The organism is Paenibacillus hubeiensis, assembly GCF_032334105.1.
GTDB lineage: Bacteria > Bacillota > Bacilli > Paenibacillales > Paenibacillaceae > Paenibacillus > Paenibacillus hubeiensis.
Window position 1 is genome coordinate 1 of record NZ_JAVYAE020000011.1, and the last position, 57,671, is coordinate 57,671.

The 57,671-nt window shown below is 48.0% G+C and carries 43 protein-coding genes (1 of these 43 running past the window's edge); 6 read left to right on the forward strand and 37 right to left on the reverse strand.

Annotation, left to right across the window (positions count from 1 at the left end; genetic code table 11):
- Window positions 1–475 precede the first annotated feature (475 nt).
- Complete coding sequence (locus tag RSX24_RS23120; RefSeq protein WP_343261901.1) at window positions 476–1,807, forward strand: molybdopterin-dependent oxidoreductase; 1,332 nt, start codon at window positions 476–478, stop codon at window positions 1,805–1,807.
- Window positions 1,808–1,911: 104 nt separating this feature from the next.
- Here RSX24_RS23120 and ligA read toward each other — a convergent pair whose 3' ends face one another.
- The 24 genes from ligA to RSX24_RS23240 all read right to left on the reverse strand — a co-directional run bounded on the left by ligA (window position 1,912) and on the right by RSX24_RS23240 (window position 29,074).
- The gene (gene ligA / locus RSX24_RS23125; protein WP_343261902.1) at window positions 1,912–3,927 is read right to left on the reverse strand and encodes an NAD-dependent DNA ligase LigA; all 2,016 of its coding nucleotides are present in this window, start codon (window positions 3,925–3,927) and stop codon (window positions 1,912–1,914) included.
- A gap of 112 nt (window positions 3,928–4,039) precedes the next feature.
- On the reverse strand, window positions 4,040–6,388 hold the full coding sequence (pcrA, locus tag RSX24_RS23130; protein WP_236420854.1) for a DNA helicase PcrA: 2,349 nt from the start codon (window positions 6,386–6,388) through the stop codon (window positions 4,040–4,042).
- Between the two features lie 174 nt (window positions 6,389–6,562).
- Window positions 6,563–7,249 carry a heptaprenylglyceryl phosphate synthase gene (gene pcrB, locus RSX24_RS23135; protein WP_438286878.1) on the reverse strand — a complete coding sequence of 229 codons (687 nt, stop codon included), beginning with the start codon at window positions 7,247–7,249 and terminating at the stop codon, window positions 6,563–6,565.
- A gap of 124 nt (window positions 7,250–7,373) precedes the next feature.
- Complete coding sequence (locus RSX24_RS23140; RefSeq protein ID WP_339274814.1) at window positions 7,374–8,249, reverse strand: phosphatidylinositol-specific phospholipase C/glycerophosphodiester phosphodiesterase family protein; 876 nt, start codon at window positions 8,247–8,249, stop codon at window positions 7,374–7,376.
- A gap of 186 nt (window positions 8,250–8,435) precedes the next feature.
- On the reverse strand, window positions 8,436–9,836 hold the full coding sequence (locus RSX24_RS23145; protein WP_343261904.1) for an undecaprenyl-phosphate glucose phosphotransferase: 1,401 nt from the start codon (window positions 9,834–9,836) through the stop codon (window positions 8,436–8,438).
- Window positions 9,833–10,762, reverse strand: a complete 930-nt coding sequence (locus RSX24_RS23150; RefSeq protein WP_343261985.1) for a glycosyltransferase family 2 protein — start codon at window positions 10,760–10,762, stop codon at window positions 9,833–9,835. The genes RSX24_RS23145 and RSX24_RS23150 overlap by 4 nt, the downstream gene beginning before the upstream one ends.
- 153 nt (window positions 10,763–10,915) lie before the next feature.
- Entirely contained in the window at window positions 10,916–11,884 is a 969-nt protein-coding gene (locus RSX24_RS23155) for a glycosyltransferase family 2 protein (RefSeq protein WP_343261905.1), read from the reverse strand.
- Window positions 11,885–11,935: 51 nt separating this feature from the next.
- Window positions 11,936–12,814, reverse strand: coding sequence for a dTDP-4-dehydrorhamnose reductase (gene rfbD, locus RSX24_RS23160; RefSeq protein WP_343261906.1), 879 nt, complete (start codon window positions 12,812–12,814; stop codon window positions 11,936–11,938).
- Window positions 12,814–13,836 (reverse strand): dTDP-glucose 4,6-dehydratase, encoded by a 1,023-nt coding sequence (rfbB, locus tag RSX24_RS23165; protein ID WP_343261907.1) that lies wholly within the window; start codon window positions 13,834–13,836, stop codon window positions 12,814–12,816. The genes rfbD and rfbB overlap by 1 nt, the downstream gene beginning before the upstream one ends.
- Before the next feature lie 33 nt (window positions 13,837–13,869).
- On the reverse strand, window positions 13,870–14,433 hold the full coding sequence (gene rfbC, locus RSX24_RS23170; RefSeq protein WP_438286873.1) for a dTDP-4-dehydrorhamnose 3,5-epimerase: 564 nt from the start codon (window positions 14,431–14,433) through the stop codon (window positions 13,870–13,872).
- Between the two features lie 10 nt (window positions 14,434–14,443).
- A complete protein-coding gene (locus tag RSX24_RS23175; protein WP_343261908.1) occupies window positions 14,444–15,187 on the reverse strand; it encodes a sugar phosphate nucleotidyltransferase in 744 nt (247 codons plus the stop codon).
- A gap of 94 nt (window positions 15,188–15,281) precedes the next feature.
- The gene (locus RSX24_RS23180; RefSeq protein WP_343261909.1) at window positions 15,282–16,175 is read right to left on the reverse strand and encodes a decaprenyl-phosphate phosphoribosyltransferase; all 894 of its coding nucleotides are present in this window, start codon (window positions 16,173–16,175) and stop codon (window positions 15,282–15,284) included.
- 16 nt (window positions 16,176–16,191) lie between these two features.
- Window positions 16,192–16,584, reverse strand: coding sequence for a divergent PAP2 family protein (locus RSX24_RS23185; protein ID WP_343261910.1), 393 nt, complete (start codon window positions 16,582–16,584; stop codon window positions 16,192–16,194).
- A 28-nt stretch (window positions 16,585–16,612) separates the two neighbouring features.
- Window positions 16,613–16,945, reverse strand: a complete 333-nt coding sequence (locus RSX24_RS23190; protein WP_343261911.1) for an SMR family transporter — start codon at window positions 16,943–16,945, stop codon at window positions 16,613–16,615.
- A 59-nt stretch (window positions 16,946–17,004) separates the two neighbouring features.
- The gene (locus tag RSX24_RS23195; RefSeq protein ID WP_343261912.1) at window positions 17,005–18,783 is read right to left on the reverse strand and encodes a hypothetical protein; all 1,779 of its coding nucleotides are present in this window, start codon (window positions 18,781–18,783) and stop codon (window positions 17,005–17,007) included.
- A gap of 309 nt (window positions 18,784–19,092) precedes the next feature.
- On the reverse strand, window positions 19,093–20,436 hold the full coding sequence (locus RSX24_RS23200) for a glycosyltransferase family 4 protein (protein ID WP_343261913.1): 1,344 nt from the start codon (window positions 20,434–20,436) through the stop codon (window positions 19,093–19,095).
- 19 nt (window positions 20,437–20,455) lie between these two features.
- Window positions 20,456–21,505: a glycosyltransferase family 4 protein gene (locus RSX24_RS23205; protein ID WP_343261914.1), complete on the reverse strand. Its 1,050-nt coding sequence runs from the start codon at window positions 21,503–21,505 to the stop codon at window positions 20,456–20,458.
- 5 nt (window positions 21,506–21,510) lie between these two features.
- A complete protein-coding gene (locus RSX24_RS23210) occupies window positions 21,511–22,650 on the reverse strand; it encodes a class I SAM-dependent methyltransferase (protein WP_343261915.1) in 1,140 nt (379 codons plus the stop codon).
- A 25-nt stretch (window positions 22,651–22,675) separates the two neighbouring features.
- Window positions 22,676–23,911: an ABC transporter ATP-binding protein gene (locus tag RSX24_RS23215; RefSeq protein WP_343261916.1), complete on the reverse strand. Its 1,236-nt coding sequence runs from the start codon at window positions 23,909–23,911 to the stop codon at window positions 22,676–22,678.
- A gap of 9 nt (window positions 23,912–23,920) precedes the next feature.
- Window positions 23,921–24,709 (reverse strand): ABC transporter permease, encoded by a 789-nt coding sequence (locus RSX24_RS23220; RefSeq protein WP_343261917.1) that lies wholly within the window; start codon window positions 24,707–24,709, stop codon window positions 23,921–23,923.
- A complete protein-coding gene (locus RSX24_RS23225) occupies window positions 24,706–25,650 on the reverse strand; it encodes a GDP-mannose 4,6-dehydratase (RefSeq protein ID WP_343261918.1) in 945 nt (314 codons plus the stop codon). Before RSX24_RS23225 ends, RSX24_RS23220 begins: the two co-directional genes overlap by 4 nt.
- A gap of 39 nt (window positions 25,651–25,689) precedes the next feature.
- Window positions 25,690–26,649 (reverse strand): GDP-mannose 4,6-dehydratase, encoded by a 960-nt coding sequence (gene gmd / locus RSX24_RS23230; RefSeq protein WP_343261919.1) that lies wholly within the window; start codon window positions 26,647–26,649, stop codon window positions 25,690–25,692.
- A 57-nt stretch (window positions 26,650–26,706) separates the two neighbouring features.
- Window positions 26,707–27,783 carry a mannose-1-phosphate guanylyltransferase gene (locus tag RSX24_RS23235; protein ID WP_343261920.1) on the reverse strand — a complete coding sequence of 359 codons (1,077 nt, stop codon included), beginning with the start codon at window positions 27,781–27,783 and terminating at the stop codon, window positions 26,707–26,709.
- Between the two features lies 1 nt (window position 27,784).
- The gene (locus RSX24_RS23240) at window positions 27,785–29,074 is read right to left on the reverse strand and encodes a glycosyltransferase (RefSeq protein WP_343261921.1); all 1,290 of its coding nucleotides are present in this window, start codon (window positions 29,072–29,074) and stop codon (window positions 27,785–27,787) included.
- 136 nt (window positions 29,075–29,210) lie between these two features.
- On the opposite strand from RSX24_RS23240, the gene RSX24_RS23245 reads away from it, so the two are divergent.
- A complete protein-coding gene (locus RSX24_RS23245; RefSeq protein ID WP_343261922.1) occupies window positions 29,211–31,676 on the forward strand; it encodes an O-antigen ligase family protein in 2,466 nt (821 codons plus the stop codon).
- 52 nt (window positions 31,677–31,728) lie between these two features.
- Here the strand turns inward: RSX24_RS23245 and galU are convergent, their stop codons facing one another.
- The 8 genes from galU to uvrB form a co-directional block, all read right to left on the reverse strand.
- The gene (gene galU, locus RSX24_RS23250; RefSeq protein ID WP_343261923.1) at window positions 31,729–32,610 is read right to left on the reverse strand and encodes a UTP--glucose-1-phosphate uridylyltransferase GalU; all 882 of its coding nucleotides are present in this window, start codon (window positions 32,608–32,610) and stop codon (window positions 31,729–31,731) included.
- Between the two features lie 227 nt (window positions 32,611–32,837).
- The gene (locus RSX24_RS23255) at window positions 32,838–36,308 is read right to left on the reverse strand and encodes a DEAD/DEAH box helicase (RefSeq protein ID WP_343261924.1); all 3,471 of its coding nucleotides are present in this window, start codon (window positions 36,306–36,308) and stop codon (window positions 32,838–32,840) included.
- A 231-nt stretch (window positions 36,309–36,539) separates the two neighbouring features.
- On the reverse strand, window positions 36,540–39,053 hold the full coding sequence (locus RSX24_RS23260) for a U32 family peptidase (protein WP_236420875.1): 2,514 nt from the start codon (window positions 39,051–39,053) through the stop codon (window positions 36,540–36,542).
- Between the two features lie 353 nt (window positions 39,054–39,406).
- Window positions 39,407–41,314 carry a stalk domain-containing protein gene (locus tag RSX24_RS23265; protein ID WP_343261925.1) on the reverse strand — a complete coding sequence of 636 codons (1,908 nt, stop codon included), beginning with the start codon at window positions 41,312–41,314 and terminating at the stop codon, window positions 39,407–39,409.
- A 54-nt stretch (window positions 41,315–41,368) separates the two neighbouring features.
- Entirely contained in the window at window positions 41,369–42,538 is a 1,170-nt protein-coding gene (locus RSX24_RS23270) for a S1C family serine protease (protein ID WP_343261926.1), read from the reverse strand.
- A 273-nt stretch (window positions 42,539–42,811) separates the two neighbouring features.
- Window positions 42,812–43,024 carry a hypothetical protein gene (locus tag RSX24_RS23275; RefSeq protein WP_236420878.1) on the reverse strand — a complete coding sequence of 71 codons (213 nt, stop codon included), beginning with the start codon at window positions 43,022–43,024 and terminating at the stop codon, window positions 42,812–42,814.
- Between the two features lie 333 nt (window positions 43,025–43,357).
- The gene (gene uvrA / locus RSX24_RS23280; RefSeq protein ID WP_236420879.1) at window positions 43,358–46,216 is read right to left on the reverse strand and encodes an excinuclease ABC subunit UvrA; all 2,859 of its coding nucleotides are present in this window, start codon (window positions 46,214–46,216) and stop codon (window positions 43,358–43,360) included.
- 252 nt (window positions 46,217–46,468) lie between these two features.
- Window positions 46,469–48,460, reverse strand: coding sequence for an excinuclease ABC subunit UvrB (gene uvrB, locus RSX24_RS23285; protein ID WP_236420880.1), 1,992 nt, complete (start codon window positions 48,458–48,460; stop codon window positions 46,469–46,471).
- 169 nt (window positions 48,461–48,629) lie between these two features.
- On the opposite strand from uvrB, the gene RSX24_RS23290 reads away from it, so the two are divergent.
- Together RSX24_RS23290 and RSX24_RS23295 are read left to right on the forward strand one after the other, a co-directional pair.
- Window positions 48,630–49,427: a flagellar motor protein gene (locus RSX24_RS23290; protein WP_236420881.1), complete on the forward strand. Its 798-nt coding sequence runs from the start codon at window positions 48,630–48,632 to the stop codon at window positions 49,425–49,427.
- Window positions 49,411–50,232, forward strand: a complete 822-nt coding sequence (locus RSX24_RS23295) for a flagellar motor protein MotB (protein ID WP_343261927.1) — start codon at window positions 49,411–49,413, stop codon at window positions 50,230–50,232. The genes RSX24_RS23290 and RSX24_RS23295 overlap by 17 nt, the downstream gene beginning before the upstream one ends.
- A 147-nt stretch (window positions 50,233–50,379) precedes the next feature.
- On the opposite strand, the gene RSX24_RS23300 is transcribed toward RSX24_RS23295, so the two are convergent.
- Genes RSX24_RS23300 through RSX24_RS23310 form a run of 3 tightly spaced genes read right to left on the reverse strand, consistent with a single transcriptional unit; the run spans window position 50,380 to window position 53,706 of the window.
- A complete protein-coding gene (locus tag RSX24_RS23300) occupies window positions 50,380–51,576 on the reverse strand; it encodes an ABC transporter permease (protein WP_343261928.1) in 1,197 nt (398 codons plus the stop codon).
- Window positions 51,569–52,759 (reverse strand): ABC transporter permease, encoded by a 1,191-nt coding sequence (locus RSX24_RS23305; RefSeq protein ID WP_343261929.1) that lies wholly within the window; start codon window positions 52,757–52,759, stop codon window positions 51,569–51,571. The genes RSX24_RS23300 and RSX24_RS23305 overlap by 8 nt, the downstream gene beginning before the upstream one ends.
- Before the next feature lie 11 nt (window positions 52,760–52,770).
- A complete protein-coding gene (locus RSX24_RS23310) occupies window positions 52,771–53,706 on the reverse strand; it encodes an ABC transporter ATP-binding protein (protein ID WP_290371498.1) in 936 nt (311 codons plus the stop codon).
- Window positions 53,707–53,928: 222 nt separating this feature from the next.
- Here RSX24_RS23310 and RSX24_RS23315 point away from each other — a divergent pair, with 222 nt between their 5' ends.
- Together RSX24_RS23315 and RSX24_RS23320 are read left to right on the forward strand one after the other, a co-directional pair.
- Window positions 53,929–55,218 carry a sensor histidine kinase gene (locus tag RSX24_RS23315; protein WP_343261930.1) on the forward strand — a complete coding sequence of 430 codons (1,290 nt, stop codon included), beginning with the start codon at window positions 53,929–53,931 and terminating at the stop codon, window positions 55,216–55,218.
- Window positions 55,219–55,234: 16 nt separating this feature from the next.
- The gene (locus RSX24_RS23320; protein ID WP_236420886.1) at window positions 55,235–55,897 is read left to right on the forward strand and encodes a response regulator; all 663 of its coding nucleotides are present in this window, start codon (window positions 55,235–55,237) and stop codon (window positions 55,895–55,897) included.
- A gap of 132 nt (window positions 55,898–56,029) precedes the next feature.
- Here the strand turns inward: RSX24_RS23320 and RSX24_RS23325 are convergent, their stop codons facing one another.
- Window positions 56,030–57,364, reverse strand: a complete 1,335-nt coding sequence (locus tag RSX24_RS23325) for a PDZ domain-containing protein (protein WP_343261931.1) — start codon at window positions 57,362–57,364, stop codon at window positions 56,030–56,032.
- A 182-nt stretch (window positions 57,365–57,546) separates the two neighbouring features.
- Window positions 57,547–57,671: the final stretch of a S41 family peptidase gene (locus RSX24_RS23330; protein ID WP_339274870.1), read on the reverse strand. It continues 1,354 nt past the right edge of the window; only the last 125 of its 1,479 coding nucleotides appear in the window; the start codon falls outside the window, past its right edge; the stop codon is at window positions 57,547–57,549.

A 57,671-nucleotide genomic window follows, 5' to 3' on the forward strand; every position in this document is an offset into this window, starting at 1 on the left:
ATAAAGATGAATTTCGGTCACGAGGTTAATCGTGATGAAAATCATCTGAGGTATTGAAAAGAGCGATTAGCTCATTTGAATCTGACGATTCATTGTATTGCACAATTGCTTATCATTTGTTCAGTTTTCAAGGAACTTGATTGTCCACAAGACGTTTGTCCCGGACAGGAATCTTATCATATCATGTCGACCATTTTCTTGTCAACACTTTTTTCGACAGCTTTCGGAGCGTTTCAACAATCATCTGTCCGAAGCGACAAAAAATAATATATCACGAATGAATTTTTAATGCAAGCATATTATTTAAATTTTTATATATTTACTGATTGCCACCGCTATATACCTGTATTCCAACCTTTTTCTCACTACCCTATCGAGTTTGGTCTCCCATCCATAAACCTTTATAATGAAGTATATGAAATTAAAGACGCTTCTTTAGTTTACAGCAACCCACTTTATAGCGAGGTGATCGTTTTTGAAGAAGTGGTTGAATTCCGCCCGCAAAGGGTATGGCAAAAAGCTGGTCTCTATTCACGCCTGGAATGCCTGGATAGTGCTCATCCTTTCAGTTACTGGACTGATGCTTGTCGGGGCATTCTGGCGGGAATTGCTCGGCATCGGGCGGATATGGCTGAAATGGCTGCATATTGTCGCTGGTCTGATGATGCTGGTCCCGGTCGGTTACTACTTACTGCTCGCGGGCAAGCATTGGAAGCAGCTCCGGAACAAACCTTGGCAGCGAACCAATACCATCGTTGTACTTACGCTGCTTATGGGATGGATTTTGTCGGGAATTGTACTGTGGCAGTTCAAGCTTTCCGGTCCCCGGTGGTCCAATGCCGCACTGTTGGTTCACGATGCGTTGACCTGGGTGGGCCTTCCTTATATGAGCTACCATTCGATTACGCGATCCAAGTGGCTTAAGGAGCCCTCTCGAAGAACCATCCGTCCCATTACCGACGATGCGATTTCCCTTCCTGTTTCAAGTACCAAAGCACCTCCGGCTTCCAAGAGCCAAAAAAGCCAATATCCAGAAAATACCGTACGCCAAAAAACGCCACAGCCTGTTTACACCCGGCGTGCTTTTCTCAAAGCTGCAGTCGGAGCAGGACTTGCCGTTACGCTCGGGCCCACGTTTGTTTCATGGGTAGGAAAAAACCTGAATACCAGCACCAGCATGGAAGAATTGCTGGCCAACGATCCCAATCGGATGGTGCCCGCTCCTCAACCGCACTTTTCCTCCAATCCTCCGATTGGCGGCGGGGCAGAAGGCCGTTTCCGTGTGTATACGGTAACCCCGATCCCTTCGTTCTCCAATGAAAACTGGTCTTTCCGCGTCGACGGTCTGGTTGAGCATGCGCAGGCATGGAACTGGGAGCAATTCGTCAAGCTGCAGCGGACCGTACAGGTTAGCGATTTTCACTGCGTTACCGGATGGTCGGTGTACAAAAATACGTGGGAGGGCATTCCGCTCAGGCATTTTCTCGCACAGGCCAAAGTCCAACCCGAAGCCCACAGCGTCAAGTTTTATTCCGCCGATGGCGTCTACACCGATGCGATTACCCTTGACCAGGCGCAAATGGACGACATCATGATCGCCGTCATGCATGACGGCAAGCCGATCCCTGCCGATCTGGGCGGTCCGGTACGCCTGATCACCCCGCAAATGTATGCTTATAAGTCGGTAAAATGGCTAAACCGGATTGAGCTGATTTCCGGCGAACATATCGGATATTGGGAGGAACGCGGATATGATAAAGATGCCTGGCTTACAGGAGCGGTCGCCCGCCTTCCAAACATCCGTTGATATTCTTCCCCAAATTCACTCAAAAATAAAAATCCCCGCTAGCCGCGTCAATGCAGCTACCGGGGATTCTTTGCGTTATTTCGTTTCAGTTCGTCCGTGTTTCATTATCCTTGATTCAGCAGCCTTACAAGCTCATCCTCATCCTCGATCGTAGGAATGCCCAAATCATGCGCTTTCGCCAGCTTGCTGCCTGCTTTCTCGCCGGCGATGACCAGATCGGTCTTCTTGGATACGCTGCCGGTCACTTTGGCACCAAGTGCCTCCAGACGCTGCGTAGCCTCGTCCCGGGTCAGTTGATGCAGGGTGCCGGTAAGCACCACCGTTTTGCCGCTGAAGAATGAATCCTGCACAACGGCCGCCGGAGCTTCCGGAGCCTGAGCCTTGACGCCAAGGCTCAACATTTTCTCGATGGCTGCTTGCATGAACGGGTCCGCAAAGAAAGCTACAATGCTCTCGGCGACGATGCCGCCCACGTCCGGAAGCTCAATGAGCTCTTCCACGGTAGCGTTCATGATCGCATGGAGGTCGCGGTAATGATCGGCCAGCATTTTTGTCGTCGTTTTACCGGTGTTCGGAATGCCCAGGGCATACAGGAACGAAGCGAGGTCGCGATCCTTGCTTTTCTCCAGTGCCGCCAAAAGGTTATTCGCCTTTTTCTCGCCGAACCGCTCCAGCTTCACCAAATCCTCGAATTGAAGGGTATAGAGCTCTGCCGGTTCGCGAACGCTCAATTCATCATACAGCTGGATGGCTGTCTTCTCGCTGAACGTTTCGATATCCATGGCATCACGGGATGCAAAATGGGCAATGCGTGCCACGGTCTGCGGTTTGCATGCCAATCGGTTGTTGCAGAACAGGTGCGCTCCGCGCTGCTCGAGCGGGAAACCGCAGGCAGGGCAACTTTCCGGATAGACGATCTCCTCTCCGTCATTTTCTTCGGTTACTTTTCCGAGAATTTCCGGAATGACGTCATTGGAACGGCGGATGAACACGCGCGTGCCCAATGCGAATTTCAGGTTTTTGCGCTCGATGTCCCCCACGTTGTTCAACGTGCAGTTCTGAACCGTAACCCCTGCCAGCTCGACCGGCTCGACACGTGCGAGCGGCGTGACCTTTCCGGTACGTCCTACGTTCCAATCCACCGACTTCAGGACCGTCGTCGTCTCTTCCGCCTCGAACTTGAACGCAACGGCCCAGCGAGGGAACTTGTCCGTATATCCCAACACTTCGCGGGTGCGCATGTCCGTAATCTTGATGACCGCCCCATCGATGAGATAATCAAGCTGATCCCTGTTTTCCTGAATGGCGTCCAGCTGCTCCACCACATCCTCGAACTCATGAAAGTATGTGATCGACGGGTTTACTTTGAAACGGTTTTCGCGCAGAAAGTCCATCATCTCCTGATGGGTGGCGAACCGAAGATTGTCCGAGTACCCGACATTGTAAAAATAAGCATTCAGCCTGCGTTCCGCAGTGACCTTCGGATTGAGGTTGCGCAGCGCGCCCGCGGCGGCATTGCGCGCATTTTTGAGCGGTTCGGCGGCCGTCTCGTTATATCTGCTCAATACGGACAGGTTCATGATGCCCTCGCCCTGCACTTCAATCGTTCCCGCCGTATATGGGATCTTGAGCGGAACCGATTTGATCGTTTTGACTTGCGCCAAAATGCCTTCGCCCACCGTGCCGTTGCCGCGCGTGGATGCCTGAACGAGTTCACCGTTCGTATACGTCAGGTTCAGGGTAAGACCATCAAATTTCAGCTCAATGACATAACCGGGGTCCGGCAGAGGATGATCCGGATTTTTGCTGTTGTAGTCGTTCACCAGCTTGATCACACGGGCATTCCAACTTCTCAGCTGCTCCATGTTCTGGGCTTTGTCCAAACTCCACAGCGGGGATAGATGACGATGCGGTTCAAATCCCTTAAGCAGTTCACCACCCACGCGCTGCGTAGGCGAATCCGGCAAAACGATGCCGCTTTCCCGTTCCAGCGTAACCAGTTCGTCGTACAGAAGATCATACTCCTTGTCACTGATCTGCGGCTGGTCCAACGTGTAATACTGGTAGTTATGCTGATTGAGCTCGGTTACGAGTTGCTCCATCCGGTGCATCGGATCCATATGGGGCCATCCCTCCGTATTTAAATGGTTTATATGTGTTGTTGTTTAAAGCACGTCATTATGTAGAACGAACGTCAGAGCAGGTCTGGCGTTCGTTCCGTTGCAAGATTTATTATTCCACTTTGGTGATCGGGGCAAAACCGGCAAGCAGGCGTTTGACGCCAACCGGGGCCGGAAATGCAATCTGCAGCTCCGTATCGTTACCCGTCCCTTTGACGGCAACGATGGTTCCTGTCCCCCATTTGCCATGCTGTACTTTGTCGCCGGCTTTGAACGCACCTGATCCGTCCGCTGCAGAAGCAGGCTTCGACGAAACCGACGGTGTGCTCATGGTCACGCGAGAAGACGCAGCCGAAGTAACCGAGGACGTCGCCGAAGAACCGCCGCGGCTCTGACGGTCGAACAGCTTGCTTCCGCCGCTGCCGAAATTGCTGCCACCGGTGCTGCCCAACCCGCGTCCGCCGTAAGAACCGCCACCCGTACTGCTGCCGCGGCGATATCGGTCACGCGCCATTTGCGTGTCTTCTTTCAGCTCGTCGGGAATCTCGTCCAAGAAACGCGAAGGCGGATTCGCCGTAGTCCGGCCGAACAGCGTCCGCATCTGTGCACAGGAAAGGAACAATTGTTCCTCCGCCCGTGTAATGCCCACATAGGCCAGGCGGCGCTCTTCCTCCAACTCTTCGTTATCCATGAACGCACGGCTGTGCGGGAATACGCCTTCCTCCATGCCGATGATGAACACGACTGGGAATTCCAGCCCCTTCGCACTGTGCATCGTCATGAGGGTTACCGCGTCGCTGCGGTCTTCCTCATCGTCATTCATCGTATCGATGTCGGCAATCAGCGCCAAATCCGTCAGGAAGGATACAAGCGTCTTGTCTTCATTGTTTTTCTCGAATTCCATCGTAACCGACAGGAACTCTTCGATATTTTCCAACCTTGCTTTCGACTCGAGCGTATTCTCGGCCTGCATTTCCGTGCGGTACTGGCTCATCTCCAATATTTTCTCTGTCAGCTCGGTCACCGACAAATACTCGACCATTTGGTGCAATGCAGCAATCATGTCATAAAATTCAACGAGTGCATTACGCGTACGTCCTGCAAAGCCGAGGTCATCCACCACTTGCAGCACGCGATAGATGGATACGCCGCGTTCAGCCGCGGCCGCAGCCAGCTTGGCCACCGTCGTGTCGCCGATGCTGCGCTTCGGCACGTTAATGATCCGGGTCAAGCTGATATCGTCGTCCGGGTTGGAGAGCAGGCGCAGGTATGCCAGAATGTCCTTGATCTCTTTCCGGTCATAGAACTTGATGCCGCCGACGATCTGGTACGGGATATCCGATTTGATCAAAATTTCCTCGATCACCCGGGACTGGGCATTGGTCCGGTACAAGATGGCATGATCCTGATAGGATTTTCCGTTCTTTGCGTTTTTACTAATTTCGGAGGTAACGAAATACCCTTCATCATGCTCGGAATCGGCACGGTACACCTTGATCTTCGCTCCGCCTTCCTTGTCCGTCCACAATTTCTTCGGTTTGCGGCCCGAGTTCAGGGCAATGACTCCATTCGCCGCGTTCAGGATGTTGGACGTGGAACGATAGTTCTGCTCCAGCATAATGGTGCGCGCTTCGGGATAGTCCTGCTCAAAGTTCAAAATGTTGCTGATGTCGGCACCGCGCCAGCGGTAGATCGACTGGTCGCTATCGCCCACGACGCAGATGCGGTGGTGGCTGTCTGCCAGCATGCGGCACAGCATGTACTGGGCACGGTTCGTATCCTGATACTCGTCCACATGGATGTACTGGAATTTCTTTTGATAGAAATCGAGCACTTCCGGCACTTCCTTGAACAATTGGATCGTAGCCATAATGAGATCGTCAAAGTCGAGCGAGTTGTTCGCTTTCAGCCGTTTCTGGTACATGGTGTAGATCTTGGCCACGATGCCTTCGAAATAATCCCCGACCTTGCGTTCGTATTGTTCGGGTCCGATCAGTTCGTTCTTGGCCGTGCTGATCATCGCTTGAACGGCCTTCGGCTCGAACTTTTTCGTATCGATGTTCTGGTCCTTCATGCAGCTGCGAATCACGGACAGTTGGTCCGAAGAGTCCAGAATGCTGAAATTGGACGTAAATCCGATCCGTTCGATGTCGCGGCGCAAAATGCGCACGCACATCGAGTGGAAGGTGGATACCCAAATGTCGCGGCCGTCGCGGCCGACCAGCTGGGCTACCCGATCCTGCATCTCGCGCGCGGCCTTGTTCGTAAACGTGATCGCCAAAATGCCCCACGGCGGGGTCTTCCGTGTAGCGATCAAGTATGCGATCCGGTGCGTCAGCACCCGGGTTTTGCCGCTGCCCGCTCCCGCCATAATCAGCAGGGGACCGTCGGTTGCTTCGACGGCCTGACGCTGAGGCGTATTCAGCCGGGCTATGGCGTCATGTATATTTACAGGTTGCATGCATGCATGCTCCTTTCGTGATGAATTCGGTCTTGCACGTGAACAGTTGCGAGGCAAAGCTTTATTTTAACAGATTATGCGGGAGAAATGGGAGAATGGGAAGCATTGCCCGCCATACTTGTTTCAGGAGAGATTGGAAAACGCCAAACGGATCTCCGTTAGCCGATTCGGACGCTACACCGAGGCTTTAACGGCCTGCACCGTCTCCAGTGCCTTCGCCAAATCGCTGTATACGATATTGCCAACGACAACGGTATCTGCCGCCTGGGCAGCCTGGGCCGCTTTCTCGGCTCCATCGATGCCCCCACCGTAAATCAAATGCGCCCGCTCCAGCTTTCGGCGCGTTTGCGCAACCAGCTCCATATCCCCAAACGTGCCGCTGTACTCCAGGTACACGACGGACAGTCCCATCAACCGTTCCGCAGTCTGGGCATACGCCACCACCGCCTCTGTGCTCAGATGGGTGTCTGCCCCCGTCATTCTGGCCACGGTCGAATCGGCATTAAGCACGATATACCCTTCCGCAATGAGCTCGTCCCAGGGAATCAGGTAACCGTATTGCTCGATGGCACGCTGGTGCTGTCCGATCAGCCACTGGCTGTCCGTCGTATTAAGCACCATTGGAATGAGGTAACCATCGAAGCCTGGCACCACCGCCTCCAAATCGGAAACTTCGAGCACACACGGCAGTTCATAACGCCGCACTCTGGACATGAGGTCTACCGTATTGTCATAAGTCACTCCCGACGAACCTCCCACCATGATGGCGTCGGTTCCCGACATGCATACGCGATCCAATGCTTCATCGGTAATTTCCCGATCCGGGTCGAGCTTAAAAACATGTCTCCACTGCTTTATCATATCGATCAACGAACATTCCTCCAGAGGTTCTTCTGCATCTTCAAAACACTTGTAAACTAAGTCTATGCCAGCAGGGAGTGAGTGTCAATGTTCGCATAAAAAGGGGAACAAAAAAGGAAGCCAACTACGGCTTCCACGCAACGCGGGTGTTCATCCGCTCGATTTCCTCTTCGGTCAGCACGTCGGAATATACGCCGTACACGCCCCATTTTTCATAATTGGCCACCTGATCCGTTTCATTGATCGTATGCACGTACGTAACCGCCCCTGCCCGTTTCAGCCTGGCAACGAAATCCCGGTTCACCTTGTATTCGGGCATGGTCACCGCTGCAATGTCATGATCTTGCACAAAATCCACCACCTGAGCCTCCGTATCCTGCGTAGCATACAATGTATAGATAATGGACGAAAAATCATGAATTTGCTTCACCGACTCCAGCATCGCTTCATTATAAATCTGGACCACGACCCGATCGAGCAATGCCGGATCACGCTCCTGCGCAGCATCCACCAGTGCCGTGAGCACCTGCCGGATATCCTCGTCCTGCTGCTCCTTCGTATCGGTCACGATGTACATGTCGGGATACTCGGCCAGCACGTCCATGATGCCGTCTGCATCCATCGGTTGGTACATGCCCAGAATGGGGGTGTTCATAAATTCCTCATGCGTCAGCGGGCCGGCTTGTTTTTCTTCGGGAAGCTCCTCATCTTGACCCAGCAGTTTGCTCATATTCGCCGTCCATTCATGCCTCGCCACCACCTTGCGGTCAGACGTCAGCATGAAGTCGATCTCGAACACACGCGTGCCCTTTTCGTAGTTGGCGATCATCGCTTCGTAGGCATTCGTGTAAGGCTGGTCGCGGATGCTGCCCATCGCATGGGCAATCAACCGATAAGCGGTAAAACCGTCATGCTGCTCCTCGCTCTGGCTGTCATAGGCAAAGAACAGCATGCCCACGGTCACGATCAACAACGTTATGGGAGCAATCCATCGTTTCATATCGTTCACATCCTTGAGCCCGGCTTCAATCTCAGTCTGGAAAACAACTCATTCTTTCAGGGTTCAGCGTTTATTGCTAACTACCCGGTTTTAGGGGAATGGAAACAAAAAAGTCGCCTATTGGCGACTTTTGGATGATGACACGATGTGGCCGTCTACTTTTGAGGAAGGTATTGCCCGTTTCATTCAATAAGCATTTTTCATGCCGTTGCGGATCGTTTCCCAAATGATTTTGATATCGAATAATAGCGACCAGTTCTCAATATAGAATATATCCTGTTCAATGCGGTCCTCAATAGAGGTATCTCCCCTTAATCCCTTGCTCTGGGCTAACCCCGTAATTCCCGGCCGGACGTGATGTTTGATCATGTATTTGGGAATCTCCTCACGAAACTGGTTCACATAGTACGGCCGCTCGGGACGTGGTCCAACGACGCTCATATGCCCCAACAGCACGTTGAAGAACTGCGGGAGTTCGTCCAGGCTGGTACGTCGGATGAAGCTGCCGAATGAGGTGCGGCGCGGGTCGTTCTGGGTGGACCATCCCGTATCTACCGTTCCTTCAGGCATCACCTTCATCGAGCGGAATTTGTACATGAAAAATGTACGCCGGTTCAGCCCGACCCGTTCCTGCTTGAAAATGATCGGACCAGGCGACGTCAATCGTACGCCCACGGCGACAACAAGCATCACTGGAGCGGTGAGCACGATGGCCGCCAACGAGAAAAGGATGTCGAATGCGCGTTTCAACAGGCGGTTTACGGCGATGTCAAGCGGAATATCGCGCACGTTAATCATGGGCATGCCTGCAAAATTATCAAAATGAGGCCGTGCCGGCAAATAGTCAAAAAAGTCGGGAATAATCAACGTTCGCACTCCCGCCTTCTCGCAAACGTCAATAATATGCGGATACTTGTCATGCGCATCGAGCGGAAGAGCAAGGATGACCTCATCGATCAGGTGTGTCGACAGGATTTCCTCCAATTGATCGATGCGTCCCAGGATCGGTTTGTATCGCTGCTGCTCCTCTCGATCCCAAGAACGATAATCGTCAAGGAACCCATGAACTTCATAACCCAGATCCGGATAACTGCGGAGGTTGTTGTAGAACCTTTTGCCAAGAGAACCTGCGCCCAAGATCAGCACGAACTGACGATTGAAGCCCTTTTTGCGAAGTCTTCGGAGCTGCAGCTTGACGATATACCGGTAAATCAGGGTAAAAGCAACATTGCCGATCATGTACATGGCCAGATATGCGCGAGAGATGTTCACTTCTTTGAAAAAGAACATCAAACTCATTAACATAAAGAAGGCGATACCATGGATTTGGATCAATTTCATGAATTCATCCACAAAACGTTTCTTGCGTTTCGGCACGTAAAGGGAAGACATCAGGCCCGTGATGATTGCAAGCCCCCCGTACACAATACTCCAAACAAAATAATTTTCGATCGGAAGCGCACTATGGTTAGTCAGAAGATCGCTCTCAAATTTGATCCACCAAGCCATTAAAAAAGAAGCCTGTATCACCATGAAATCAGCCGCAATATACAGTTGGGTCAAAAATTGCTGATTACGACGAATCATGTGTTCACCTCGGATGATGTCTCTCGATCTGCCCCATGGCCTAATGACGAACTCTTCCGTGGAGCCGACCTGATGAGCTTATTGCGAATAAGAGACATTGAAAATTTTAGTGAAATGCCGAGCCATACGGCCGTGTTCGTAAAAAGGCTATAGCGCTTGGCATAATGTTTACGATGAAAAACCCACATCGCCCTATGAAACTCATAGACAATTTTCATAGGTTTGCGCCGGGCACTCGCACCCTTGTAATGCACAATATATGTACGCGGGTAATAATAAATGCCCCAACCTGCCTCTTTGATGCGGTAACACCAATCAACATCTTCGCCATACATGAAAAAGGTTTCGTCCAACCCACCAACCTGTTCCACGACCTCCCGGCGAACCAACATAAACGCACCAACAAGGCAGTCGATCGGATATTCATCATCCGGACTAAGATGCCCCAGCTGATATTGGTTAAACTTCGGGCGGTCAGGGAATAGGCGGGATAGACCAAAGGCATAATAGAACGAAGCCGATGGCGTAGGGAACCCACGTTTGCATGCTTTATCCAACGAACCATCCGGAAGAATCACCTTGCAGCCGGATGCCCCCATCTCTGGATGGCGATCCATGAATCCAATCATAACCTCCAGCGTGTCCGGCTGAACGACCGTATCGGAGTTGAGCAGCAAAATGTAACGCCCTCTGGCAACCTTCATGCCCTGGTTATTCGCAACGGCGAATCCCGTATTATCGCGATTGGCGATCATTCGGACCTGCGGGTATGCCGTCCGGATTGCCTCCACCGAGCCATCATGAGAAGCATTGTCGATGACGACGATCTCGTACTGATAGGAAGTGTGGGAGGCATACACCGATGCCAAACAGTCCAGCGTCAGTTGACGGGTATTGTAATTGACAATGATGATGCTGACATCCAGTTCATACGTATTATCATTTCTCGATTCCACCCGTGAGGGAGTATCTGCTGTTTGAACCATGTTATAAAAACTCCTGACCTCAGTGCTGTGTTTATCTATTGAAAGTATAGCATATTATGGGCAAAGGGGTGAAAGGAGGAATAGCCTCGCCACTTATACCTTCTTCAATGCATATATAAGCTTAAGAACAAGGTTATCAAGAGAGGCTTGGCGATAAAAGGGCATTTTTGCTGCATAACTTATTCTGCTAACCCCTTGGCGATCCAATTGGTTCAAAAATTGCTGCACATCCCTTTGCTGCTGCGAAGTCAGCTGCTCTTTATAGAGTCGATAGAACAATCTCGCTTGTTTGCTTAAAATAAAATGATTTTTTCCATTCACGAAACGGTTCCATCGATTCTTCCATTTCATGATCCACCCTTCGTTGCTCCCGCCGAGAACATTCCCCTGATGCTGCCGATACAAAATCGTTGGCTCTTCGTCAAAAATCACTTCCCCAAATGCGCTGACGAAAAGATAGATCCACCAATCATGCATAATGACCTGGGATAGATCGGAAGGAACATTTCCCCTGATCTGATTGAATGTGACCGAGTTCAAAACCATGGTACAACCCACGCAGCAGTTCTCAACCACGGCATTATACATACTGAGCGGCTTCGGAGGCAGATTGGGCCATACGTTCAGATAATTCAAATCCTGATCCACCATTTGCGTGGAAGAACAATACATCAGCGGTATGTCCGATGGCCTGGATTGTAATTTTCCTACAGCTCTACTCAGTTTGTACGGCTTCCATACATCGTCCTGATCGCAAAATGCGTAAAAATCGTATACGGTACTCGTTTGACGCATCAGCTCAAAAAAACTTCCAATCACGCCTACATTTTCACCTTCAGTGACATGAATCTGATCCGGATATGACATGACATACTCGCGAACCTTTCGGAGGGTTCCATCGGAAGACCCATCATCCCTTATATGAATATGGAGATCTACCTGGCTCTGTGCGAGAAGGCTTTCGATTTGTTCATCAATGTACTTTTCTCCGTTATATGTAGAAAGCATGACACATACTTTAGGCTGGTTCACGTTCCACCTCAAAATTCGACTTTTCTTCATTATAATACAAAACTCCCGCCCAGAAATAAAAGAGCGAGAGTTCGTATGAGGTTACTGTGTATGCTGCTGTTCTGTTAATAAACGAATAAAATCATGCAGTCCATCCCGCCACGAGCGAAGGTCGGTCAAACCGTTCGTCCGAATGGACAGGTGGTCCATCACTGAATTACGCGGTCTGGGAGCCGGTCTGGGGAACTGTTCGGTTGTGCAAGGCTGCAATTGCGCTTGGATGGTTAATCCTCCAACAGCCTGAGCTTCCTCAAAGATCGCCTGAGTGAATTCATACCATGTACAAGTACCGCTATTGGAGGCATGATATATCCCGTACATTTCTGTCGACATAAGCTCCATAAGGAATCCTGCCAAATCCACAGTATACGTAGGCGACCCCTTTTGGTCATGAACGACCTGCAATTCGGGTTTTTCCTGACCCAGCTTTAACATCGTTTTGACAAAATTATTCCCGTGAAGTCCGTACACCCAAGACGTTCGTACAACAAACCATCTGGAGCACAACGACTGCACCAGCCATTCTCCTGCTCGTTTGGATTTGCCGTATACGCTTTGCGGATTGGTGTCATCGTACTCCTGATACGCATTTGCTGAACGGCCGTCGAAGACGTAATCCGTGCTGATATATATCAGTTTGGCTCCGATTTTTTCTGCAGCTACAGCCACATTGCGTGTCCCCACCGCATTCACCTTATACGCGCCATCGATATCCGCCTCTGCTGCATCTACCGCGGTATAGGCTGCACAATGAATGATCACGTCAGGTTGATATGAAGAGATGACCTCATTACACTGAGCTTGATTGGTGATATCCATCTGATCCCGATTACAAGCCAGAACAGAATGTCCCTCCTTCTCCGAAAGAAGCACGACATCCCGCCCCAGTTGTCCATTTGCTCCAGTGACCAGCACCTTCATTATTCAACGTCTCCCAATCGGGAGCCATATTGCTTGGCATAGTATTGTTGGTACTCGCCGGACTGAATACGTGTCCACCATTCCTTGTTATCCAGATACCATTGAATCGTCTCTTTAATCCCGGTCTCAAACGTATGCTTCGGTTTCCACCCGAGTTCGGACATCGTCTTGGTAGGGTCAATACCATATCTGCGGTCATGTCCTGGACGATCCTGTACGTATTTGATCAGCGACTCGGGTTTGCCGAGCTGTTCCAGAATAGTTTTGACGATATGGATGTTGGTTCGCTCATTGTTGCCACCGATGTTGTACACCTCACCGTTTCGTCCTTGATGAATCACCAGATCGATCGCACTGCAGTGATCTTCAACATAGAGCCAGTCCCGGATGTTCAAGCCATCTCCATATACAGGCAGAGCCTCATCAGCAAGGACACGGGAGATCATAAGCGGGATCAGTTTCTCAGGAAACTGGTATGGGCCATAATTGTTGGAACAACGGGTGATATTTACCGGAAGGCCAAAGGTTTCATGATACGCACGTACAAGCAGGTCTCCTCCTGCTTTGGACGCCGAATACGGACTGTTGGGCTGAAGCGGCGTCTCTTCCGTGAACAAACCTGTAGGGCCGAGCGACCCGTAAACCTCATCCGTCGATACCTGGACGAATTTGGTGATCCCATGTTTTTTGGCAGCTTCCAGCAGTACTTGAGTACCATTCACATTTGTTCGTACGAACACATCCGGTTCAAGAATGCTTCGGTCCACGTGGGACTCAGCCGCAAAGTTAACGACCACATCAACACCTTGGCCGATCAGGCGGTCCATCTCCGCAGCATCCGTAATATCTGCTTTAACAAAGGTATGATGCTTGTTACCTTCGAGCGATTTCAGATTTTCCAGATTCCCCGCATATGTCAAGGCGTCCACGTTAATTATTTCGTAGCTTGGATGCTGCTGCAGCATATACATCACAAAGTTGCTTCCAATAAAACCGGCACCGCCGGTAACGAGCAGTTTCATAAATTGAAACCTCCTGTATCCTTCGCTATCTATTTAAAAATTGAAATTGATCTCCGCATCCTGAAGCAGCGGGTGCTTCTGGTCTTTCTCTGATAAAACCGGATTGGACGTAGGCCAATCGATGCCAAGCGCTGGATCATTCCATAATATGCCGCGATCATGCTCAGGGGAATAATATTCGTCAACTTTGTAGAATACTTGGGTATTCGGGACCAGCGTGCAGAAACCATGAGCAAAGCCTTTCGGCACAAGCAATTGACGGTGATTATGTTCGCTGAGAATAAAACCCTCCCATTGACCAAACGTCGGCGATCCTTTGCGAATATCCACAATGACATCATAAATGGCGCCGGTAAGAACCCGAATCAACTTCGTCTGCGCTTTGGGATTGAGCTGGTAATGCAAACCACGCAACACGCCTGGTTGTGCAGACAAGGATTGGTTGTCTTGAATAAATTGATAATTGAGTCCATGCTGCTTCATGAGCTGGCTATTGTAGCTTTCCATAAAAAAACCCCGGTGATCACCGTGAACCACCGGTTCAATTAAACAAGCATCTATAAGTTTTGAAGGAGTGATTTTCAAACGTTCCGCCATCCTTTCTCCTTTACAACTTCAGCTTCCCAAACTCTTCTCCGTAAACAATCTCCTGTGCCAGTTCATTGGCACGAGCCAAAGATGCATGTGTGCCAGCATCCGTCCACCAGCCCTTAAGTATATTGTAGGTAAGATTTCCTCGTTCAATATATGCATTGTTTACGTCTGTGATTTCCAATTCGTCTCTTGCAGAAGGCTTTAATTTCTTAATGATCTTGAAGACTTCACTATCGAACATATATATGCCTGTTACCGCATATTTGCTTTTGGGTTTCTGCGGTTTTTCTACAATGGATACGATGCGATCACCGTGTAACTCGGGCACTCCGAAGCGATGAGGATCGGTGACTTCTTGTATCAATATTTTTGCTCCGGATTTTTGCTCGCGGAAATTGGATACATACTCTGTAATATCGTCCTCGAACACGTTATCACCCAGGATAACCACCATTTGGTCATCACCTGTAAATTGTTCTGCCAATCCAAGCGCTTGAGCTATTCCACCTGCTTCATCCTGAACTCGATATGTGAATGAGACACCTATATCACTTCCGCTACCTAAAAGATTAACAACGTCTCCCATATGTTCTTTGCCGGTAATCACCATGATGTCGGTAAGGCCAGCTTGTTTCAACTTATATACAGAATGGAAGATCATCGGATACTTTCCTACAGGAAGCAGGTGTTTATTAGTTATTTTTGTTAACGGGTGAAGACGTGAGCCAGTACCACCGGCTAAAATGATTGCTTTCACAAATTATCATCCTTGTATAAAAGTTATTTTTTTAATAAAGAGTATGGATGCTATGTAAAGCTAAGTCCTCTCCTAGAATTATATCTCCTATTAATTACAAAAAACCCTTTATCAAAAGGACAGATAAACCAAATAAAATAACAGTAACTAGAATATGGCGGTCGTTTAAAAGTGTATCTTCAGGTTTCCCTCCTCCACTTTTTTTATGGATAAGATAGTAATATCTGAATATTCCATAAAGTACGAGGGGAATAGTAAACATCATATACTTACCTTGTGAGGCTGCATACATAGAATAAAACATTATTATTACAGCAGTAATCATCGTCATTAATTGATCGAGCATCTCAACTGAGTACGACTCTAAAACTTTTCTACCATTTTTAGAATCAACATTAAATAGTTGAAGTTCATGTCGGCGTTTACCAAGAGCCAAGAATAAGGATAGCCCTAATGTGCAAAGTATAAACCAAGATGTTAGGCTACCATTTACTGCTAATGCCCCCATCAAGGCTCTTAATACGAAGCCAAACGCTATAATCATTACATCTATGATTACAACATGCTTGAGGTACATCGAGTACATTAGATTTATAATAAAATAGACTAAAACAATTATGGATGGCACTATTCCTAAATTGTAACTAAGAATAATTGAAATAATGAAGGTGCATACAGCAAGACATACAGCTATAGGAATAGTAATAGCTCCTCGAGCTATTGGTCGATTACATTTATCTGGATGCACTTTATCTTTCTCAACATCAACTATATCATTAATCACATAAATCGTGCTTGCAATAAAGGAAAAGGAAAAAAAAGCAATAATTGCATTAAGAAAAGTGACCGATTCTAAAAAGTTTCCCGCAAATATCGCCGAGGCAAATACCAATAAATTCTTAGTCCATTGCTTAGGACGTAGTTCCTTGATTAAATCAATTAAAAAATGCATTCCAACGTTATTTGCTACTTGAGACTTTGGTTCCATTATTGTAAACTCCTTGCTATATTATTGAGGCAACAAAGCCAACTAACGTGCCAACTACCAACCCACCAACAACTTCAAGTTTATTATGTCCTACGCTTACCCTATGCTTAACCTTTTCTTGGAGTTCATTCAAACTTAGAGCTTGGTAGCCGACGTATCTTCTTAAACCAGTAGCATCTATTATAATGATCATAATTAAAGCAACTCCTAGGCCAAACATTGGACTATGAAAGCCTTCGTTAAAACCAATTGCTACAGTAACTGAAGTAACAACCGTTGTGTGATTGCTTGGGAATCCTCCGTTACCTATTTTGTTTTTGGCGTCTGCTCCAAACCTAAAATAATTTATTGCAAACTTCATACTCCCAGCGATAAACCATCCTATAAGTGGAACCAAAAAATAATACAAATCAACACCTACCTATTAAATTCAATAATTAAGCTTTTGAAATCACAAGTACTCCTGTAATTATTATGCAAAGACCAATCACTTTCTGTAGGTTAAAGGATTCTCCTAAAAAAAAATAAGATAAAATAAAGACCAGTAAATATCCTGCAGCTACCATTGGATATGCAACAGAAAGTTCTAATTTAGTTAGAGATAAGACCCAGAAAATTGCTGATAATCCATACATACCAATACCTAAAACTATATTAATGTTCGATAATACACCGGGTATGGTTAATTGCAATTTCATGGCTCCTAATTTCATCAATACCTGTCCTGCAGCACTTAGTATTATAGATATTACAAGGAAGAAATAGGGCATCTCACACCTCCTTTAACTAATAACTAATCATATATATCTGAAAGTTTAGCTTAAAAAGTTCAGTTTTGATCTAAAATATTTAAATTCATTATATAGAAGGCTAGTCTCCTAGGCTCCTGAGGATATTCTGGAAAGTCAGATGCTTTAGTTACTTTTTCAGTAGCCTTTATTTCGAGTGTATTAAACTCCTGTAAAGTTACATTAAATTTTAGAAATGTTTCCTCAACAGGGATTTCTGAGTCGAAAATTTTCAATCCATTAAAATATATTTCGGCATTCCTAATTTTATAAAAACTCCCTGTTATAAATGATAACTCAGCTTGTTTATTGACGTTATCTGATCCAAACAGAAGCTTAGAGTCCCCATCCATCCACCGTCCATTTCTACCGTTCCAAACTTCCAATCCAGAAAACCCAGAACTTAAAGACATGTTTAAATCTGAACTATTTATATCTTCATCTTTCTTATATTTTGTCATTATAGTTAAATCATCCATTTTTAAAAAGGGACGATAATTAATGTATTTATAAACACCATTTTCATCTTGAACAAGTTCTTTTCTCTTTTCTCCTCCAGCATAAATGGTAATAGGTTTAACCTCTTGTATAGAAACTTCTTTTCCGAGTGATTTTTCTACAAACACTTCAATAGGTGGATTGTATAATCCAGGAACCAACCCGATTACTAGTTTAGCCAATGGAGTAAATTGAACATAAGAGTAACTTGTATAAAATGAAAAACAAACTATTAATATTACACCATTTGTAATAGATGATAACCCAGCAAACCATTTAAAGTTCTTACTCCTTGTTATAGACAAACAGCCAAAAACGACAATAGGTATCATCCAAACAGCATATCTATTAATATAAGTAGCACCACTATTCCAATTAAGCTGTACAGAACAAATTAATCCAATTAGAAATAAAGTGCAAATCGAAATTATTGCAGTTTTGTCAATTTTAAAAATTAATAGCACTAAAGTTAGAATCAAAAATGGTATATAAATAACTAGACCAAAGTTCGGATCAATAAACAAATTAATTGTCTTTTCAAGACTAAGACCAGTCGTATAGGTTTCTCCTATTAAACTAAAAACTCTGTAATGACTCCAGTACCATAAATAAGGAAACAAAACAATCAAAGAACTAAGTCCAACGAACATGAATTTACTATCAATTTTTTTTATTCTAATTATTCTAATCAATTCAACTATTCCTATAATTAAAGTAACTAATGCTATTCCAGGATTTTGTAAAGATGCAAGTGCTGTGTATATAGTTGCTTTCACTTGTCTTTTTTCAAGAAGTTTCAGAAGTCCAACAAACAACATAGAAAAACTAAAGACTTCTGGGTGGCTCCAAGGTACATACAACCAAATAGGATTGATTAATCCAATTACCAACCAAATTTTCTTTCTCTTTTCAAGAGGAGATTTTAGTAGTTGGTAACCAACAAAAAAAAGAAAAATAACATTGGTTATTTGAAATACTTTCATTGGATATATTTTAAATATCTCAAGAAATAAGTATACTGGCACACAAAGCAGTGAATACAACCAAAAGTGGTATGAATAAAATTGACCATTTAAATCTTTATAGTAGCCGGAGTATGGATCAATTCCGGAGTATGGATCAGTTCCTTGGACAAAAAGATTCCTTTCATTAATGTCCTCTGGAAGAAGATTGGGAGTTCCATGATTGGTAAATGATATTATCATTTGTAAATACTCATTACCATCGCCATATAAAGCTGGTTTTTGGATCAATAAAATTAAAGAAAAAATACAAAAAAAGAAAAAAAGAAAAAAATATTTAATATTATTCTTAATTTTCACATCATGGGCCTCCAATATTAATAAATCACAAGGGAAATTCAACAAAATCTTATCTTAATTAAAATGATTAGTATTTGTTAGTACCCTTCCCTAAACTTCTGTATAAGTGTTACATCTAAGTTCATATGCAAACAATAAAACCTGTATTTGATAAACACAAAAGATTATTAAATGAAATCAAAGTACTAAGATAAAATCTAGGATTAGATATTTTCAACATAAATTAAAGTGGAAACTCTATTAACATTGGCGAGATGTGCTTTATCTATTCCCTAGCACAGGCTCCCTCTATATTTTGTATGAGTTAACTCATCTAAAAAACTCTGATAACTTCTCCGAAAAATTTCTTTTATTCTCCTCAGATAGCGAAATAATATCTCCTATTTTTTCAAAATAACGATCTAAATAACCATAATAATATCTAGCTTCACCTCCAAATGCTTTAAAAGCATGAAGCATTTGAATTGCTTTTATATAACTTGCAGATGTTTCAGAAACCGTATGATGCCTTTCTACATAACTTAATGCCTCTGAACCCATTACTGAAGCCAGATTTTCATCTTTTAAGAATCGATCTAAAGCTTCTGCAATCTCATTAATCTCTTTTTGCTCATCCCCACAACTAATTTTGATTGTAAAATTGTCTGGAAACTCTGAGAATGAACCAATATCACTTACCAAAGCGGGCTTTCCGTAACCTAAAATTCGTAAAAGACTGGCCGAAGTCTCACCCTGGGTAGGGTATCGAAGATTTATGCATACATCTGAAAGCATGATATATTCTTTAAATTCTTCCAGAGATACAAAACCCACATGTCTACAAATATTATCTAGTTTCAGCTTTTTAATGAGACTAGATATCTCATGCGCACCTTCTTCCTCCTGTCCGACCACTAAATAAACAACTTCTTTTTCAGGTGATAACTTCTTCAAAGCCTTTAATACAGATTCAATTCTTTTTGCCTTTGAAACGAACCCAAAAGATGAGAAAACCACAGCATTCTTAGATATATTGTATTTTTTTCTCAATTCCAATTTCTGTTCATGACTTATACTTTCAATATCAGTTGTAAACAGTGGAGCATATTGTATAAATTGATTAGGCTTGACTGTTTTTAGCGATTCTTCCGCCATATAAGAATGCACGATTGCTCCTCTTGAACATTCTAATAAGCGTCTATTTGCGGGGTATTCAAGAGTTCGGTCTGACTCCCACATAACCCTCATTTTTCCTTCAGCTGAAAGTCTCGCGAAATGTTCCCCTTCTTCGCCATAATTATACTTCATTTCATTTATATAGCCTTCCCAGTCACCTTTACCAACAGTTAAATTAGCTATCAAATGATGGATAGAATAATCATGAATTACTACAATACCCGGAAATTTTAAAGCCGTTAAATAGATATCTTTATGGAATTCTGTATTGTTACCAATATGATATATAACTTCATCATAATATTTGTATTTTTCCTCATTAAAAGAATTAATAGAAAAAAAGTTGAATCTCTGCTTAATAACTTGTGAGGTTGGTTCAAAGTTTGTAATAAATATATCAATATCTACGTGTTTAGCTAGTACTGGAAGTAACTCTTCACTATAATCGGCTACTCCTGTTTTCAAAGGATTTAACGGTGAAAAATAAGCAATTCTCATAAATTTCTCTACTCCCTCTTCAATCAAGAGTTTCTGTTAATTGATTAATGACGTAGTCCCAATTAATATTCTTAACTTCTTCGGACCCTTTACTTCCGAACTCTTGTAGCTTCTTAGCATCATGTAATAAATTATTAATTTCTTTGCCTATGACTGAAGAATCCGGCTCTAAAACTAATCCGTTTTGCCCATGCTTAACGAATTCTAAAACTCCCCCTGAATCATTTGTGGTAACTACTGGTTTCCCACTTTTAAATGCCTCAATAGTGATGAATCCGTAATCTTCATCGCGCGGAGCAAAATATATAGCGCTTGCTTTCGAATAATAATCAATAAGTTTTTCATCATCTACAAAACCTAGAAATTCTACCCGTTCTTCCAAGTTTTCTTTAGCCACAATATCCCGCAAAACTATCTCATGTTTCCCTTTACCTGCAATAAGCAGTTTATAATCGCTATCAATGTACTTCATTCCCTCTAAAAGCAGCTCCAACCTTTTTAAAGGATCTAGCCTTCCTGCAGAGAATATGTACTTTTCACTATTATTATTTTTATACATACCATCCATCTTCGTTGGAGGGTACAAAACTTCACTTTGAATATTATTATATTTTTCTAATCTGTTTTTCACATTATTAGAAATACAGAAAATACTTTTCGCTTGATTTAAATACTTACTATCAATATCTCTAATATGATTAATGATTCTTATATCATCTCCAGATCTAGTAAATTCACTGTAATGAGTGCCCAAAAGATCATATGCAGGCCGATGTTGATGAAACAGCCATACAACTTTGTTGGGATGCTGAACAGCATAAGTTGGATACTTAGTACAAATGACTAGGTCCACCTTCTCGCCATTGCTCTCTGTTACATCAACCAAATTCCAAATAAATGCCTCATCAATTAATCTGTCCTTTGGATACCATTTAAATGGGATATTAACAATTTCGGATTGATATCCTCTTGCATTTAATTGTTTATTTAACTCTTCTACTAGTATTTCTGCTCCACCATAATTAAATGGAATTTGTGCAGAACAAATTAATATCTTTTTCTTTTTCATTTAAGTTATTTCCTCCCAATAATAGCGTAATTTTGATATCCAAAGAGTAAGTTATTTAGCTTCTTAAAATTTTCATCCTCTATAGAATTATTGGAGTTAGTCATAAGAGAAACTGATTCTTCTACTGGTGCCAAATGCTTAATTTTCACGTCCTTAAATCCAACTTCTTCCATAATAAATTTTAATGTGTAGGAATGAACTAACTTTTTGTGAGACATATCAATAGTAAATCCATATGCTAAGTTGTATAAACATTCGGGATTAGGTGTTTCGAAAATAGCTAACCCTTCTTCGTTTAAACTCGAATAAACTTCGTTTACCATTTCAATAATCTGATATGGGTAAAGGTGTTCTATAACGTGAAAGCAAGTAATAGCATCAAATTTCCTTTGATTCCTCTCGAAAAAAGCAAATATATCTTCATTAAGAACTGGAATACCCTTAATGGAGCAATATTCAGCTAACTCCTTATCTATATCCACTCCTAATACATCGATTCCCCTATTATTAAATTCTTGTAAAAACTCGCCTCTTCCACATCCTAAATCTAGCAAACTTCCCTTATCCTTCAAATAATCTGAATAAACCTCTACTTGAGTTTTAACAATTTCTTCTTCATCACCTCTAAACATATCTTCAAACTTTTTATAGTCTACTGGGAAGCTTTCTTTTTCATTAATATTAGTATTCGTATTTTGTAACTGCCGAGAAAGAGAATCATTCTTTTCATTTAATGAAGAAATTTGTTGAATAAGATAATTATTTTTTTGTACTAATTTTTCCATAGAATGGTTATAGGCGTTTATCAATCCTTGCTGTGTAGTTGCTAATTCATTCAAAGAACGAGTGACAGATCCATTAAATTCTTTCTGCTGAATCAATGGCCTTGTAACCAACCAATATAATAACTTCCTTACTATCTTCTTTCCAAAAACTATCCCTTTCCCGACAGTTCTTCGGTGTGAACTAATACTTTCATTAGTTGGTATATCCCACAAAATATTATTATTATTTATATTTTTCATTAATTCACTATTATTGAAACGAAAAGAAATTTCATTATCGCCAGTCTTATTGGAATTAACTTTTTGATGTTTTCCCTTTATTTTTTTCTCTATATAATCTGAGAACTCTTTAGCAAACATTACCTCGCCTCGATTCAATAGAAAGTTAATTAAACTCCCAAGTATGATTAAGTCTTGCCACACCCTCATCCCTGATATCAGAATGAACTATAAAAGTTCCCATACGACGCACATAATCATAGGGCTCTCCACTATAACTATGAATTGCAATATCCACCCAATATTCTCCAGGCAAGAAAGTTAATTGTTCAAACTTAACATAAACATTTCCTTCTTCTTTTAACGTATGCTTAACATGATCTATCATTGTATTTGTTCCATAACAAGGTAGTCCATCTTTTCTAAAAAAACCAACGCCAAATTCAATATCACCAATTATTGAATTATTGTTAATTTTATATTGGATACTGATTGTGAAAGATTCGCCGCATTTAAAAACACTCTTTAGATTATTATCCTTATCTAAAAGTTCCAGTTGTAATATCTGGGCTTTATTATTACCCCAACGTTCCAAACTATTTTTTTTATCGTTTTCCACCTGAATGTTATTTTCTCTGGAAGATTCCTCAATTAATTTTCGTTGGTTTTCTTGTTCTCCTAAATCCGCTAAATAGCGAATCATAATTTCTTTAGTGACTCCTTGCGCTACTATTCTTCCATCTTTAAGCCAAATACATCGATCACATAACCTTTCCATCACACTTTGATCATGTGCAACAATAACAATCGTTTTTCCCTTTTGCTTTAAATCCATTATTCTATTTAAGCACTTTTGCTGAAAAGCAGCGTCTCCAACTGCTAGTACCTCATCGATTAGTAGTATATCAGGATCAACTATCGTTGCAATCGAAAAGGCAAGCCTCATATACATACCTGACGAATAGATTCGTACTGGTCGATTAATATAATCGCCCAATTCTGAGAATTCAATAATCTCATCAACTTTTTTATTTATTTCTTTCTTACTCAATCCAAATAAAGAAGCATTCATATATATATTCTCTATCCCAGTAAACTCCGGATGAAATCCCGCTCCTAATTCTAATAAGCTCGTTACCCTACCATTAAGCTTGATTATTCCTTCAGTAGGGTAAATAATTTTGCTTAAAAGTTTTAAAAGTGTACTTTTACCAGAACCGTTCCTTCCAATAAGGCCTACTACTTCCCCTTCATCAATAGTAATATTAATATTTTTCAATACCTCATATATTTTTTTATTATCTCGATTATTCCATCTAAGAACTCTGTCTTTCAGCGTCAGAGGTTTATCTTCCAAAACAACAAATTTTTTGTGCAAATTCGATACTTGTATCGCTAGCATAGATACTCCTTATATTTCCTCAGCGAATTTTTTTTCTAACTTTTTGAATACTACCCAACCCAAAGCAAGTATTAATAAACTAATTCCAAAACAAAGTAATCCATGCTGAATTGTTACAGGCTTATTGTAGAAAAAAATATTATGATAAATATCCAAAAAAAGTTTCATTGGGTTTAAGTCAAATAGTTCTCTATACTCTTTCGGTATCATAGTGTCAGGGTAAACAACTGGAGTAAAATAAAACCAAGCAGTAATTAATAGTGACACTACATGCCCAATATCTCTAAAAAAAACATTTAGGGCTGAGAGGAGATAAATAAGCCCTAGTGTAAACATTGATTGGGTAATTAAAACTATAGGAAACCATATTAAAATTCTAAGAACGTTTAAATCAAGCAAAAAAAGAAATGGGGCCACTATGACCATTCCAAGAAAATAATTTATTATTCCCGAAAAAAGCAGAGACATTGGAATAATTTCTCTGGGAAAATATATTTTCTTAATTAAGTTGGCATTTGATAAAATAGAATTTACTCCGGTTAAAACGGTACTCTGGAACATCGTCCAAGGCAACAAACCAATAAACATATAAAGAAAATAAAAATCTAAATCCACTCTCATAACAGTTGAGAATACAAGATAATACACACTTAATAGCAATAAAGGGTTTAAAAACGTCCATAAGAAACCTGCGATTGATCCTCTATATCTTGTTCTCAAATCATAAGTCGTGAGATTCCTCAACATTTCTCTATACTCAACAAGCTCATAAAGGTTCAATAATTTAACTAGTTTCATTTACAAGTCTCTTTTCCTTTCCAATATTCATATATCTCCAGCAAACTTTGTTCTAAATTAATGGTTGGGTACCAACCAGTATGATTCCTTAATTTTTGGTTGGAACCATAGTAATCAGGAATGTCAATTGGTCGAAACTTTGATGCGTCAATACTTACTTTGATCTCTTTCTCTGAAAACCCTACGAATGTATTAAGTATTTCTTTGATAGAAGTAGATACATTTGAACAAACATTATAAATTTCTTTTGAATGACCTCTTTCAGCGAGTAATCTATATGCATTTACAATATCTCGGACATCTGTGAAATCTCTTTTGCTGTCTAAATTGCCTACAAATATCTCTGTAATTTCATCTTGTTTTTCCAAGTCAGTCACTTGCTTAGCAAAATCACTTGTTACAAACCCAAGTTTTTGCCCAGGACCAATGTGATTAAAAGGTCTAGCATGAATAATATCCATATTATAATTTTGAGCATAATACATCGCAGCTTTGCCAAGTGTTAACTTAGAAGACCCATAAGGATTTCCAGGGTTGGTTTCACTTGTTTCCTCAATTGGTTTAGAGTTCACTAAACCATATTCTTCAGAAGATCCAACGGTTATCACTTTAACTTTATTCTCTGTATCATACATTCGTATTGCCTCTAACAAATTCAAAGAAAGCGAAACATTAGAATGAAATGTTTCATAAATATGAGACCATGAATCCTTTACCGAGCTTTGTCCAGCTAGATGAAACACAATATCAGGCTTAACTGTGTTTAATTGTATCTTCAGGTTTTTTACGTTTTCCAAAGACAACTCTATAATTCTGATTCCATCAATAAAAGGAGCGGAAAACTTTCTCGTTCCGCCCCACACCTCGTATCCATTTTTCAATAAGTTCTGAGCCAAGTATCGACCTACAAAACCACTAACACCAGTTATTAAAGCCTTCATGTTAATTCAACTCCTTATACTTGATTGATTAACATTGGTTTAGCTCAGTTTTTTCAAATCACTTTCAACCATCATAGTTACCAACTGCTCAAAGCCTACTTCCAGTTCCCATCCCAACTGTTCTTTAGCTTTTGTACAATCACCCAAGAGCAGATCAACCTCAGCTGGTCGAACAAATTTCGGATCCACTACTACATAATCGCGCCAGTTTAAACCGACATGACCAAAGGCAATTTCCACTAACTCTTGAACAGTATGTGTTTCACCTGTCGAAATCACAAAATCATCTGGTGAATCTTGTTGCAACATCAACCACATTGCTTTTACATAATCGCCAGCGAAGCCCCAATCACGTTTTGCATCCAAATTCCCCATGCGAAGTTCATTTTGAAGGCCCAATTTGATTCGTGCTGCTGCATCTGTTACTTTACGCGTCACGAACTCTACACCTCGACGCGGTGATTCATGGTTAAATAGAATTCCTGAACACGCAAACATATCAAAGCTTTCCCGATAATTAACTGTGATCCAATGCCCATACACTTTAGCTACGCCATAAGGACTTCTTGGATAGAATGGTGTTGTTTCTTTCTGTGGCGTTTCTACAACTTTACCAAACATTTCACTACTTGAGGCTTGATAGAATCTAGCATCCGGTTTAACCAAACGGACGGCCTCCAACATATTTGTTACACCGATTGCCGTAGCTTGTCCAGTCAATACTGGTTGCTCCCATGAGGTGGCTACAAAGGATTGTGCCGCAAGATTATATATTTCATCTGGATTAGACTTTCTGATTGCCTGAATGAGTGATCCTTGATCGAGCAAATCTCCTTCGATAAATTCAATTTCATTTTTAATATGCTCTATGTTCTCCATAATGGGTACACTCGTTCTACGGCGAAGGCCATATACTTTATATCCTTTCTCAAGAAGTAATTCTGCCAAATATGAACCATCTTGTCCTGTAATTCCTGTAATCAATGCATGTTTGGTCATGTTCTTAAGTTCTCCTTTTGTTGTACAGTTATAATATATCAATTAATTACATAAAACCTACAAATATTCTTCCATCTTCTGCGTCCTCAGTTCTTTTAGGAGCAGCTTGACTTCCTGCGCTTTTTCCTTAGTACAAATTAAGGTCACATCTTCGGTATCCACTATAATTAAATCCTCAATCCCAAGGGTCGCAATTAATTTACCATTACTCTCGATAATACACCGTTTGGTATCCAGATTGAGAATGTTACCACGAATTACATTGCCGTTATCATCGAGTTCATTAATTCGTTCCAATGCTGTCCAGCTACCCACATCATCCCACCCAAACACACATGGGATCACATAGATGTTACTAACCTTCTCCATAATCCCGTAGTCTATAGATTGATCAGGCATTTTTAAAAACTCCGAACGTATAATTTCATCTCGATTTTCTGAATGAAGTACTACCTTCATGGTCTCCAAAATGTCATGCATTTCTGGCATCAGTTCTTGTATATAATATCTAATAGTATTAACTTTCCACACAAAAATGCCGCTATTCCAAAAAAAGTTGCCCGCTTCTAGATATGACCTTGCTGTAACCAAGTCAGGTTTCTCAACAAATTTATTGACTTTATGAACTGAAAGTTCATTAATTTTCCTAGTTTTATTGCTACTCTCGATGTAGCCATATCCTGTTTCAGGGTATGTAGGTTGGATGCCTAACGTCACCAAATTCCCATTATCTTGAGCAACCTCAGTAGCAGTTTTAAGTATATTCACAAAACCCTCTTCATTTTCAATAATATGATCTGAGGGAATTACTATCATTGTGCTGTCTGGAAAACGATCCTCAATAATGATGGATGCTAGACCGACACAAGGGGCAGTATTTCGCCCAACCGGCTCAATAATTATATTGGTAGTAGGCAAAGTAGGTATTTGAGCCTTAATTAACTCAGCATATAGTTCATTCGTGACAATAAATATACGAGAAATGTCCACTAGCTTTTCAAGACGTGCAATCGATTGTTGGATCATAGATTTGTTCCCGGATATATTTAAAAATTGCTTCGGAAGGTTAGTCCTACTCTTAGGCCAAAAGCGCTCCCCTTTACCCCCGGCCATGATAACACATGTAATATTCATTTTATCCTCCAAACTTCCACATAGAAATATAGTCTAATCTTCTCTGAATCAAGCTCCCGATGGCACGTGGAGAATAGTGTTCTTTAATATATACCTCTCCTTTTAACGATATCTGTTCGTAAAAGTTCCTGTCCTCATAAAGTTTACGCATGTATTGACTTGCATGCTCCACATCTGGTTCAGCCCAAAATTGACTTGTTTTGTAAGGACCGTAGTCTTGTTTCAGATTTATAAGGGTATAATCCACTATACATGAATTGTGATGATTCATAAAATCTGTATTAGATGACCATCCTGTTCCAACCACTGGTTTCCCCAGATACATAGCCTCCGCCAGTCCCAAACCAAAGCCCTCGCTACGGTGAAGAGAAATATAACTGTTTGTTACAGAGATCAAGGCATTAGTATCATTTCTAGTAAGGGTCTCCTCAATCAAATAGATGTTCTTGTATTCCCCTATAATCTCATGTAGTTCCTCTCGGTCTTTTTCTGCATACCCAATGCCATTCACTTTGACTACCAGTCCCACGGAAAGATCATCTGGTGAAAATGCCCTTTGAAATGATCTAATTGAAGCCTTGGGATTTTTTCTTTCCTGAAAGCTTTTCAAGTCATACATTGTTAAGAACAAGAAAGCATTCGAAGGTAGATTAAAATACGTTCGGTCTCGCATATGCTGAATTGAAACTTCAATACTATGCGGAATTTTCACTACGGGCACCGGGCTTTTTGACGCGATTGAATCTGCAACAAACGTAGAAGGAACCCAAATCTCATCAACCAAATTAAAACTTTCCTTCCACTCATCAGGAAAATCAGGCAGTTCCCAATGCCAATAACCTATGTTATAGCGATTCGTGAAAATAGAGTTACCATAGTGAGAATAAATTTCGAACATTTGCTCCGCATTAATATGAAACAAATTAATATTATACTTAGGTTCAGCAAGTTCTTTATGAATCCAGGTATTATCATTCATCCTAGCAGAATTGGTCCCGGTAAAATTTATAATCCCGAAAGGTATGTTTACAGCAGTAATACTCCGCGCAGCTATTCTGCAAGATTCGCCAATACCCATTTCGGCACGGGCATAACCTACAAGATTTATACCTGTTACATCACCGGAAAGCCTAGTATTATCTCCACTTTTCTTTAATGGAAAAGCTACCTTAAGAAGATTCTGCTTAATTCGCTGCCTAGCCTCAAACGAAATAAACTTAACACCAAGTGGCTTCAACTTAATAGCACATCTGTAGAGAATTCTATATAGTACTGATCTTATTTTTGCCATAGACAATTTTATCGTCCTTTTAAATGATCATTTAGAGTGAGTGATGTAACATAATTTTCAGCACAAGGTTGATAGGACATTCTACATCTAATGTGCTAAAATAATGTCGTATCTACAAGCAAAGGAGACTCAAACCTTGTCGAATCCAGTATACGGGAAACCTAAGAAGACGTCGAGCAAACTCTCTTCGAGTTCGGCTTCACCGCTTCTATGGACATTGACCATAGGGCTTATCTTATTTTTACTCTGGTCATCGTTTCAAGTTGCGTTATTTAACGGACAAACTCTGCAATACGAAAGCCCCATTTATTGGGCATTAGCGATTACAACCCTCCTTTTCATCATCTGGGCTGTAGTCTACTACAAAAGCATAAAGCTGGAGACCCAGCGGGATTGGCTCAAGATCGCCGTCATTCTGCTGCCGCTTACCTATGTACTGTCACTGATTAGTGCCGCATCGCAATATTTGGCAGTCAACATGATCCTGATCCAATGCATCTATGCCATGCTGTTCGTCATGACCATGTATTTGCTTCAGAACAAACAAATCAATCATATCATACAATCTTCCTTAATAGGAATTGCATATATAATTGTCGGTTTTGGTTTGTTGAACTGGCTTGGTGCATTCAGCTTCGCGGGTAAGTTAGTTGGTTGGTTCTCTGCTGGCGTAGTCAATGGAGTATACAACCAGGCCATCTGGAACGATTCCAATGGTCCGCGGCTTGCTTCCGTATTCCAGTATCCGAATACATATGCAGCATTCCTGATGGCCTTTCTGTTCATAGGCATATTCAGCATGGTTCGTTCCAAAAAGGCATATGTCCAGCTTCTGCACGGTTTCATGCTGGTGCCGGTGATTCTGTCGCTGCTGCTGACCCTTTCGCGGACAGGACTTGTCATGATGCCGATCGTCTTTGTCATTCTTCTTCTGCTGCTCAGACCTGCAAAGCAGATTCTTTGGTTCATCCATCTTGCCATCGCGGGGATTGGCACGATCGCCATTCTGAATCCGGTCAATACGGCCGGGCTTGAGCTTCAGCAGACATTCACAAGCGCTCTCGCAGCCAAGGGCTGGTGTTACCTGATCGCGGCCTCGATTGTCGTTGCCGCGTTATGCTGGGCTGTTCAACGCTGGATTGCCCCGCGGCTGGAAGGCAAGCTTCATTCCTGGGCAGAACGCAAAGGTTCCAGCCTCTGGATTCCGCTGGGCTCCATTGTGCTCGCTTCGATCCTAGCGGGGCTGCTTCTGGGCACCAGCGTACGCAACATCCTGCCGGACAGCATCAGCACCCGGCTGGAGAACATCAATTTCCAACAGCACAGCGTGCTGGAGCGGATTACTTTTTATAAGGATGCCTCCAAACTATTTGCCGATTACCCGATTATTGGGGCCGGTGGCGGAGCCTGGGGCTCCTTGTATGTAAAATACCAGAACAACCCTTACGTCAGTGCGCAGGCACATAACTTCTTCATGCAGTATCTGGTTGAAGTCGGATTGATAGGCTTCCTTGTTTTTATGTCGTTCATACTGTACATCTTCTATCAGTTCGTACGAAGTTATAACCGAAGAAGCGAGGAAGAACGGGAATCGCATTTTATTTATTTCATTCTGACCATGTCGATTCTGGTGCTGAGCGTTCTCGATTTCAACATGAGTTATGTCTTGATCGGCATGCTCGTCTTCCTTGGACTTGGCGGGATGGCCGCTGCAATGGAACCTCGTTCGCTTGCACGATTCAAGCTCAGCGATTCCTCTGCACGGGGAAGCTATAGCGTCATTGCCGGAATAACCGTTATTGTATTATTGATTGTGTCCGTGCGTTTCCTGCAGGCCAATCACTATGCTTATGAAGCAAAAGAAGTAGCCCAGACCAGTCAAGACTTTGGGGAAATTAAAGCACCGCTGGATAAAGACCTGTCGATTCGCGGTACGCATTCCGACTCTCTGTTATTATTGTCTTCCCTCTATCAGCAAGGGTTCCAGCAAACTCAGGATGATCAGTTCTACACCGCAGCCGTGGGCCTTCTTCAAAAAGGGCTTCAGTCCGAGCCGTACAACAAGAGCATGGCGACCAGGCTGATCGAGCTGTACGAACTGAAGGGCGAGAATGAGCAGGCCTTTGCCCTACAGAAGGAATACGCAGCGAACTATGTCTGGGACATGGCATGGTACGAGAAGCTGATCAGCCGTTCCTTTGATCTCGGGTACCAAGCTTTGGGACAAGGGGACGCAGCTGGCAAAGAGGCCTATTTCACCGCAGGCCTGAACGCTTATCAGCATGTGGTGGATGGTGTCGAACACCTGAAGACGCTGCCTGAAGGACAGCAGCAGGGTGAGCCGTTTGAGCTGACTCCAACGATGATCCTGAATGCAGGCAAAATAAAGTATATGAGCAATGATGCAGCAGGTGCGGCTGCCATCCTGAAAAGTGGAATTGCAGAGGATTTATCCGATGCAACCAATCGCGAGATTGTGAGATGGTACCTCGGCGCCTTGAGCAAAACAGGGCAGCAGGATCAGGCATTATACGACAAATTCGTTGCGGATTCTCCTGACGAAGCTGAACAGATCAAGCGCATTGCCGAAATGAACTTCTAAACGACAAACAGCCCATGAATGGATATATACGTCCACTCATGGGCTGTTTTATCTAGCGCTCCGACTCCACCACTTCCCTCAAATATTTCAACAAATCCTCTCGCAGATCGTCATGCTGAAGCGCATAATGAATCGTCGTTTCGATAAAGCCAAGTTTCTCGCCGACGTCATGGCGAAGCCCCTCAAAATGATATGCCAGTATCTCTCTCCGCTCATTCAATCGGGACAATGCATCGGTTAGCTGAATTTCCCCTCCGACACCAGCAGACTGCTGTCCAAGAATCTCAAAGATATCAGGTGTCAAAATATAACGTCCCATAATGGCCAGGTTGGATGGCGACTGTTCCGTGCTCGGCTTCTCAATCAGGCGGCGCGCGCGGAACACGCGTTCATCGGTACGGGAGATGACTTCGCCGTCCACGATTCCGTATCTGGACACTTCGCTCCAATCGACGGGCTGCACGCCGACAATGGGTGATTGCAACTCGTCATACACCTCCATCATCTGCTGCAGACACGGCGTATTGGCTTCAACAATATCGTCCCCGAGAAGTACGGCAAACGGTTCGTCTCCAATAAATTTCCGTGCACACCAGATTGCATGTCCCAGGCCCTTGGGTTCCTTTTGCCGGATATAATGAATGTCCGCCATCTCGGATGGTTTGCGAACTTCGCTGAGCAGGTCCCACTTTTGTTTGTCAGCTAAATTCTGTTCCAGCTCGAAGGAGTAATCGAAGTGGTCTTCGATCGCACGTTTCCCCTTGCCAGTCACGATGATAATGTCTTCTATTCCAGAGGCGACGGCCTCCTCGATGATGTACTGAATCGTCGGCTTGTCAACGATCGGCAGCATTTCCTTCGGCATCGCTTTGGTGGCAGGCAGAAAACGTGTCCCCAGCCCAGCCGCAGGAATAATCGCTTTACGGATTTTCATGAAAATCATGGCCCCTTTTCAAAGTTCAAACAGTCGAAATATACGATGAATTCGAAGAGTAATCCAGTCAATACTGTACACTTCATTAACACAAAATGGCTAAGTGAACCCAAGTATACCATGGTTTTTTAGGCACTGTAACAACGATACACAAATTATATTGCTTCTCATGGTACCACGAAAAGGGCGATGCCGGAATTGCTCCACTGCATCACCCTCATGTGTTGTTACACCATCAACAGCTCCCGGATATCATGCTCGGAAAGGGCGGTGGCCCCTCCGTCTCCCGGCTCGATCACTTCGGCGATCAGATCTTTTTTGCGCTGCTGCAGCTCCAGAATCTTCTCTTCGATCGTTCCTTCCGACACAAGGCGGATAACCTGCACAACCTGCTTTTGCCCCATCCGATGGGCGCGTCCGATCGCCTGCTCCTCCACGGCGGGGTTCCACCATAGATCGTATAAAACAACTGTATCCGCCCCCGTAAGGTTGAGGCCAGTTCCGCCTGCCTTCAAAGAAATCAAAAACAAGTCGCCCTCTCCCTCATTGAACCTGCGGCACATGTCCACCCGGTCTTTGGCAGGCGTTTGCCCATCAAGATAAAACAAGCCGCGCCCCTGTGCAAGCAGCGTCTGGCGAATCATGGTGAGCATGCTCGCAAACTGGGAGAAAATCAACATGCGCCTGCCTGAAGCCATGGCGTCCTCCACGATGTCCAGCAGTTGTTCCATTTTGCCCGACTCGCCCCGGTAGTCTTCCACAAACAGAGCCGGGTGGCAGCACAACTGGCGCAAGCGGGTAATGCCTGCCAAAATTTTGATGCGATGCTGCTGGAAACCGCCTTCTTGCAAATCGCGGGACGTTTCGTCCTGCAGTTGGGACAGATAAGCCGCGTACAGCTTCTTCTGCTCCTGGTTCAACTCCGAACGATGCACCGTTTCGATGCGGTCCGGCAGCTCTTCGAGCACGTCCTTCTTCAGGCGGCGCATGATAAATGGACGAACCATGCGGGCGATGCGCTCTGCCTGAAGATCGCGGAAGCGGCGATAGCTGGGGAACAGTCCCGGGAATATGGCCTCGAAAATGGACCACAACTCGTCCAGCGAATTTTCGACCGGCGTTCCCGTCAGGGCAAACCGGCGCGGAGCCTGGATTTGCTTCACGGCCCGAGCCGTCTGGGAAGAGGAGTTTTTGATCGCCTGCGCCTCATCCAGGATGAGCGTATGGAACGCCCTGCCCAAATACGTATCCAGATCGCGGCGAAGCAGCGGATACGACGTAATGACGACGTCGGCATGCCCCATATCCGCCAGCATCGAGGCGCGTTCCTCCTTCTGCCCGGCCGCGACAAGCACGTTCAGATGGGGCGCAAAACGCGCAAATTCATGGGCCCAGTTATACGTTAGCGATGCTGGCGCAACGACGAGCACTGGAGGATGACCTGTGTTCGCAGACGAATCCGGCGCCTCCGCCAACTCGGCCGTAATGTACGCGATGCTTTGCAGCGTTTTGCCAAGCCCCATGTCATCGGCCAAAATGCCGCCAAAGCGGTAAAACGCGAGCGTACGCAGCCACTGGTACCCGCTGGCCTGATAATCGCGCAGCACGGAGGACAGCGTGTCTGGCAGCGCGAAGTCCATCCGGTCCGGGTCGCGCAGATCGGCAAGGAAGCGCCGGATGGCGCCGCCCCACTTCACATGTCCGGATACCTCGTCCCGGCCCGGAAGCTGCAAGGCCCGGACAGCCGGCAGCTGAATGTGGCTGCCGCGAATATCGCCAGGCTCCAACCCGAGCGAGTCCGCCACGCGGGCGAAGCTGTGCATGCCTTCATTTTCAAGCGAAATAAACGTACCGTCACGCAAGCGCATATAGGCTTTCTTTTCAACGATGCTGCGCATCAGCTCCTGAATCTCCAGTTCATCCAATCCGTCCATCTCGAAGGAAATTTCGAGCCAGTCCAACCCTTTGCCGAGATCGACCCGAACTTTCGGAGGAATCTGTGCGGCGGGCATCATCGCTTTGACTGCGTTCGGCACATAAACATCGGCGTATTTTTCGAGTTCAGGCACCAAGAAATACAGGACGTTATAAATGGCATCCTCCTGCTCGCTCACCCAGACGCTGCCCTCCCGCTCAAGCAAGGACGCATCCAACTTGTCGATTAAATGCTGTTCTCGTCGGCGGTCACGGATCAGAATCACTCGTTCTTCCTCTTCTTCGATCAAATATTCCGCGAGTGGATTGATGACCATCACTTCGTAATCGAATTCGAGGCGGGCCGTAATCCGTTCCCGATAGAAATCAAGGTACAGCTTCGGCGTGAGCGTCGGCTCCACGATCTGTTTCCGAACTTTGGCATCGATGGAAAGATGGCCGAGCATCCGTAATTCAGGCACCACATGCTGCACGAACTCGTTCACCTGATGTTCCGAAATATCAATGCTCTCCTTGATGCCGTAGGACGTAAGTGCACCCACCAAATCTTCCAGACTTCGCATCTGTGTCGGACCCAACATGTGCAGCTCGCCTTCTACGACTGCGGCACCGTATGCCGGAAGAAGCAATACCTCGCGCAATCCCGAAACTTCAAGCTGATACCCTTCCTGCTTGCCTTCGGCGATCCGATAGTACAAAGGCAGCGCCCCCTGTCCCAGCGCAAGCGGACCGTTCACGAACCCGGTCCCTTCCATCCGGCTGTCCGCCTGAAGCAACAGATCGAGCAGCGGTTTCCATACCAGCGGCGCAATCAGGATGTCCCGGCTATCCGAAGCACCAAGGTAACCCGATATCGATTCCCGGTAAGCTTCTTCGCTATGGCGCATTCGAATCAGCATGGATAGAATCTCTTGGTTGCGCGGGCTGAAATAATGGCGGGACGGATCATAGGCAAAATGTTTGGTAAACAGCATCGATACACCCTTTTCGACGCTGTTCAGAAACTGCTTGACCTTTGGAACGACGTACAGGCGTTTTTCGCCTACCTTGAGTTCCAGCGCCAGTTTGGCCTCTCCTTTGCGAACCTGTGCCAGCTTGCAAATGAATTGGACCTGCAGTTCTTCCTGAAACGGGGAGCGCAGTTCCGGAGCTGCCATGCTTCGTTCCAATGCGTGCATGGGATTTCGTTCCCTCGCAAAGAGCGACAAAATTTCGTCCGCCGTACGATAGGAAGGTTTGTCTGCGGACCTCCCCCAGCCGGGCGCCGAGCTTGGACGGCCCGCCTGCGCCAATGAAGAAGGAAGAGATGCATCGGGGCGCTCCCATGCGTTTTCCTCTACCAAAGTCCCCACGCGGGATGCGCCTTCTCCTCCTGCCTTCGAAGATGAAGTTCCTGCAGAAACGCCAACCGAAGTCGCCGGCCACTCACTGTGCGCATCGCTTTCTCCCCTGGTCTTCTGGGCGGAAGGTTTTGCCTGTTCCCAGCGCTCGTGAATGGTCAAGAGGACGGCGGCCACGTGCTTGCAATAGTCGTAATACGTCCCGTAGGCAGGACAATCGCAAAACGCCTCGATCTCTCCCGCTTCGTCCAGATCGATCTTCACCTTGTATCGCTTGGTTCCTCGCACGATCGCGTCATAATGCTGCTCATCCTCGCTAACAACTAGATTGGTCACACGTCCTGACTTATGGTAGTCATCCCCTCGTTTAAATGCCGTGACACCGCACAGCAATTTGATGTCCATCATTGAGAATGGCGCCACGTATCCCCCTCCTCCTTGCAAATCAATCTCCATACTCCGCCAGCACCGTATTATCAACAGATTCGTTCGTCTGTTCGTTATCGGCCGCCCGCGTTTCTTGAATGTTTCTATTGGCGGGTCCTTTACCCGATCCGGTTATGAAAAAGACCCCAAGAGCTCCTTCAAGCAGAGATTGGGGTCCGTTCTTCGTTCTTCGTTCCTCGTTCTTCATTCATGCATGGCGCTGTTTGGTTATTTCACCAGCTGACCGCGGGTAACGCCAAGCTGGTTGGTCGCTTTCAGCGTTTTCCATACTTGCGTGCCGCTAATTTCGCCGCGCAATGCACGGTTGTACAGATCGATAACCTCCCGCACCTGCTCCGGCGTTTCTTCCAGGAACTCCACGCGGTAACGGGACACGCCCAGATCCATGAAGTTCGTCAAGTATTCTGCGCCGGACTGCTCTACCGCATTGTACACCGTGTTGCGGCAGCCTTCGTCCACGCGTACCGGGTGGGACATGCCGATCCGGTCCTGCAAGGAAGCGCGATGCTCTTCACAAGGACGGCCGCAGTTCGTGTAGTCCGTGCCTTCGCTCATAAATGTGCAGTACACGCAGTGCTCTGTGTGGAACATCGGCAAATGCTGGTGAATGACCACTTCGGTGCGGTCCGTACGTGCGCGTCGGAGCAGGTCCACCATTTGTTGAATGTTCAGGTCATAAGATGGCGTCACCCAGTCGCAGCCTGCTTCCAGGAACAATTCAACCGCTTTATGGTTGGCGATGTTCAGGGAGAAGTCGCCGATCAGCTGCGGATGCTTCGCATCCGGGTTCTCCATCCGGTGACGCAGGTAGTAATAAAGCGCTCCGGTGTTGCGCACCAGCACGGCATCCGGCTGCAAACGCAAAATGTTGGCATGGTAGCCGTTCTCGCCAGGCATATGGATGCGCGGCGTCGCCAGCGCGATTTTGCGGCCCGCGGCACGCACGGCCTCTACCGCTGCCGGGAACTGCTTGATGAACTCGAAGTCGGCGTAGATCATGCCGACGCCGGCCTCGAGCGCTGCCTCCACTTGCGGCAGGCTGCGGCACAGCGCGGTCAGCTCGGCTTGACCGCGCGCCACCGGCGTTGCGGGCACGGCCGCATCGCCGTACACGTCCACCGCCCGTTTCACGTAGACGGGCGGTTTCGGGCGCTCGCCCGCGAGCTGTTCTACCGCCTGACGGCGAATGTTGTTCAGCTCGCGCATCGGGATGATGACGTCACCGTGCAGGTTGACGTCCAGCTCTTCCAGCTGGAACACGGTACCGCCGAGACGGCCAAACTGCTCTTCGAGCAGCTCATGCGTCATCGGGCGCTTCTGCGCGATGTCCAGCTCCATCTCCGAATCGACGCGCACCGTCGTGCCTTTCTGCACGTCGGTCCACCATGTGCTGAGCGGCTGCCCCGGGCTGCCGATGACTTTGACATGTACCGGGAAGACGCGGTAAGGTTTGTCGGTCTCGAACGTCTGGCGCAGACGTTTGTCCAGCGCAGGGTCATTCGTTTTCCATACCTTGTCGCCCACTTTCACGCGACGCAGGTCGACGTCGCTGCGACCGGGCACGATGTCCACGATCCAGCCCTCTTGGCCTTCGCCTTCGAGTTTGACGCCTTTGCGGCGAACGTCGTAGACGCGTCCACCCTCTTCTTTTTTCGTCGGGTCGCCGGCATCGAACACAATGCCGTCCCCGCGCTTAACGGGCGCATCCAATTTGACGACGACGCCGTCGCGCAGCACTTGATCCACACGCCCCAGATAGACGCCGCGGCTTTTCGGGAACGTGCCGTCCACCAGTTTTTTGTTGTTCGTGCCTTCCAGGAAACCGTGCGTAAAACCGCGCGAGAAGCTTTGCTGCAGTTCGCGAACCTCTTCCTTGCTTGGACGGGTATCGTCGCCGTCGAAATAACGGTCGATCGCCTTGCGGTATTTGCTGACCACGTTTGCCACGTATTCCGGCGTTTTGAGGCGGCCTTCGATTTTGAAGGACGTCACGCCCGCTTCGATCAATTCCGGCATCAGGTCAATCGCGGCCAAATCCTTCGGCGACAGAAGATACGCCACATCGCCCATCGGTTTGTGTTCGCCATCCACCATTAAGTCATACGGCAAACGGCAAGCCTGAGCGCATTCTCCGCGATTCGCCGAACGTCCGCCCCACATTTCCGAGGTCAGGCACTGTCCCGAATAGGAGACGCACAACGCGCCATGGACAAATACTTCCATCGGCAGTTTCGCCTGCTCACCGATCTTTTGGATCTGCTTCAAGTTATTTTCCCGGCCAAGCACAACTCGCTCCATGTCAAACGGCTTTGTGAACTCTACCGCTTCCGGCGACGTAATCGTCATTTGAGTGGAACCGTGAATCGGGAAGTCCGGCGAAATTTCGCGGATCAGCTTCACCAATCCCAAATCCTGCACGATGACCGCATCCACGCCTGCATCCACGCAAGCGTCGATCAGTTCCTTCGCGTCCTCCAGCTCATTTTCAAAAATCAATATGTTAAAGGTCAAAAAACCCTTCACGCCATAGCTGTGCAAAAACGCCATAATTTCCGGCAGCTCGTCCATGCGGAAATTGTTCGCGCGCGCACGCGCATTGAATTTTTCGACGCCGAAAAAAATCGCATCCGCTCCGTTGGCTACCGCCGAACGCATGCAATCCCAGTCCCCTGCAGGTGCCAGAAGCTCAACGTCCTCTCTTCGAATTGCTGTTGTTGTCATTGTTTCCTCCCCGTCACCGATCCTTGGATCGGATTTCTTGCCCAACCTTCCGTCTTGGCGACTCTTATATATATCTATACATTATGACTGTATTGCCCGATATTCGGGTGCGCAGTCATCCATTTCCGGTCGATCAGCAGTCATAACTCCTGAACTAGTATAGTGTATCACTTCTGTCTTGCCACATCTACGTTTTCCTGAAAAATCCGTATATTGTTACTGCAAACTTTTCCATATCATTTCAACTGCAAATTGGTAGTCATCACATGTCCTCGTATATGAAAAAACGGAAGGTCCAATGGACCCTCCGCCTGCGTATTTTGATCTCACGATCTCCATATTGTTTCTTTTTATTATTTAGTAAAAGTAAATGAGTTCACTGCTTTTTCCAGCGCCGCCACCTGCGCCTCCGTGCTGTTGGCATCGTTCAGAGCTGTTGTGATTGTGTACGTCATGCCCCCCTGTTCAAACACGATCTGCCGGCCGCTATACGGGATGCCGTTCTCCACCTCATGGTATCGGAAGGAAAACGCCGGAATGCCCGCAAAAGTCAGTTCCTCGCTGCCGAGCAGCTTGAAATTTTTGCGTGATTTGGCCGCTTCCGCGTAGGCTTCCCGCAGCTGGCTGACCGTCATCTCCACCGAGCTGTTCGCGTTTGCGGCGATGGAAAATTCGCCTCCCGTGAACGTGTACATGACCGGCGAATACTCGAACTGGTCACTGTATGGCGTCCAATAGCGCGGGATGTTCACGCTGTACTGGTATCGTTTGGACGTGCGCTTCACCGTTTTGCTTTTATCGATCAGGTATGGATCTTCATCCAGCTGCCCGAAATTGTCAGCCACCGTATCGAAATCGATCTGCATGCTGTCCATCACCCGTTCAAACCATTTCCGATTGGCTTCCTGAGCCTCGGGGAACGAGAACTCTGCATAATAACGGTAACCGTTCTTCTGCAGGAACACATCGAACTCCGTCTGCCAACCATCTCCGAAATTGTACCGGAACTCGCTGACCTCAGCCGTCTCGCCGGCAATGTTCATCGTATAGGAACGGACAGGTTCATAACTTTCGCCCACGAACGTTTCGCGCATCCATTGATCCAACTGGCCGCTCCATTCCTTTACGGTTGTTCTTGGGGGAGCGGAGGTCACGCGCAGCTGCAGAAATGCCCCGTTTTTGTCCTGGTACGTCATCTGATTGTTGTCCATCGACCAGCCTGCCGGTACCTGGAGCTCAATGCCATAATCTTCATTCGCCGCGAAACGCATGCCATCTTCAACGGTAGACAAATCCTTGATGCTTTTGTCCGATGCCGGAAAAGAAAGCTGGAAGGAATTCAACAGCGATGCGCGTTTGCCCAAATCTTTATAGTTCAGGGCCTCGGAGTCGGCCAGGTAAACATCGTATTGGCGGCCTTCGTTGACATATTGCCGCATCTCCCAAAAGGTTCCGTCCGGATCCTTGCCAACGATGCGAGCGTACGGCGTTTCCCCCTTGGATACAGTCTGCCTGTCGAGCACCGTGCCACCGTTTATTTTCGCCTCTTGCACGAGCTGTTGCAGCATGTCATCCGGATCAAGGGCAACCTCCTGATCGCTGACGTATACCTCGAAGTAATAACTGCCATCCGTTGATCGGAACGACATCAATCGTTCCTGGTCCCCGCTCTGCAGGAACATCAGGTCTGCCGGGTAGTTGATGGACCAGCCGTAATAGCTGTTCCCCACCTTCGTTTTGTTATCGTCCAGGGCAATGTCATCCTCGTCATCCGGATCTGCCGCTTCGCTCCATTGAGGCAGTCGGATGACCAGTTCTCCCGAAGCGTTCGGTGCAAGCGTGGCTCCAATGCCTGCAGCTACGGGCCGCAAGGGCACCATTAACACCCCGTTGACCATCTTGGGAGCGGCGCCCATCTCTTTTTTTACCCCGTCTACCCAGGCAATGGTACTGCCCATCGTCAGTGTGACGGTATGCGCGCCTTCCTTGATTTTGATCACGTCGTCCTTTTCCAGCCGGATTTCGCTGCCGAACGCTTTTTTGAAAATCCCCACGGGAACCATGGTGACCCCATTCGTTTGATATGGCTTGATTATCGTTTGTTTGTTCCCATTGATATAAGCCCCTGTGCTGCCGGTTTTGATCCGCAGTTCACTGGTTGTCATTTCCGCCGCGGATGCCCACTGGGGCATGGACACGCCTGCGGTTAATATGCCGGTCAATATCGCTGTGCCAAGCACATGCATAACATGCTTTTTCATTTCGTTTTTCTTCCTTTCGGGATTCGCTCTGTATCATGGGTGAACACACTAATCCTATTGTTCTTCGGCATACGCCTCATCGGAATCGGAATCCGGATCAAGCCCCACGTCGGCGAAATCGACCAATGCCAGCGTACGCGTAACGATATCTCCGTCCGACTGCATCAACAGCTTCACTTTTTGCCCCGGCAAATAGCCTTTCAACAGTTCGTTGATGTCCACCATCGACGTTATGCGTGTTCCCGCAACGCTGTATAACAGATCGCCTTCCTTGATTTTGGCTTTGCTCGCTTCGGGCGACAGCACACCCGTCACGGTCAACGGGTCGTCTGTCGGAAGCCCCACAATGGCGGACCAGCTCTCTTCGAGCTCAAGTCCCAGACTTGCCCGCTTCACTTCCCCGTATTTGAAAAAATGCTGGATCACATATTGGACCGTATCCACAGGGATGGAGAACCCCATGTTTTCAATGCCCACCTCGGCGAACTTCATGGAGTTGATGCCAACCACCTCGCCTTTCAGATTGACCAAAGGCCCGCCGCTATTGCCGGGGTTGATGGCCGTGTCCGTCTGGATCAGGCGATACGTTTCCTGTACGCCGCGGTTCAGACCGCTGATTACGCCGACGCTCGCCGAATTTCGCAGGGAAAACGAAATCGGCGTGCCGATCGCGATGACCGTTTCCCCAACGACGGCTTGCGAAGCTTTGGCAAAGGTCGCAGGCTGAAGCGACTTGCCATTGATTTTGATCAATGCAATATCGCTTAACGGATCGCTGTAGCTCTCGGAAATCTTATATGTATTGCCATCTGTCGTAACGACGACCGGGTTGTCCAACCCGTCAATGACGTGAGCGTTCGTGACAATCCAGCCATTCGCGCGAATTATGACGCCTGTGCCATGGGCAAGATTGTAACGGTCCGCTGTTCCGGTGGTTCCTTCGGTGGATTTGCCGATAATGCCTACTACGGAAGGCGAAACTTTTTCGATGACCTTGGGAATGGCTTCATTCCCTTTATACTGGTACAATCCTGTCTGTGCATCGTATTGCCCGCTGCCTCCCAATGCCTTGACCAGATCAGCCGTGCTGACATATACCTGTCCGTCAATCACTTTTGCCTTCATGTTCGCCGCTGCCTGTGCCGGTCCGGGTGTCAACGCAACCCCGATGGACAACACTGCAGCCATGAACACGGCCATGCTTTTTTTCCCCAATGCTTTCATTCTCTCAACCTACCCTCTTTTAATAAAACAATCTGCACGCACACATGTCATCCTGGTGGATCCTACGATTCAAACGGAAGTTTCATATGGGTAAGTTCCAATGTAACATACAAAATATTCCTGCACAATTGACTATGGACCTGATTTCTCGCAGCAACATCTCAAGGCCGTCCAGAATCTATTGAAAATAAAAAAACACCCTCCATGGAAGTTGGAAAGTGTTTGATGATTCGGGTTCTCATGCTGTTATGTACTTGTCGGTCGCATCATTCATCAGGAACCGAACCAGCCGGTAATCATGGCATAATCGGTCATCAGAAACACCAACAGACTGACGACGGCAAATCCGATGGCAAACACGTTTTTCTTTGGAGCCCGTAGCAACCGAATCAACCCGATCAAGATGATGACGGTAAACAATAGAACAAAGATGTCAAACGCATTGAAATTCGATGTACTCGCCGTGGCGGCTTCTGCAAGCAGCATGGATAGACAGACCTCCTCACCATAGTTGAACATCCAACACATCCCTGAGTTCTTTCTCTATGTTATCCGTCCCCCGCTTGCAATGCAAGCACTTTCATCCAAAAATATGAAAAACAGGATAACGAAAACGGCCCCAAACCGGGAAAGGAAAGAACTCCACTCTCTACTGAAGAACGTGAATAATAAACCTCATTCCACAATCGATAAAGAGCAGTTCCCTTTCATAGGGGGCCGTAAATCGCAATCCAGCTAATTGTCATCCAAGGTCCTGAACCCTTTGGACCGCCCTTGCACCAATGATGATGGGCTTGGGCTTCGAGCGATCCATTCGGATTATTGGGTGAGCTGCAGCGCTTTGCTTCGTTCCGTATCGCGCTCCAGAATCGGTTTCAGGTACTTGCCTGTATAGGATTCCTCTACTTTCACGATATCCTCCGGCGTTCCGGTCGCCACGATCGTTCCGCCGCCGCTGCCGCCTTCCGGCCCGAGGTCGATAATGTAATCGGCGGTCTTGATGACGTCCAGGTTATGCTCGATGACAAGCACCGATTCTCCCGAATCGACCAGACGGTGCAAGACGTTAAGCAACCGGTCGATATCGTCGACATGCAGCCCGGTTGTCGGCTCGTCCAGGATGTAAATCGTTTTGCCCGTGCTCCGGCGATACAGTTCGGAAGCCAGCTTCACGCGCTGCGCTTCGCCCCCGGAAAGCGTCGTTGCCGGCTGGCCCAGGTTGACATAGCCAAGACCTACGTCAAGCAGCGTTTGCAACTTGCGATGAATCTTCGGAATGTTCTCGAAGAACCGGGTCGCATCCTCCACCGTCATGTCGAGCACATCGGCAATGCTTTTGTTTTTGTATTTGACTTCAAGGGTTTCCCGATTGTAGCGTTTGCCCTTGCAGACTTCGCACGGAACGTAAACGTCCGGCAGGAAGTGCATCTCGATCTTGATGATGCCGTCCCCGCGGCAAGCTTCGCAGCGCCCGCCCTTGATGTTGAAACTGAAGCGGCCTTTCTTGTATCCGCGTACCTTCGCTTCATTGGTTTGCGAGAACAGGTCGCGAATGTCGTCGAAGACGCCGGTATACGTTGCCGGATTGGAACGCGGCGTACGGCCGATCGGCGATTGGTCGATATCGATGACCTTGTCCACATGCTCAAGGCCGCGAATCTCTTTATATTGTCCGGGACGAACACGTGCCCGATTCAGGTCACGCGCCAGCGTTTTATACAAAATTTCATTCACCAGCGTGGATTTACCCGATCCGGATACCCCCGTCACCGCAGTAAACACACCCACCGGAATTTTGACGTTCAGGTTTTTGAGGTTATTCTCCTTCGCCCCGCGAATTTCCAGCCAGCGATCTCCCACGCTGCGGCGCTCGTTGCGGATCGGAATGAACTTGCGGCCGCTCAAATACTGGCCTGTCAACGAGTTTTCATTGTTCATGATCTCTTCCGGCGTTCCCTGCGCCATAATGGTTCCGCCATGAATACCGGCCCCAGGTCCGATATCGATAATATAGTCGGCTGCCATCATGGTGTCCTCGTCATGCTCGACAACGATAAGGGTATTACCGATGTCCCGCATATGCGCAAGCGTCGCAATCAGGCGGTCGTTATCCCGCTGATGCAGCCCGATGCTCGGCTCGTCCAAAATGTACAGCACGCCCATGAGACTTGAACCGATCTGCGTAGCCAAACGGATCCGCTGGGCCTCGCCGCCCGACAACGTTCCCGCGGCACGGCTCATGGTCAGATAGTCCAAACCAACGTTCACCAGGAAGCCGAGACGGCTGTTGATTTCCTTCAGGATCAGCCGTGCAATGGATTCTTCTTTTTCGCTCAGCTGCAGCGACTCGAAGAACCGGCCGGCCTCGCCGATGGACAATCCCGTGACGTAAGCCATATTGTGGTCGTTAATGGTCACTGCCAGACTCTCGCGCTTGAGGCGTTGTCCTTTGCAAGTACCGCATGGTTTCGCGCTCATGTACCCTTCAATGAATTCGCGAATGCCGTCGGATGCCGTTTCGCGGTAACGCCGCTCGAGATTGTTCACGATGCCCTCGAACGTCACCATCGCTTCCTTGCGTTGGCCAAAATCATTTTCGTACCGGAAACGAACTTTTTCCGAACCTGTTCCGTGCAGCAATTTGTTCATTTGCTCCGCAGGCAGCTCTTCGACAGGAACGTCCTGCGGAATGTTAAAGTGCTCACACACCGATCTGAGGAATTGGGGATAGTACGTCGAAGTACCTCCCGTCCAAGCATCAAAAGCGCCCTCTTCGATCGTTTTGCTCCGATCGGGAACGAGCAGATCGGGGTCCACGATCATTTTGACGCCCAAACCGTCGCAATCCGGACAAGCACCGAACGGGCTGTTGAAAGAAAACATTCGCGGTGCCAGCTCGTCCATGCTGAAGCCGCAGATCGGACAAGCAAAGGTCGAACTGAAGCGCAGCTCCTCCTGATCGATGATATCTACCAGCAGCTGCCCTCCCGACAGATTCAATGCGGTTTCGATCGAATCGGCCAGCCGTGCTTGTACTTCTTCCTTAATGACGATCCGGTCCACGACGACTTCGATCGTATGCTTTTTGTTTTTCTCTAGCTGGATGTCTTCGGACAAGTCACGCAGCTCGCCATCTACGCGTACGCGCACAAAACCCTGTTTGGCCACGTCCGAGAACACGCTTTTGTGTTCGCCCTTGCGCCCTGAAACGATCGGCGCCAAAATCTGCAACCGCGTCCGCTCCGGATATTGCATGATGCGATCCACCATTTGCTCAACGGTCTGGGAAGTGATCTCGACCCCGTGGTCCGGACAATGCGGATGCCCGATGCGCGCAAACAGCAAACGCAAGTAGTCATAGATTTCCGTTACGGTTCCCACCGTAGAACGCGGGTTGCGGCTCGTCGTTTTCTGATCGATGGAAATGGCCGGTGACAGCCCTTCAATCGAGTCCACGTCCGGCTTCTCCATCTGGCCCAGAAACTGTCTGGCATACGCCGATAACGATTCCACGTAGCGCCGCTGTCCTTCGGCATATATCGTATCAAAGGCCAGCGAGGACTTCCCCGAACCACTCAGCCCCGTCAAAACGACAAATCGGTCACGCGGGATGGTTATGTCGATGTTTTTCAAATTGTGCGCTCGCGCGCCTTTAATGACAATATTCTCGCTCGCCAATGGTTATCCACCCTTTCAACAGTCAAAATCTTGCCAACCTTCCATCCTATTAACCTTTTAACCCATTGTTTGTTAGTACCAGTATAGACTCGTTTCCGAAATTTCAACATGGCAATATGATCGGTCATGATCGGTTCTTATTGTATAAAGCCAAATCTACCAAGCCTTACTCAACAAGAGAACGGCCGTCCGGCCGTTCTCTTGTTGCAATCATTCTTCACCATTCCCCGAATGCCAAGGAACTGCTCCGACTTATTCGGCCCGAAGTTCAAGCAGCGCGTCGCGAAGCTCGGCGGCACGTTCGAATTGCAGGTTCTTGGCAGCATCCTTCATCTCTGCCTCCAGGCGTTGAATCAGCGACTGGCGCTCCTTCTTCGACATTTTGCCGGCCGCGCCGGACAAGTATTCGTTCTTCGATTCGGCCACCTTGGTCGCCTCGATCACGTCACGCACTTTTTTGCGGATTGTCTGCGGCGTAATGCCGTGCTTCTCGTTATACGCGATCTGGATGGAGCGGCGACGTTCCGTTTCCTTGATCGCCATGTCCATCGAATCGGTCACCTTGTCGCCATACAATATAACCCTGCCCTCGCTGTTCCTCGCGGCCCGGCCGATCGTCTGGATCAGCGAACGCTCGGAACGAAGGAATCCTTCCTTGTCGGCATCCAGAATCGCCACCAGCGATACCTCAGGCAAATCCAGTCCTTCCCTAAGCAGGTTGATGCCGATCAGCACGTGGAACGTCCCCAGCCTCAGATCGCGAAGGATGGCCATCCGTTCCAGCGTTTTGATATCCGAATGCAGATATCGCACCTTGATCCCGATTTCCTTCAGGTAGTCGGTCAGGTCCTCGGCCATTTTCTTCGTCAGCGTGGTGATCAGCACGCGCTCATCCTTCTCGATCCGGTCGCGAATTTCCCCGATGAGATCATCGATCTGGCCTTTTGTAGGACGCAGGTCAATGACAGGGTCAAGCAGGCCGGTAGGTCGAATGATTTGTTCCACCATTTTATCGGTATGCTCGATTTCATATGGTCCCGGCGTTGCCGATACGTAGATGATCTGGTTCATCTTTTCTTCGAATTCCTCGAACTTGAGCGGACGGTTATCCAGTGCCGACGGCAGACGGAAGCCGTGTTCGACCAGCACGGTTTTGCGTGCCTGGTCACCGTTGTACATGGCCCGGATCTGCGGCAGCGTCACATGCGACTCGTCGACCACAATCAGCATGTCGTCGGGAAAATAATCCAGCAGCGTATAAGGCGTGTCGCCACGTTCGCGGAACGTCAGCGGCCCCGAGTAGTTCTCGATTCCCGAACAGAAACCGACTTCCTTCATCATTTCGATATCGTACCGCGTGCGTTGCTCCAAGCGTTGGGCCTCAAGCAGCTTGCCTTGCTCGCGGAACTTCTCAAGCTGCTCCTCAAGCTCCCGTTCGATATTGACCAATGCGGCGCGCATCGTCTCTTCCTGGGTAACGAAGTGAGACGCCGGGAAGATCGCGATGTGCTCGCGCTCGCCGATCAGTTCCCCCGTCAGCACGTCGATTTCGGTAATGCGTTCGATCTCGTCGCCGAACAGCTCGACCCGGACAGCATGCTCGCCTTTCGATGCCGGGAAAATCTCGATGACGTCGCCGCGCACTCGAAAGGTGCCGCGCACGAAGTTGATGTCGTTCCGCTGGTACTGTATTTCCACCAGACGGGACAGAATCTGGTTTCGCGGTTTCTCCATGCCCACCCTGAGGGACAGCAGCATGTTGGAATATTCGTGCGGCGATCCCAAACCGTAGATGCAGGACACGCTCGCTACGATAATGACATCCCGGCGTTCGAACAGCGAACTGGTCGCCGCATGCCGGAGCTTGTCGATTTCCTCGTTGATGCTCGAATCTTTCTCGATGTAGGTATCAGAGGAAGGAATGTAGGCTTCCGGCTGGTAATAGTCGTAATAACTTACGAAATACTCCACCATGTTGTTCGGAAAAAATTCCTTGAATTCGCTCGCAAGCTGGGCAGCCAGCGTTTTGTTGTGGGCAATGACCAGCGTCGGGCGCTGCAGTTTGGCAATGGTTTGCGCAATGGTGAACGTCTTGCCCGTTCCGGTCGCCCCCAGGAGCGTCTGATACCTCTTCCCTTCCTGAACGCCCTTCACCAACTGTTCGATGGCTGCAGGCTGATCACCTTGGGGAGAAAACTCTGACTCGATTTCGAACGTTTTGTCGCTCATGATAATATCGCTCATTGCCGTATCTCACCCTATCGTCTAAAATAATAGTCACTATATATTGTCGAAGTTCCCCGAATTTTGATATGGGAAAACTTATATCAATAGGAATATTTGTTCCCGTTCAATTATACCCTGTTGATGCAAGCGATGCAAACACGAAGTGAAGACAGGAGTGGGTTATTTTATGGATATTGCGACACTTATCGGTATCATTGCCGGGATTGCCGCAGTTATCAGCGGATTTCTGTGGGAAGGGGGCCAGCTATCCGGACTTTTGCAAAAAACGGCTGCATTGATCGTTTTCGGCGGTACGATCGCCGCCGTGGCCGCCAGCTTCCCTGTACATCGGCTGCGAACGATTCCTGCCGCGCTGCGCATGGCTTTCGGGCGAGGCGGCGACGAATCGAAGCAATGGGTCGACGAACTCGTGGACATGTCTACGCTCGCCCGTCGATCAGGGGTGCTCGCACTGGAGCGCAAAGTCATGGAACATCCGAACCAATTTCTGAAAGACGGCATTCAGATGGTTGTGGACGGCACCGACCGGGACGTCGTTCGCCAGATCATGGAACTGGAGATCGATGCCGTCGAGCAGAAGCATGAAGGCTATGCCAAGATATTCGAATCTGCCGGAGGATATGCCCCTACCATGGGTATCATCGGCACCGTTATGGGTCTGATCCAGGTCCTGGGCAGCCTTACGGATCCAACCGGACTGGGTCCGGCCATTGCCGTTGCTTTCACCGCAACCTTGTATGGCGTAGCCAGCGCGAACTTGATCTTTTTGCCTATCGCCTCCAAAATCAGGTCCCGCAGCGCGGAAGAGATCCAGACCATGGAGGTCCTGCTTGAAGGCGTGCTTGCCATTCAGGCCGGAGAGAACCCGATGCTGGTACGCAAAAGGCTGGAATCTTTCACCCTTGCCCATCGCCAGGTCACCCGCACTACGTTGAAGGAGGGGTTGGATGAGCCGGCGCAGTAGGCGGCGGGGAAAACGCATGTCTGCCGATCATCGGGATCGGTGGATGATTACCTATGCCGACCTGATTACCCTTTTGCTGATATTCTTCGTCATCATGTACGCCATGAGCAATCTGGACACGAGCAAGTATACGGTCGTAACCCAATCGCTGCAGAGCACGTTCAGTGAATCCCGTTCCCTGCTGGAACAAGGAGAAGGCCTGGGCGGAACCGCGGGACAAGCCATTACGAAGAATCCACCGCCGTCGACGGAGGGCGAAGGAAACGGGGAAGGGCAGCAGTCGCCAGCCGATTCCGAGGAAACACCGCTTACCGAGCGGGAAGAACAATTCAGGGCTCAGGAGCAGGAATTGCAGAACCTGTACGACGTCATTACCCAATACATCAACGAAAACAATCTTGGCGAACAAATTTTCGTCGCGGATAAGCCCCAAGGCATTTCCATCACGTTAAGCGACCGCTTTCTCTTCGATCAAGGCCAGGCCGCGCTCAAAAGCGGAGCCGCGCCAACGCTGGGCAAGCTTGCCAGCCTGTTCCAAGACCTGAGCATGACGATCAGCATCGAAGGGCACACGGACAATGTGCCGATCGGAGTCAAATCGCCGTATGAAGACAATTGGCAGCTTTCGGGGGAACGCGCTTTGTCGGTACTGAGGTTTTTCCTGGATGAAAAAAAACTGGATCCCGATCACTTCCAATATGCGGGTTACGCGGATACGCGTCCTGCCGCCGACAACGCCACCGCCGCGGGACGGCAAAAAAACCGGCGCGTGGAAATTACCGTATTGCGCCAGCTTCAGCCTTGATCCAGCCATGCTTCTTGTTCAACCCAATCCCCCGCATATCTGCCAAAAAAATATTAAGCACGATCCGTTCGACAGACGAGCGGACCGTGCTTTTTTTAGAAAATACACCACACATGACCCATAGTGCGCCCTTGGCTCCAAACCTCTTTAAGCATCTTCCCCCGTTTGGGTGGGACGAAGAATGGCAGAACCGACGGTCAGCAAAATAAGGGCCATGATTCCCAAAATCAGAAGCGGCATTCGGATGTCGGACAACGTTCCCCCTGCCGAGATCGTTTCCACGGCCTGGATCGTCCATTTCTGGGGCACAACATTCGCGATCTTCTGCATATAGTCCGGCATGATGGACAACGGCCAGAAACATCCGCCAAGCATGCATGTCGGCGTAATAATCAAGGAATTCAGCATGCCCACGTTTTGTGATTTGCGAACCAATCCGGCAACCGTACTGGCGATCCCCATGGCTACCAGCATAAATGCCCCAAGAATAAGCACATGGGTGCCGAACGGAATTCCCGCATCATAATGCAATACCCAGCGGCTGATCGCGAGAACGAGCACGATCTGTACCAGTCCGATCGCCATGCTGCCCAAAAAATTGCCGATGGCAATCTCGTGTGCGCGCACCGGCGCCGTGTATACACGCGCCATCGTCCGCTGCCTGCGGTCCTCCATAATGACGGTCACCGCACTGCTGACCAATCCCATCATGAACATGATCGTAAATCCCGTGACGTTGTTCAATCCCGGCTTTGGATAAATGCGAAGTTCTGTCGTCTCCCCGGAAATGCGGTGTTTCCCCGTTTCCGCAAGCAGCTGTTCGAATTTCCCATCCATCTCGGAAGAAGAAAGAGTTACGCTCGAACCGGCCGCTCCGTTCGCATCGTTTAACGCAGCCTGCCTTACCGCAGCAGCGGACTGGCGGAATCCCTCATCCAATCCTTCGACGGCCGCTTTGAACGCGTATGAACCTTCCGTGACCTTCAGTTCGGTCAACCGAACCGAAGCCGGTTCCCCGGCCAGCAAACGCTCGGTGTATCGGGACGGAATAACCAGCCCTATGCTTCCTTTCTGCGACTGGATCTTTTCCTGTACCTCTGCCTCGCTGTCCATCGGCTGGAGCACATACTCCGACTTCAGCGAAAGCTCTTGAATCATCGCAGCGCCTGCAGCACCTTGATCCTCGTTGACATAAGGAATCACTTCCCGCATGTTGTCGTCGTTCCCCAAAAGGGCAACGGCTGCCGTTACCACGACACAAGGAAGCAGAAGATACGAGAGTATGCCTCTCTTGCGTCCCAACGTGCGCCGAATCATTAACCAGGCGATATTCAGACTATTCATGACGGCCACCCGCCTTTCCATAGATCAATACTGCGGCTGCCAACAGCACCGCGCACACCGTGCCAAGCATCGTGATATTGTGCAGGATTTCCTGTATGGGAGCGTTCAGCATCATGGCCAGAAAGCTTTGAAGGGCCCAATGATTGACGGTAAATTCGCTTATTCGCTGTACGAACTCCACGGGAATCGGGGTAAATCCTCCGCTCACAAACGTCATCGCAATAATGACGGTCTGCAGGGCGGCATTGGCTGCGGGGGCGCTTTTGAACAATGCGGATAAAATGACGCCGAGCACCATCGATGCCACCGTAATCAGCAAACACACGAGGACGACCAGCATAGGGTGCATTCCCCAATTCACGTCATACAGCCAATACGTCATCAGCACGATGACCATGCCCTGCATGAACGCAAGCAGGCTGCTTCCGGCGATTTTGCCCGCAAAGATTTCAGAGCTGCGGAGGGGAGCTGCCTGCAAACGAAGCAAGGTGTTCCGGCTCTTCTCTCCGGAAATGCTGTTAATGGCAGTCATGCCCGAATACAGCATAAACATCGCCAGCATGGATGCCGCATAATATTGGGAGGCGCTGTATGTGCCGCCGCCATTTCCCGGATGGCTGACCTCTACAGTGGGGGTCTGTCCCGAATGATCCCCGGCTTGCTGCCGGTTGACTGATGCAGCCGCCGCATCCGGTCCAAGCACTTTGGCGACGGCCGCCTGCCGGTTCAATTCGTCCGCAAATCGGGAAAATACGGTTTCCCCCAGGGCGTTCTTCACGCTATCTTTTCCCGGAATCCAAGTCATTGTGGCCTGTTCCCCCTGCGTGGCGAGCTTTTCCAAACCGGCAGGAACGACTATCGCAAAATCGAGTTCCCCGTCCCGAAGTGCACGAACGGCTGCCTCTTGGGTGGCCATGGACCGTGGTTTGACCATGCCAGCCACTGCCGGAGTGGCCACAAAAGCATTCAGCGCCTGGCTGATCGTGCCGTCCGGTTCGTGCAGGACCAAGCCTACGCGCACCGGATCGATATGATCAACTTCTTCCGAACCCATCGTACCCGAGAGAGCCGCGCCCAGAATGAAAATCAGCAGCAACGGCAAGATGAACAGATTGATAAGCACCGAGCGCATGCGTAAAATGCGCTGCAGTTCAAAGATGCAAATATGCCATACTTTTATCATCTGTTCCCCTCCTAGTCCCGCAGCGTGCGTCCGGTGAGATGGAGGAACAGCGTTTCTAAGCTCGGCTCTTCCACCTTCAGCGACTGAATGGAAATATCGTGTTTGCTGCAAATGAACAGCATATCCTGCAAATCCTGCTGTGCCGAAGGCAGCGTGATGACGAGTTCATGGCCTGCGCATTCCACCGCGTGCACGCGGGGATGAAGCCTGATCTCTTCCACGGCAGCGTCCGTGATGCCGGACGTGGCCAGCACGATTTTTTCCTCGGAAGCCACCCGTTCCCTCAGCTCAGCCTCGGTCCCGCACGCAATGACATGCCCCTGGTCCATAATGGCCACCCTGTCGCTGATCGCCGCCACTTCCTCCATGTAGTGACTGGTATATATAACGGTCGACCCCATATCGTTCAACGTTCGTACCGACTCCAGTATGTGGTTCCGCGATTGCGGATCGATTCCTACCGTAGGTTCGTCCATAATAATGACATCCGGTCGGTGCATAATGGCACAAGCAATGTTAAGCCTGCGCTTCATTCCACCGGAAAACGTGGACGGAGCATCTTTTGCTTTGTCCTGCAGGCCGACGAATTCCAGCGACTCCTGCACCCGTTCCTTGAGCAGATGGCCCCGCAAGCCGTACAGGCGAGCAAAAAAAGTGACGTTTTCAGCCGCGCTCATCGATTCGTACAACGCCAGGTCCTGCGGCACGAGCCCAAGTCTGCGTTTGACTTCTAGCGGCTTTTCTTTGACAGATATGCCGTCCAGCCGGATATCCCCCTGGTCTATTTTGAGCAGCCCGGCAATCATGCTGATGGTTGTGCTTTTCCCTGCCCCGTTCGGACCGAGCAATCCGAAGATTTCGCCCTTTCCGATGCTCAGATTCAGATGGTCTACGGACAGCTTGCTGCCATACCGTTTAACTACGTTTTCGATTTCGAGTATGCCCATGCATCACACGCTCCTCTTGTCTCCGGCTTGTCGCGTCCGGTCCTTATAGTAGTATCATAACGAACAATAGGCTGGATTGGAGGTACGAAAGGTCATGAAACGAAGGTGACTTAAGTCATCTCCTGAACCCAAAACGTCCTATGGTATAATGGCAGAGAAACGAATTCGGCAAAGCCTGCCTGTGGTTTAACCCATTTTTGTATAAAAGGATGACGCTGCCTTATGCCGATACGTGCCCTGCAATACGGTTTGATCATGATCCCCGCGCTGCTGTACATGCTGAAGCTCCCCCTCCACGATGAAGGAGCCTATACGCTGAATATTCTTATCGGGCTTGGCATTGCGGTATGGAGAGATTTCACGGACATGCGTACCTGGAGACCTCTGCTTCTTTTCGCGGAAATGCTCTGGACCTGCTGGCTCATCGCCATATACGGCCCCTGGATGATCCTTATTTCACTATCGGTGCTGTACGTATATATGTATACTCTGGAGAAAAACCAACGCTGGTTGATGCTGGGACTGCAACTTCTGGCCACCAATGCTGCCCTGTACTTTCACTACGCTCCCGGTGCGTTGTCGCCCTGGCTGCATGCCATCCACACCGGGACGAGCGATGCCTTTCTGGACGAAGCGGCGGGACGAATCATCTGCAACTTGATGCTGCTTATTACGGCAACCCTTTCCTGGCAAGGTTCAAAAACCGCGAGCAGCCGCGAACAGCTGGAACAGGTATATGACGCCCTCCGCAAAAAGCATTACGAACTGCAGGATGCGCGGGCACAACTGCTTGCGTTCGCAAAACAATTGGAGGATGCCGCCCAGGCAGAGGAACGGACCCGCATCTCCAGACAACTGCACGACGATATCGGCCATCGTCTGATTCGAGCCAAAATGATGTCCGAAGCAGCCATCGTCACGTTGCCGGCCAAGCCCGAGCAAGGTTTGGAGATGGTGAAACAGATCCGCGACCAGTTGTCTGCCACGATGGACGATATGCGTTCCACGCTTCATAAACTTCGTCCTGCCACCCATTTGACCGAGGCTTATGCACTGGATCGGCTGCTTGAAGATGTTGGGCGTGAAACCGGCGTGAAAACCGTTTACCGCGTCACGGGTGAAGTGGTGCCGCTCTATCCAAGCTTGCAGATCGTATTGTACAAAAACGCCAAAGAGGCCCTGACCAATGCGCTGAGGCATGGGAAGGCCGGCAGTATCGATATTGAACTGCACTATTCGGCGCATGAGATATGCATGGTTGTCAGCAATGACGGCCACGCAGGCATATGTCCGCAATCCGACAACCTGCAGCGCGAGGATTCATCGCTCGAAAAGGCGCCGCCATCCCCCTCCGGCCCGAATGGCAAAACAACGCTTGCCAGCACCGGACTTGGCGTAGAAGGGATGCGCGTTCGCACAGAGCTTGTAGGCGGCGAACTGGAAATCCAGCCGGCATATCCGTATACCGTAATCACCCGCCTGCCTATCGCCCGCAAAGCTGACATGATCTGAAGAAGGAAGTGACCCCGTGCAAGAAAACACCCAGAACCCGCCCATCCGCCTTATCCTCGTTGATGACGATGCATTCATTCGCGAAAGCCTCAACGTATTGATCGGCCTGGACCCTGCCATTAACGTGATCGGAACCGCCTCCAATGGTAAGGAAGCCATGGCGCTGCTTCAAGCGGGAAACGAGGCTGACGTCGTGCTGATGGACATTCGAATGCCGGAATGTGACGGCGTTGAAGGTACGCGGCTAATCAAACAGGCCTCCCCCTCAGTGAAAGTATTGATGCTAACCACATTCGACGATGACGAATACATCATCAAAGCATTGCAGCATGGGGCCAGCGGATATTTGCTCAAAAACGTGCCGCCTGACCGTATTATCGAAGGCATCAAAACCGTGCATCGCGGTGACATGCTCATTCACCCGGATATCGCCCGCAAACTGGCGGGACTCCTGCGTCCAGCGGCTTCCCCTCCGGCGCATGAGAAGGTCGAATCCTTCGGTCTCACGCGTATGGAACAGGCCGTGGCGGAAGCCATTTCCGAGGGACTTTCCAACAAGGAGATCGCGGCCAAGCTGTTCCTGAGCGAGGGTACGGTCAAAAATTACGTTACCGACATTCTCGGCAAGTTGAACTTGCGAGACCGTACGCAAATCGCCATCTTTATGCTCAAAACATGAGAAGGTATCGTTCCGGCTCCAATTAAAAAAGGTATTCCACACCTGACCCTCAGGAGCGGAATACCCTTTTTTCTTTCAACGCCTATCCCGTTCAAACATCAACGCAGCGCTTCTTGAATCGCAGCGCAAGCATCACATTTCGGCCGACTTTTGCTCCCCTGCAGGGACTGCAGGCGGTGCCTCAAGCGCCAGCGGCGCACGGGCCTCGCGCAGGTCCTTCCGCCGGGCAAACAGCTTAAGGGTCGCCAAATGAACGAGATTGGCCGGACGCATTCGAATGGCCCACGTCTCTTCATTGTTGGGTGCGAAGATCACGCCGAGCTGATGATGCTCCCCTTCATAAATGGCCCGCTGCAGAAACTTGCTCTCTCCCTGCCGATTACGTACCTCCAGTTTGCAAAAAGCCGGGTTCATGCGCAGCGAGCGATGCAGCTCCTCCGGGGAATGCACCAAAACGCCATTGGCCTTGTAAACCGTCTCGCCGACTTCAATACCCAGCTCTTCTGCAGGGCTGTCCGGAATGACGCCCAGCACCTTCAAACCGTGTTCGGGATGAACGAATGCAGGACTGCTCATGTTTTCCTCATACCCGCTGTACCAGACCAGAAATTCATGTCCAGCAAAGGCCGCAAGGGCGGCTACCAAGACAAGCGGCGACCACCATGCCGCCAGGACAGCCAGAACCAGCAATCCTGCCCCGTAATACATCAAACGTTTGGAAGAAAGCCGGGCCTTCTGTTCAGGGAGCATGCTCTGCGTGACTTCGCTAAAGCCGATCAGCACCGGCAGCGCCATCAGCGCATAAGCGCCTCCCCCGTACAGCAATGGCGACCATGCAAGCTCAGCGCCGCTTCCCCCAACCGGAACCAAAATAAGAAGGGGGATCGGCCACAGATGGTGAAGCTGATAACCTCCCACCAATTTCCCTCGTTTGCCTTCGAACAGCAGCGGGGAAGACAACGCCACGCCTTGCATGCGCACGAGCATCGCCTCGCCCAAATGCAGCAGGGCGGCAAGCACCAGCAGGGCAGGCATGTCCAATGCCCGCAGCGTATCCATGGCACTGCCCAGCCAGCCTGAAGGCTGCCAGCCCGGCGCCAGATTCAACCCGAATTGCAGCACGCCCAGCAAACCTGCCGCGTACGCGATGCACAAATACCGTACCCGGAACAACGCCAGAAATAACGCTGCCCCCCAGAGCCAAACGAGACTGCCCCATGTGAAATGCGAACCGATGAACAAAGACAATAAGGACACGATGATACCAATCATGAATCCACCCAATACGGATCGGATCGTCTGGATCATTGAACTTTGCAAGCGGACGTGAAACAATTTGCGTTCCTGCAGCAATTGGCGTTGATACATGAGCGCAACCAAAATGATTCCTATGTAATAAAACGGCTGAACGATCATTTGCAGCATTGCTTCTCCGATCGCAGCCAGCCATGGCCAAGCCCATTCCATGATGAATGATCACTCCTCTCTTGCATCCCGTTGGAAAAACAGCCCTGCGCATTCAAAGAAAGACAGGCAACACGCTCTGGCAGATGTTTAGCGGCGTTCATCGAAACCTTCGTTTTCGCTGAAGGGCCGTATAATGGAGGCGGAGACATCCCAGAAAAAAAGAAGGCTGAAATCAGCCTTCTTTATGGCTTCGACACGGCAGTCGAAATCTCCTTCGAGATATTTTCAAGCGCGCGTTTCAGCTGTGCATCATATTGAGGATTCGCAATGCGCTCGATCAAAGCTGCCTCGAGCGATTCAGCAGTCG

Bases quoted from the DNA above. Each gene is read 5' to 3' on its own strand.
- ligA (WP_343261902.1), bottom strand. From the start codon at position 3,927: ATGGATCCGATGCACCGGATGGAGCAACTCGTAACCGAGCTCAATCAG.
- pcrA (WP_236420854.1), bottom strand. From the start codon at position 6,388: ATGCAACCTGTAAATATACATGACGCCATAGCCCGGCTGAATACGCCT.
- pcrB (WP_438286878.1), bottom strand. From the start codon at position 7,249: ATGATAAAGCAGTGGAGACATGTTTTTAAGCTCGACCCGGATCGGGAA.
- RSX24_RS23140 (WP_339274814.1), bottom strand. From the start codon at position 8,249: ATGAAACGATGGATTGCTCCCATAACGTTGTTGATCGTGACCGTGGGC.
- RSX24_RS23145 (WP_343261904.1), bottom strand. From the start codon at position 9,836: ATGATTCGTCGTAATCAGCAATTTTTGACCCAACTGTATATTGCGGCT.
- RSX24_RS23155 (WP_343261905.1), bottom strand. From the start codon at position 11,884: ATGAAGAAAAGTCGAATTTTGAGGTGGAACGTGAACCAGCCTAAAGTA.
- rfbD (WP_343261906.1), bottom strand. From the start codon at position 12,814: ATGAAGGTGCTGGTCACTGGAGCAAATGGACAACTGGGGCGGGATGTC.
- rfbB (WP_343261907.1), bottom strand. From the start codon at position 13,836: ATGAAACTGCTCGTTACCGGCGGTGCCGGTTTTATTGGAAGCAACTTT.
- rfbC (WP_438286873.1), bottom strand. From the start codon at position 14,433: ATGGCGGAACGTTTGAAAATCACTCCTTCAAAACTTATAGATGCTTGT.
- RSX24_RS23180 (WP_343261909.1), bottom strand. From the start codon at position 16,175: ATGGAACCAAAGTCTCAAGTAGCAAATAACGTTGGAATGCATTTTTTA.
- RSX24_RS23190 (WP_343261911.1), bottom strand. From the start codon at position 16,945: ATGCCCTATTTCTTCCTTGTAATATCTATAATACTAAGTGCTGCAGGA.
- RSX24_RS23200 (WP_343261913.1), bottom strand. From the start codon at position 20,436: ATGAGAATTGCTTATTTTTCACCGTTAAATCCTTTGAAAACAGGAGTA.
- RSX24_RS23205 (WP_343261914.1), bottom strand. From the start codon at position 21,505: ATGAAAAAGAAAAAGATATTAATTTGTTCTGCACAAATTCCATTTAAT.
- RSX24_RS23210 (WP_343261915.1), bottom strand. From the start codon at position 22,650: ATGTTTGCTAAAGAGTTCTCAGATTATATAGAGAAAAAAATAAAGGGA.
- RSX24_RS23215 (WP_343261916.1), bottom strand. From the start codon at position 23,911: ATGCTAGCGATACAAGTATCGAATTTGCACAAAAAATTTGTTGTTTTG.
- RSX24_RS23220 (WP_343261917.1), bottom strand. From the start codon at position 24,709: ATGAAACTAGTTAAATTATTGAACCTTTATGAGCTTGTTGAGTATAGA.
- RSX24_RS23225 (WP_343261918.1), bottom strand. From the start codon at position 25,650: ATGAAGGCTTTAATAACTGGTGTTAGTGGTTTTGTAGGTCGATACTTG.
- gmd (WP_343261919.1), bottom strand. From the start codon at position 26,649: ATGACCAAACATGCATTGATTACAGGAATTACAGGACAAGATGGTTCA.
- RSX24_RS23235 (WP_343261920.1), bottom strand. From the start codon at position 27,783: ATGAATATTACATGTGTTATCATGGCCGGGGGTAAAGGGGAGCGCTTT.
- RSX24_RS23240 (WP_343261921.1), bottom strand. From the start codon at position 29,074: ATGGCAAAAATAAGATCAGTACTATATAGAATTCTCTACAGATGTGCT.
- galU (WP_343261923.1), bottom strand. From the start codon at position 32,610: ATGAAAATCCGTAAAGCGATTATTCCTGCGGCTGGGCTGGGGACACGT.
- RSX24_RS23260 (WP_236420875.1), bottom strand. From the start codon at position 39,053: ATGACAACAACAGCAATTCGAAGAGAGGACGTTGAGCTTCTGGCACCT.
- RSX24_RS23265 (WP_343261925.1), bottom strand. From the start codon at position 41,314: ATGAAAAAGCATGTTATGCATGTGCTTGGCACAGCGATATTGACCGGC.
- RSX24_RS23270 (WP_343261926.1), bottom strand. From the start codon at position 42,538: ATGAAAGCATTGGGGAAAAAAAGCATGGCCGTGTTCATGGCTGCAGTG.
- RSX24_RS23275 (WP_236420878.1), bottom strand. From the start codon at position 43,024: ATGCTGCTTGCAGAAGCCGCCACGGCGAGTACATCGAATTTCAATGCG.
- uvrB (WP_236420880.1), bottom strand. From the start codon at position 48,460: ATGAGCGATATTATCATGAGCGACAAAACGTTCGAAATCGAGTCAGAG.
- RSX24_RS23290 (WP_236420881.1), top strand. From the start codon at position 48,630: ATGGATATTGCGACACTTATCGGTATCATTGCCGGGATTGCCGCAGTT.
- RSX24_RS23295 (WP_343261927.1), top strand. From the start codon at position 49,411: ATGAGCCGGCGCAGTAGGCGGCGGGGAAAACGCATGTCTGCCGATCAT.
- RSX24_RS23300 (WP_343261928.1), bottom strand. From the start codon at position 51,576: ATGAATAGTCTGAATATCGCCTGGTTAATGATTCGGCGCACGTTGGGA.
- RSX24_RS23305 (WP_343261929.1), bottom strand. From the start codon at position 52,759: ATGATAAAAGTATGGCATATTTGCATCTTTGAACTGCAGCGCATTTTA.
- RSX24_RS23310 (WP_290371498.1), bottom strand. From the start codon at position 53,706: ATGGGCATACTCGAAATCGAAAACGTAGTTAAACGGTATGGCAGCAAG.
- RSX24_RS23315 (WP_343261930.1), top strand. From the start codon at position 53,929: ATGCCGATACGTGCCCTGCAATACGGTTTGATCATGATCCCCGCGCTG.
- RSX24_RS23325 (WP_343261931.1), bottom strand. From the start codon at position 57,364: ATGGAATGGGCTTGGCCATGGCTGGCTGCGATCGGAGAAGCAATGCTG.